The organism is Xanthobacter lutulentifluminis, assembly GCF_043194675.2.
Taxonomy (GTDB): domain Bacteria; phylum Pseudomonadota; class Alphaproteobacteria; order Rhizobiales; family Xanthobacteraceae; genus Xanthobacter.
Genome location: NZ_CM195525.1, coordinates 456014 through 511749, shown reverse-complemented (window position 1 = coordinate 511749; position 55736 = coordinate 456014). Strand labels below are relative to the sequence as shown.

Sequence of the window (55736 nt, the reverse complement as noted above, 5' to 3'; positions counted from 1 at the left end):
GCAGGCGCATGTCGGCGGTCACCGTGCGCTCTGCCATGCGCTGGGCCTCGGTGACATCCATGGCGATGCCGATGAGGTGGGGGCCGTCCTCGCCCGCCTGCTGCACCACTTCGGCGCGCATCCGCAGCCACACGAAGTCGCCCTTGGCGGTGCGCATGCGGAACACCCGGTCCACCGAGGCGCCGGGCCGCTCCGCCAGCTCCTGGGCCAGCTCGTAGAGGTCGCCGTCGTCGGGATGCACCAGCTTGGCGATCTCGCCGAACGAGATCAGCTCGTCCTTCCGCTCCAGTCCGAGGATCTCGAACATGGTGTCGGACCAGTACATGCGCCCGCGCGCCATGTCCCAGTCCCACATGCCGCAGCGGCCGCGGTTCAGCGCGGTGTCGATGCGCCGGCGCACGGTGTCGTAGATGGCGTCCGCCTCGCGCGCCCGGCTCGCCTGCCAGTGAAAGGAGAAGCCGAGGATCAGGAGCACCATGCCGGTGGTGGCGAACAGCGTGACGGTGAGGGTGGTCGAATCCGACCAGGTGGCCAGCGCCCGGTCCATGGGCTGGATCAGCACGATCTGGCCGAGCGGGGCAGAGAGGTTGCGCACGGTGGCGAGTGCCGTGCCGGTGCCGAACGGCACCTCCAGCACGCCGGCGCGCTCGGCGAAGATCACCAGCGGCTGCGCGGGGTCGATCAGGTCGGAAAGGGTGGCGGGGGTCTCGCCGCGCGGCGCGGAGGCGATGATATGGCCCTGCGCGTCCGTCACATAGACGCGGCGGCCGCCCTCGGTGGCGCGGGGCGGCAGGCTCTCTTCCAGCGCAGCGGGCACGCGGGCCAGCGCATTGCCGGCGCGCAGGGTCAGTCCCTCGGCGGTGGCGAGGGCGAGCAGGGAGAGATCGTCCTTGGCGTTATTGACCTCGGCGACGCGGTGGGAGTGCACCTGCACCACCGCGCCCACCCCGATCACCACCAGGAAGGTGACGATCAGCGCGGGGACGATCCGGCGCAGGACCGGCTCTGCATCGAGCAGTCGCTGGTAGGCAGGGCGCGCGATCGACCGTGCCAGACCTCGAATGGCTTGGTCGCGCGCGCCGACGCTCGCAGCGTTGGCGCGTGCCATCGCCGGTCTCCTCCGGGTATCCGGGAGCCTCGAGCGGCCTACTGCTCTTGAGCCCCCACGTCCTCGATCTGGAGGGACGTGCCGCATCTCTCCGAATCGAGACCATTGGAATCGAATCGGCCCCCTGTTGTCTAGAGTCGAGCTGAGTCAAGCGCCGAAAAAATGCGACTTTCGCGCGCTTTTCAGCCTGCTTGAAAGCGTGGCCGTCGCTGGATTTGCGCGAGTGATGCACAGCGACGCTCCGTCGCCGTGGACGGGCGGCGCGCGGGGTGGTCTGTTCCCGCTCTCACGCGGGAGGACGGGACATGACCGACATCTGGTTCAAGGCTGGCGAGGCGACGGTTCTGGCGGCTGATGGACAGGCCACCGATGCCATGCCGGAAGTGCTGATCGGCTCGGTGCGCGGCCCGGTGGGGCAGGCGTTCGCCTCGATGATGGGGCAGGTGCAGGGGCACACCCGCATGTTCGTGGTGCGGGATCTCAACCAGATGGTGCGCCCCGTCACCATGATGACCACCAAGGCCACCATCCACACCGCCGAATATGTGGAGCTGCTGGGCGGCGTGGTGCAGGCGGCCATGGGCGACGCGATCGTGGATTGCGTCAGCGAGGGCATCCTGCCCAAGGACGAGGTGGACGAGCTCGCCATGATCATCATGGTCTGGCTCGACCCGCGCTGCGCCGAGGACCCCAACCTCGACAAGGCGGACCTCTACCGCACCAACTACGAGGCGACCAAGCTCGCCATCTCCCGCGCCATGACGGGCGAGCCGGGCATCGACACCCTCATCGCCAACCGCAGGACGGTGAAGCACTACGCGCTCGACGGCGTGATCGATTATTGAGGGCGGTGCCGCGGGTCCGGTCGCGCCGACGTTAGTGGAGGCGGTGCGGCCGGTGGGCTAGGGTCGGCCGCCGGCCTGAGCTTCGCCCTGCGGAGTCATCCGCCGGCGCGTACCGGTCGTAACAGGGTGCATGTATGTCGCCGAGCCACCCCGCCTTGCCGAACCGGTCGAGACGCCGAGCCTGCCGCCACGCGGACGGGTGCGTCGCGGGCTTGCGGTCATGAGCGCGGGGGCCTCAGGGAGCGCCGGCGCATCGACCGAGACCGGCGCGGAGATGAGCGCGCTCATCGTCGCCATCGCCGAGCGGGCGGACCGGGATGCGTTCGCCCGCCTGTTCCGCCATTTCGCGCCGCGGGTGAAGGCTTTCCTGGTGCGCGGCGGCCTCTCGCCCAACGCCGCCGAGGAGCTGGCGCAGGAGACGCTGCTCACGGTGTGGCGCAAGGCGACCTATTTCGACCCCACCCGCGCCGCCGCGTCCACCTGGATCTTCACCATCGCCCGCAACCTCTCCATCGACCTGAAGCGCCGCGAGCGTTATGTTGATACCTCCAGATCGGCAACGATGGAGGAGGAGGCGGACGAGACGTCCGGCGAGACCGTCCTGATGACGGCGGAGCGCGAGGCGCGCGTGCGCGCGGCGCTGTCGAAGCTGTCGGAGGAGCAGGCCGCCATCGTCCGGCTGTCGTTCTTCCAGGACAAGCCCCACTCCCAGATCGCCCAGGAGCTGGGCATTCCGCTGGGCACGGCCAAGTCCCGCGTGCGGCTGGCGCTGAGCCGCCTGCGCAGCCTTCTGGAAGACCTGAAATGAGCGTGGCATCCCACCCCGGCGACGAGACGCTGCTGCGCTACGCGGCCGGCACTCTGCCGGCCGGCCCGCGGCTCGTGGTGGACGTGCACCTGGAAGGCTGTCCCGCCTGCCGCGCCATGGTGCGCGCGTTCGAGGCGGTCGGCGGCCGGCTGCTGGAGGAGATGGCGCCGGCCCCGCTGGCGGATAGGGCGCTCGAGCGCGCGTTGTCCGCCGTTTCCGGGGCGCCGGCACCGGCGCGACCGTCCATGGGCGTGAGCCCGAGCCGCCTGCCGGCCGGGCTGGTGCTGCCGCCCGGCGTCGCCCTGCCGCGTCCCCTCGCGGCGCGGCGCATCGGCGCTCTGGTGCCGGTGGCACCGGGCGTCCGGGTCGGCCGCGTGCACGTGCCGGAAGACCCGGACGCAAACGTGCTGCTGCTGCGCATCGGCGCCGGCCGGGCCATTCCGCGCCACACCCACGTTGGGATGGAGTTCACGCAGGTGATCTGCGGCGCCTTCGGCGACCCCCTCGGCCATTACGGCCCGGGCGATCTCGTGGAGGCGGGCGACGACGTGGACCATTCGCCCGAGGTGGATGCGGACGCCGAATGCGTCTGTGTCGCCGCGTTCGAGGGGCGGGTGCGCTTCCACGGCCTGCTCGGGCTGGTGATGCGGCCGTTCATCTGATGGAGCGTGTCCGCCCGGCCGCAAGTCGGCGATCCCGCCTGGCTTCGTGACCGGGGGGCCCCGCGCGCGGCTTCAGAAGCTGTTGCGGGGCACGCCCTTCTTCACCAGCGCGAGGGCGCGCGACAGGTCGTCCGCCAGCGAGGCCTTCTGCTCCGGCCCGAGGAAGCGGCCCACCGGCACGGTGCGACGGCCGCTGACCAGCGCCACGTCCTGGGTGCCGTGGTCCTCGTCGTCCTCGCGCCACAGGCGGGTCCAGAACGGGTTGAGGCGGGTGACGGTGATGCGCCCGCGCGGCGGCTCGCGCCGCACCTCCACCAGGCTGGGCGTGACGCGGATGTGCTCGCGCGCCCGCGCGGAGCGGAAGTTGGCGCGGAAGGCGATGTAGATCAGCAGCACGTCGAGCCCGAAGAAGCCGAAGATCGGCCACGCCCCCATGGCGAGGAAGGCGAGACCGCAGACGAGGCTGATGCCGCCGATGCCCAGCATCACCGCCAGAAATCCGCGCGGCGTCAGCGAGCGGTGCGGCGCGAGCGTCACCGCATAGACGACGGGTTCGTCGTCGGGGTCCGGCTCCGCGCGGGGCGCGGTATCGGGGTCGCTGGCGTGGGGCATCGGCAATCAGTATACGGGAAAAATGCCGCGCAAGATGCCCCCGTCCCAGCCGCCCGAAGCGCCCCGCCCCTCCGGACCCGGCACCGGAAGGTCGCGCGCCGGAAAGAGCGTGGAGGCCGAAGGCCCCAAGACCGCATCCGCCACGCGCAATGCCGACGTTCTCGCCACCGGGACGCCGCCGCAGAAGGCCGCCGCGGAAGGCCGCCGGTCTCCGACCGCCGCGCCGGGTGGGGCTGCGCCCGGCAACCGCGCGTCTCGCAAGGAACCGTCTCCAAAGGGAGCCGTGGCCCACGGGAGCAACCGCGCCGGAGCGCCGGGCGACGGCGGCTCCGGATCGGGTGCCATCGCCACGGGGCAGGGCGGCCGGGGCGCGCCGGGTGAGGGGCCGTCCGCCCGCACGGGGGGGCGCCGGCAGGGGAGTGGCACTCCCGGCGCGGCCGCCGCCGTTCCTGCCGCGGCAATCGCCTCCGACCCCCCTGCGGCCAAGCGAGGGCGTTCCGCACGCGCCGCAAAGTCCGCCGCCCCGCCGTCCGCCAAGGCCCGCCGCCCCGCCGCGCCGGCTGCGGACCGCAGCGCGAAGCCCGCGCGACCGTCAGCACCGAGCGCCCCGAAGCGCGGCCGGGGCCCGACGGCGGTCGCCGAGCCGGTCCGGCGCAACAAGGCCGTGGCCAATGCCGCCGCAGCCGCGCAGGGGCGAACCCTCGTCCAATGGAGCGCGGAGGAGATTGACGAGGCCTTCACCCGCTTCGCCGCGCAGGATCCCGAGCCGCGCGGCGAGCTCGACCATACGGACGCCTTCACGCTGCTGGTGGCGGTGGTGCTCTCGGCGCAGGCCACCGATGCCGGGGTGAACAAGGCGACGCGCGGCCTGTTCGCCGCCGCCCCGACCCCCGCCACCATGGTGGCGCTGGGCGAGGAAGGGGTGGCGGAGCATATCCGCACCCTCGGGCTCTTCCGCACCAAGGCGAAGAATGTGGTGGAGCTTTCCCGCCTGCTGCTGGAGCGTCATGCCGGCGTGGTGCCGCAGGACCGCGAGGCGCTGGAGGCGCTGCCGGGGGTGGGGCGCAAGACCGCCAACGTGGTGCTGAACATCGCCTTCGGCGCGCCCACCATCGCCGTGGATACCCACCTGTTCCGGGTGGCGAACCGCACCGGCCTCGCCCCCAGCGCGACGCCGCTGGCGGTGGAGCTGGGGCTGGAGGCGCGCATCCCCGACCGCTTCAAGCTGCACGCCCACCACTGGCTGATCCTGCACGGGCGCTACATCTGCAAGGCGCCGAAGCCGGTGTGCGGCCGCTGCATCATCGCCGACCTGTGCCGCTGGCCGGACAAGCAGTTCTGAGCGGATTGGCTCGAGCCACCGCGACGCGCGGCAGCGTCCCCAGGCACGCCCCGCCGCGAGGCGCGGCGGGTGTCCTCAGCGCACCTCTTCGAGAAACGCGCGCACCTCGGCCGGGTTCACGTCCTTGGCCACGAACGCCTCGCCGATGCCGCGCACCAGGATGAAGGTGAGCGCGCCGCGGCTCACCTTCTTGTCCTGGGCGATCAGATCCATCAGCCCGTCAGTGTCGGGCAGGAGGCCGGGCACGTCGGCGATGCGGGTGGGCAGGCCGGTGGCCTCCAGATGGCGGATCACCCGCGTCACGTCCTGCCCCGGGCACAGGCCGAGGCGGGCGGAGAAGGCGAAGGCCAGCGCCATGCCGATGGCGACGCCCTCGCCGTGCAGCAGCCGGTCGGAATAGCCGGCGCCGGCCTCCAGCGCATGGCCGAAGGTGTGGCCGAGATTGAGCAGGGCGCGGTCGCCGGTCTCCTTCTCGTCGCGGGCGACGATGGCGGCCTTGGCGCGGCAGCTGGCGGCCACCGCGGCGATGCGCTCCGGCCCGCCCTCGATCACGCCGCGCCAGTCGCGCTCCAGCGTCTCGAACATGGGCTTGTCGCCGAGGAGGCCGTATTTCACCACCTCGGCATAGCCGGCGCGCACCTCGCGCGCGGGCAGGGTGTCGAGCGCGGCGGTGTCGGCCAGCACCAGCACCGGCTGGTGGAAGGCGCCGACGAGGTTCTTGCCCTGCGGCGAGTTGATGCCGGTCTTGCCGCCGACGGAGGAATCCACCTGCGACAGCAGGGTGGTGGGCGCCTGCACCACGTCCACGCCCCGCCGCAGCACGGCGGCCGAGAAGCCGGCGAGGTCGCCGACCACGCCGCCGCCCAGCGCCAGCACCAGGTCGCGCCGCTCCACGCGGGCGGCGATGAGGCCTTCCACCACCTGCTCGAGGCCGGCCCAGCCCTTGGTCTTCTCGCCCGGCGGCACCACCACGGCGGTGTGCTCGATGCCGGCGGCGGAGAGCGATTCCTGCACCGTGCGCAGGTGGCGCGCGGCCACGTTCTCGTCGGTGACGATGGCCACCCGCGCGCCCTTGCGCAGCGCGGCGATGTGGTGGCCCGCCTCGGCCAGCAGGCCGGGCCCGATGTGGATGTCGTAGGGCCGGCCGGCCACGTCCACATGCACCATGGTGCGCGCGCCGGCGGGGCTGGTCTCGGCGACGGCGGTGGCGGGCATGGCGGGCGTTCCTTCGGACGTGCGGATCAGGTGGCGGTGGACGGCGCCGATCACCTCCTCGACGACGAGCTCGTGCACAACGTCGCGGGAATCGACGGTGACGTCGGCGAGGGCATAGGTGTCGCCGCGCTGGGCGAGCAGGGCGGCGAGCTTCTGCGCCGGGTCGCCCTGCGCCAGCAGCGGCCGGTCGGTGCGCTTCCTCACCCGGCGCAGAAGGGTGTTGAGGTCGGCCCGAAGCCAGACGGAGACGCCGCTCTGCGCCACCGCGGCGCGGGTGTCGGCATTCATGAAGGCGCCGCCCCCGGTGGCCAGCACGCACGGGCCGGACTGGAGCAGGCGCACCATGACGCGCTTCTCGCCCTCGCGGAACTCGGCCTCGCCGCGCTGGGCGAAGATCTCGGGAATGGGCATGCCGGCGGCGCGCTCGATCTCCTCGTCGGCATCGACAAAGGCGAGGCCCAGGCGCTTCGCCAGCCGCCGGCCCACGGAGGACTTGCCCGCCCCGGGCATGCCCACCAGCACGATGGAGCGCCGCCCCAGGCCGCGGATCAGCTCGGCCGGCACCGCCCAGGCGGGCGCGCCCGACGCGGCCGCGTCTGCGGCCTCGGTCTCGCCACGGGACTGGGGAAACTTCTGCGTCTGCACCCGCGCATCCTTGTTCAGGCCGTCTCCCGGCCGTCGGGCGCGCTCGACACGGGGCGTCTCCCCGGGGCACGGTTCGGGCGCGGGTCGGGCGATCCGGACGTTTGCGGCTCTAGCATCCGCGAGCCGAGCCGGCAATGCGGTTGAACAAGACGACGGACCGTGGCACCTCTCCGGCGATAGGGGCCGGCGGAGCGATTCGCGGCCCGCACGAGGAGGCGAGGGTGCCGACACTCTTCCGCTTGCTGGCGGTGCTGGTCGTGCTGGGCGGCCTTGGCTATGCCGCGCTCTGGGCGCTCGCCAACAAGGTGGAGCCGCAGGAGCGCGAGATCGTCTTCTCCGTGGCCCCCGAGAAGATCGGGAAATGAGCGCCCAAGGCCCGCTCGCGCTGTTCCTGGACATGCAGGCGGTGGAGCGTGGCGCGGGCAAGAACACCCTCGACGCCTATCGTCGCGATCTGGAAGACCTTTCCGCCTTCCTCTCGCCGCGCCCGCTGGCGCAGGTGGATACCGCCGCCCTGCGCGCCTATCTGGCCGATCTTTCCGATCGCGGCTTCAAGGCGACGACGGTGGCGCGGCGGCTCTCGGCCCTGCGCCAGTTCTACCGCTTCCTCTATGCGGAGGGGCACCGTGGGGATGATCCCGCCGCAGTGCTGGAGGGCCCGAAGCGCGGCCGCCCTCTGCCCAAGGTGCTCTCCGTGGACGAGGTGACGCGCCTCATCGAGACCGCTCACCGCCTCGCCGCGGATATCGCGCCGCCGCCGGAGGGCGCCGCCGCGGCCGAGATGAAGGCTGCCCGGGCCGAGCGCCTGCGCCGGCTGCGCCTCGCCGCAATGGTGGAGCTGCTCTATGCGAGCGGCCTGCGTGCCTCCGAGCTGGTGGCGTTGCCGGCGGCCGCCGCGCGGGCGCGCACCGATGCCATCATGGTCACCGGCAAGGGCCGCAAGGAGCGCCTCGTGCCGTTGCCGCCCCCCGCCCGCGCCGCCATGGCCGCCTATCTGGAGGCGCGCCGCGCCGCCGGGCACGAGGCCTCGCGCTGGCTGTTCCCGGCCGGCTCGGAGAGCGGGCATGTGACGCGCCAGCAGGCGGCGCGCGACCTCAAGGAGCTCGCCGAGGCGGCAGGCCTCGACCCGGCGCGCCTGTCGCCCCATGTGCTGCGCCACGCCTTCGCCAGCCACCTGCTGGCCCACGGCGCCGATTTGCGCGTGGTGCAGACGCTGCTCGGCCATGCCGACGTCTCCACCACGCAGATCTACACCCACGTGCTGGACGAGCGCCTGAAGGGCATGGTCCGCGACCTGCACCCCCTCGGCGACGGGTGAGGCGAAGGGGCGGGGCGGCGGGCGTTCGGCCGGCGATCTGGAGCCGGAAGACGTCGCCCTGATGCACCAGGCGCTCGTTGAACCAAGCTGAATGGGCGCCTGAAGGCCGCGAGGCGCGCCTGCGCTCTCGCGGCTGGGGCCGGTCCGGGCCGGGGCCCGGCGAAACCCGGCCGCGCCGTCCCGCGCATGGACGCCGGCAACGGACGGGGCGCACCGGCAGGGCGCCTGGTGCTGCGTCCTGCGCTGTCCCGGCGGGGAGAGCTGCTCCGGCGTGCGGCGGGAGCCCGCGGAAGGGCGTCGCCTCATCCGCTGCCATCGGCGCGCGGGCGGTCTTGCCTCGCGCGCGCTCCCAGAGGCCCGCCGCTTCGGCGCAAGCTGCGCGCCGTCCCGCCCTCAGAAGCGGGTCACCACCTCGGCGAGGACGGGGCGGGGACGGTCCTCCAGCTTCTGCGCGGCGGTGCCGATATAGATGAAGCCGACCAGCTGCTCGGTGGGGGACAGGCCCAGCGCGGCCCGCGCGGCCTCGTCATAGGTGGGCCATTCGGTGACCCAGGTGGCGCCATAGCCGAGCGCGGCAGCGGCCAGCAGCATGTTCTGGCAGCAGGCGGCGGCCGAGAGCAGCTGCTCATATTCGGAGATCTTCACGTGCGGCGCGGCGCGGGAGACCACAGCCACCACCACCGGCGCGCGCAGCAGGCGGTTCTGCTCCTCGGCGAGGCGCTTCTCCGGCGTGGCGGGATCGGCGGCGGCCAGCACTGCGGCGAGCGCGGCGCCGGCGCGGGCGCGGCCCTCGCCCTCGAACACGATGAAGCGCCACGGGGCGAGCTTGCCGTGGTCCGGCACCCGCGCGGCGATGGTGAGGATGGTGTCCAGCTCGCCGGCGGAGGGGCCGGGCGCGCCGAGATCAAGGATGCGGGACGAACGGCGGGTGGCGAGCAATTCGAGGGCGTCGGGCATGGCAAAGGGCTCTGGGATCGGAAATCGGGGCGGGCGAAAGCGCCGGCGCGGCCGGCCGGCGGACGGCGCAGGTTAAAGCCCAGTGACGGTGGTTTGAACAGGGTGGCGCGGGCGTTGCGACGCTGCCGCTGCGTCGCCGACTTGAATCCGCCCGGAATTTATGCACCTCAAGACAGATGATCCGTTTCACTCGCGCTCAGGACCCGCACGCCGGCCGGTGCTCCGCCCCGGAGGGCGCGTTCCGGCGCGTCGACGCCGGCGTGCTGGCCCGTCGTCTGGCCGCGCTGGGGCTCGCGCTCATGGCCTGCGCGCTGCTCGCAGTCGCGCCCGCGGGGCCTGCCGCCGCCCAGACCATGCAGTTCCTCGGCCCACCCTCCGCGCCGACGCCACCGGCGGGGCCGTTCGCCACGCCGCCGGCCCAGGGACGGCCGGCGTTCGCGCCGCCCGGGGCAGGGCAGGGGCCGGGGCCGTCCGGCTCCAGCCGCGAGCCGCATGCCGTGCTGCCCCCCGCCCCCGCGGGCAAGGCCGCGCTCGGCGTCTATGCGCGGTTCGGCGCCGACGGCGGGGCCATCCCCCGCGGCGTCGTCTGGCGGGTGTTCGCGGACCAGCCCGAATCCACCGGCGCCTTCGCCCTGGTAGCCGAAAGCTCTGACGCGACGCCGGTGTTCTTCCTCAATCCGGGCGGCTACATCGTCCATGTGGCCTACGGCTTCGCCACCTCCGCGCAACGCGTGCAGATGGGGCCGGTCTCGCGGCGCCAGGCGTTCGACCTGCCGGCGGGCGCGCTGCGCCTCAATGCCGACGTGGACGACAAGCCCATCCCGGCCCAGAAGCTCACCTTCGACATCTTCGAGGGCTCGTTCCTCCAGGGCCGCACCTCCAGCCAGCCCTATTATCGCGGTGCCTCTGCGGGCGAGGTGATCCTGCTGCCCGAGGGCACCTACCACGTGGTCTCCACCTACGGCGACGCCAATGCCGTGGTGCGGGCCGACGTGGCGGTGGCGCCCGGCAAGCTGACCGACGCAACCGTTCACCACCGCGCCGCGCAGATCACCCTGAAGCTGGTGAAGGTGGCGCATGGCGAGGCGCAGGCCGACACCCAGTGGACGGTGATCACCCCCGGCGGCGACACCATCAAGGAATCCATCGGCGCATTCCCCACCTTCGTGCTCTCGGAGGGCGACTACACCGCCATCGCGCGCAAGGACGGCAAGAATTTCAGCCGCGACATCAAGGTCGAGGCGGGCAAGAACCAGGAGGTGGAGGTGCTGGCGAAATAGCCGGCGCCCCGCCGTATCAGGAAGGGACCACCATGCCTCAGCCAGCACGCCTGCGCCTTGCCGGGACGGTCCTCGCCCTCGCCGTGTCCGTCGCCGCGGGCCCGGCCCTGTCGGCACCGGCGGATGCCGCGGCCGGGCGGGCGCTGGCGGAGCGGTGGTGCGCCGCCTGCCACGTGGTGGCGCCGGGCCAGCCGGGGGCGGTGAGCGATGCGCCCACCTTCGCCGCCATCGCCGCGCGCGACGGGGACGTGTCCGGTGCGTGGCTCTCGTTCCGCCTCCTGAAGCCGCATCCGCAGATGCCGCAGGTGACGCTCTCCCGCGAAGAGGCGGCCGACCTCGCCGCATATTTCGCGTCGCTGAAGCGCTGATCCCCCGCCGAAGCTGATCCAAGCCTGAAACGACGACGGGCGGGAAGCGCGTGCCTCCCGCCCGTCTCGATTCGTGCCGTTCAAGGGCCGCGTCAGGCCGCCTTTGCGGCCGCCGCCAGCGCCTTGCGCTTCAGGTCCGGCGGCACGGCCTCGTCGGTGAGCGCCGCGACCACCTCGTCGAGGGCGCCGGAGGACTGGGCGTTGGAGCCGAGACGGCGGATGGAGAGGGTGCGCTCGGCCGCCTCCTTCTTGCCCGCCACCAGCAGCACCGGCACCTTGGCCAGCGAGTGCTCGCGCACCTTCAGGTTGATCTTCTCGTTGCGCAGGTCGAGCTCGGCCCTGAGGCCGGCAGCCTTCAGCTGCGCCACCACCTCTTCGGCGTAGTCATCCGCATCCGATGTGATGGTGGCGACCACCACCTGGGTCGGCGCGAGCCACAGCGGGAAGTGGCCGGCGAAATGCTCGATGAGGATGCCGGTGAAGCGCTCCATGGAGCCGCAGATGGCGCGGTGGATCATCACCGGCGTCTTCTTCTGCCCGTCCGCATCCACGTAGAAGGCGCCGAACCTCTCCGGCAGGTTGAAGTCCACCTGCGTGGTGCCGCACTGCCATTCGCGGCCGATGGCATCCTTCAGCGTGTACTCGAACTTGGGGCCGTAGAAGGCGCCCTCGCCGGGCAGGATGCCGGTCTTGATCTTGCCGCCCGAAGCATCCTCGATCTGCTTCAGCACGCGGGTCATCACCTCCTCGGCGTGATCCCACACGGCATCCGAGCCGACGCGCTTCTCCGGCCGGGTGGAGAGCTTCACCACGATCTCCTCGAACCCGAAGTCGGCATAGGTGGAGAGGATGAGGTCGTTGATCTTCAGGCATTCCGCCGCCATCTGCTCCTCGGTGCAGAAGATGTGGGCGTCGTCCTGGGTGAAGCCGCGCACGCGCATCAGCCCGTGCAGCGCGCCGGAGGGCTCATAGCGATGCACCGCGCCGAACTCGGCGAGGCGCAGCGGCAGGTCGCGATAGCTCTTCAGCCCGTGCTTGAAGATCTGCACATGGCCGGGGCAGTTCATGGGCTTCAGCGCGAAGATGCGCTCGTCCTTGGTCTCGTCGCCGGCGGACTGGACCTTGAACATGTTCTCCTTGTACCAGCCCCAGTGGCCCGAGGTCTCCCACAGGGAATGGTCCAGCACCTGCGGGGCGTTGACCTCCTGGTAGTCGGCCTTCAGGCGGCGGCGCATGTAGGCGACCAATTCCTGGAACAGGGTCCAGCCCTTGGGGTGCCAGAACACCGTGCCGGGGCCTTCCTCCTGGAAGTGGAACAGGTCCATCTCGCGGCCGAGGCGGCGATGGTCGCGCTTCTCGGCCTCCTCGAGGCGATGGATGTAGGCGGCGAGCTCCTTCTCGTCCTGCCAGGCGGTGCCGTAGATGCGGGTCAGCATGGGATTGTTCGAATCACCGCGCCAGTAGGCGCCCGCCACCTTCATCAGCTTGAAGGCGTTGCCGATCTTGCCGGTGGAGGGCATGTGCGGGCCGCGGCAGAGGTCGAACCACTCGCCCTGCTTGTAGATCTTCACGTCCTGGTCGGCGGGGATCGCGTCCACCAGCTCGACCTTGTAGTTCTCGCCCTTCTCGGCGAACACGCGCTTGGCCTCGTCGCGGGTCCACACTTCCCTGGTGAAGGGGCGGTCGCGGGCGATGATCTCGCGCATCTTCGCCTCGATGACCGGCAGGTCCTCGGAGGTGAAAGGCGCGTTGCGGGCGAAGTCGTAATAAAAGCCGTTCTCGATCACCGGGCCGATGGTGACCTGGGTGCCGGGCCACAATTCCTGCACCGCTTCCGCCATCACATGCGAGCAGTCGTGGCGGATCAGCTCCAGCGCGCGCGGGTCGTCGCGGGTGACGATCTCGATCTTCGCGTCGCGGCTGATGGGCTGGGACAGGTCGGCCAGCTCCCCGTCCAGGGTGACGGCGACGGCCTTCTTGGCGAGGGACTTGGAGATGGCGGCGGCGATGTCCGCGCCGGACGTCCCCTCGGCATAGTCGCGCTTGGCGCCATCGGGGAAGGTCAGGGAAATCATCGGGTCGGCTCCTTTGCGCCCACTCCTGCGCACCACGCAGGTAGGCATCTTCAACGTTTGCGCGGCCCTTTTAGGCGGGCCGGGCGCGCGCATCAAGAATGGCCGGGACGCGGGGCGAAATCGCGACAACCCGGTGCAAGCGCGGCGGCAGAGCGCAAAAAGATACCGTTCGGAAACACTCCATGGGGAAAATGCGGGCTCCTGCGGGCCGCGGCCCCCTTTCCCTCGCGCGCGGCCTCGGCTAATCGGGTAAGCGGGGTCGTGAGAGTTCGCCATGCCGGCGTCTTCACCCGTGGACCGTCGTGTGACGGTCCGGGTGGGCAGGGCGGATCACGCGGGGAGGGGACCCGGCCAAGTCAGCGCGGTCGCGCGCGACGGGCCGGTTCGCGTGTTCACCGTGTCCGGCGGGTGTCCGTCCGGATTCGTAAGGATGAGGCCGGCATGATGCCTGAGACGTTCAAGACCTTGACCTTCGCCGCCCTGCTCCAGGTGGGCCTGTTCGCTTTCGCCGCGGGCGCCCATGCCCAGGTCGGCCCGCGTGGCGCGCCCGGCGCGGTGATGGACATCGACGACCAGCCCGGTCTCGAGGCGCCCGCCGACGACGTGGCGCAGATGGACCCGGCCTTCCGCCGCCAGCCGGTGTATTTCCGCACCACCGAGAAGCCCGGCACCATCGTCATCCACACCAACGAGCGCTTCCTGTACCTGGTGCAGCCAGACAACCGCGCCATCCGCTACGGCATCGGCGTGGGTCGCGACGGCTTCCAGTGGTCGGGCCTGAAGAGCATCGAGCGCAAGGCCGAGTGGCCCGACTGGACCCCGCCGCCCGAGATGATCCAGCGCCAGCCCTACCTGCCGCGCTTCATGGCCGGCGGCCCCGGCAATCCCATGGGCGCCCGCGCGCTCTACATCAGCGGCACCGTCTACCGCATCCACGGCACCAACCAGCCGCAGACCATCGGCTATGCCGTGTCCTCGGGCTGCTTCCGCCTGGTGAACAGCGACATCATCGACCTGTACGGCCGCGTGCCCGTGGGCACCAAGGTGGTCGTGCGCCAGCAGGCCGCCCTCTGAGGGCGGTCCTTTCACCTGACAATCCTCACTGGGGGCATTCATGAAGACGATCCTGGCCATCGTGGCCGGCGCCACCCTTGCGCTCGCCGCCACCGCGGCTTCGGCGCAGACCCTCAAGAGCGTGAAGGACCGCGGTGAGCTGGTCTGCGGCGTCTCCAAGGGCCTGCCGGGCTTTTCGGCTCCCGACGCCGCGGGCAAGTGGTCCGGCTTCGACGTGGATGTCTGCAAGGCGCTGGCCGCGGCCATCTTCAACGATGCCAACAAGGTGAAGTACGTGCCGCTGTCCGCGGACGAGCGCTTCCCGGCCCTGAAGGACGGCAAGATCGACGTGCTCTCGCGCAACTCCACCTGGACGCTGGAGCGCGAGGCCAAGCTCGGCTTGCTGTTCGCCGCCATCAGCTATTATGACGGCCAGGGCTTCCTGGTGCGCGACGCCCGCAAGGTGACCTCCGCGCTGGAGCTGAACAAGTCCAAGGTCTGCGTTCAGGCCGGCACCACCGCCGAGGACAACACCAAGGACTTCTTCGCCGCCAACGGAATGGAGCTGGAGCTGGTCACCCTGCCCACCTCCAACGACCTCGTGAAGGCCTACGAGGACGGCAAGTGCGACACGCTCACCACCGACGTGTCGCAGCTCTACGCCCTGCGCCTCACCATGGCCAAGCCGGGCGACCACATCGTGCTGCCGGACGTGATCTCCAAGGAGCCGCTCGGCCCGGTGGTGCGTCAGGGCGACGACCAGTGGTTCAACCTCGTGAAGTGGACCATCTTCGCCATGATCAACGCCGAGGAGCTCGGCGTGGCCACCACCACCGTCGACCAGGCGCTGGCCTCCAAGAAGCCGGAAGTCCGCCGCCTCGTCGGCAATGACGGCAGCTTCGGCGAGGAGCTGGGCGTGACCAACGATTTCGCCGTGCGCATCGTCAAGGCGGTGGGCAATTACGGCGAGAGCTTCGAGCGCAACGTGGGCGCCGCCTCCAAGCTGGGCATCCCGCGCGGCATCAACCAGCTGTGGAGCATGGGCGGCATCCTGTACGCCCCCCCGGTGCGCTGAGGCGCCACTGCCATCCGTGGCCTCCGGGCCACGCATCGAGGAAGCCGGCCCCGGGGGGCCGGCTTTTTCGTGCTCGCGACCATGTGACGGGTCATCTGCCGCAGCGGCATCGATCTTCGGCTACCTCTCGCCTAAGCTCCGCCCGCTGTTGGGCAGCCCCGCTCTGGGGCAGCAAGGAGACGGGCATGTCCGATGTGTCGCGGCGAACCTTCCTGGCCGGCTCTGCCGGCGTGACGGCGGCCACCCTAGGCGGTGCCACGCTCGCCGGTCCGGCCCTGGCACAGGCACCGGCGCAGACCTCCCCGGCACCCGCGGCATCCCCCGCCATCAGCCAGACGCCCAGCGCGCACCGCTACAAGGTGGGCGATGTGGTGGTGACCGCCGTGTCGGACGGCATGCGCACCATCCCGCTCGCGGACACCTTCGTGCGCAACCAGCCGAAGGAAGCCGTGAATGCCGCGCTCAAGGCGGCGTTCCTGCCCGAGAACGAGGTGCCCATCTCCTTCACCGTGCTGCTGCTGGAAATCGGCGGCAAGCGGGTGCTGGTGGATACCGGCAACGGCGGCAACCCGGGCCCGGTCGGGCTGGTGCGGGGCACGCTCGGCGCCATCGGGGTCGATCCGGCCAGCGTGGACCAGATCGTCATCTCCCATTTCCATTCCGACCACATCAACGGCCTGATCACGCCGGACGGGGCGCTCGCCTATCCCAATGCGCAGGTGTTCGTGCCCGAGCGGGAGTGGGCCTTCTGGATGGACGACGGCCAGATGAGCCGCGCGCCGGACGCTTTGAAGGGCGGCTTCCAGAACGTGCGGCGCGTGTTCAAGCCGCTGGAGGGCAAGGTGGAGCACTACGCCTGGGACAAGGAGGTGGCGCCCGGCCTGAAGGCGGTAGGCACGCCCGGCCACACGCCGGGGCACACCTCGTTCGCGCTCGAATCAGGCCAGGACAGCCTGTTCATCCAGTCCGACCTGTCGAACCTGCCGGCGCTGTTCATCCGCCATCCCAACTGGCATGCGCAGTACGACATGGACCCCGTGGCGGCCGAGCAGGTGCGGCGCCAGACCTACGCGCGCCTCGCCGCCGACCGCACCTTGGTGGCAGGCTACCACATCCCGTTCCCCGGCGCGGTCTACCTGGAGAAGGACGGCGACGGCTTCCGCGCCGTCCCCACCTACTGGCGGCCGGTGCTGTAGCCGGCGCGCCGGCCCCAGCCCTCGCGGTCCCAATCCTCGCCGCCCAGTCCTCCTCGCGGCCCGGTCCTCGCGGCCGGGTCCTCGCGGCTCAGTCTTGGCGGCTCAGTCCTGGCGCGGCGCCACCTCGGCGGCGATCCAGGACAGGAAGGCCGGCAGGCCGTCCTCCACCTTCAGCACCAGCGCCGCCGGCAGGTCGTGGGGGTGGGTGGCGCCCAGCGCCTCCAGCACGGCGTCGGTCCGGCCGATGGTGGTCTTCAGCAGCATCACCACCTCGTCGGCCCGCTCCGTCCGGCCCTCCCAGCGGTAGATGGAAACCATGCCGGGCAGGATGTTGGCGCAGGCGACGAGCCCGGCCTCCACCAGGCTGGTGGCGGCGTCGCTGGCCGCGTCGAGGGAGGGGAAGGTGGTGTAGATGAGGCGGGCATCCATGGTGCTCTCCTTCCGGCAGGCGTGGCTCGGCCTGCTCCTGTCATAGGCCACGGCGGCGGCGCGGCGAAGCCCCGTGCGGGGCGCGGCGCGCGCGTTGCCTCGACAGATGCGGGCGCGGGGGCTAGACCCATGTCGCATTCCCCGCATCTCCGCCCGCGGATGCCCCGAGACTGCTGCCCGAGACCGCTACCCATGAGCGAACCTGCCCGTCGCTTTGAGAAGATCGCCTTCGTCGGTGCCCAGACGCCGGAGGCCGAGGCCGCGCGCATGCGGCTGGAGGCGCATTACGGCGCTGTCCACGAGGACGACGCGGACGTCATCGTCGCCCTCGGCGGCGACGGGCTGATGCTGCAGACCCTGCACCGCTTCCGCGACCGCGGCGTGCCCATCTACGGCATGCACCGCGGCACGGTGGGTTTCCTCATGAACACCTTCCGGGAGGACAACCTGCCGGCGCGCCTTGCCGCCGCCCAGCAGGTGACGATCCATCCGCTGCTGATGGAGGCCGTGGACGCCAACGGCGTGCGCCACCGCGCCCCGGCCATCAACGAGGTGTCGCTGCTGCGCCAGACCTACCAGGCGGCGAAGCTGCGCATCTCCATCGACGGGAAGGTGCGGCTCGAGGAGCTCATCTGCGACGGCGCGATCATCGCGACGCCGGCCGGCTCCACCGCCTACAACCTCTCCGCCCACGGGCCGATCCTGCCGCTGGGCACGGCGCTGCTGGCGCTCACCCCCATCTCGCCGTTCCGTCCCCGTCGCTGGCGCGGCGCTCTGGTGCCGGACAAGGCGCGCATCGACATCGCCGTGCTGGAGGCGGACAAGCGCCCGGTGAGCGCGGCGGCGGACCATTTCGAGGTGCGCGACATCATCGCCGTGTCGGCGCGGCTCGATGCCACGTCCTCCATCGACATGCTGTTCGATCCCGACCACGGGCTGGAGGAGCGTATCCTGCGCGAGCAGTTCGTGTATTAGAGCACGCGCCGGTCGGCCAGCGCCGCAAGCTGATCGGATAACGCGTTCCCTATCCATAAATGAGAGGGCGATTTCCGCCGCAACGAAAGGGCTTTCCGGCTTCCGGCTCCATGGTCTTCTCCTCGGTCACCTTCCTCTTCTATTTCCTGCCGGCCTTCCTGCTGTGCTATTTCGCGACGCCGGGCGTGCGCGCGAAGAACATGGTGCTGCTGGCGTTCTCGCTGGTGTTCTACGCCTGGGGCGGGCTGGCGAATATTGCCGTGCTCGCGGTCTCCATCGTCGCGAACTACGTCTTCGCGCTGGCCATCGACGGGCGCAGCCCGCGCTGGCGGCTCAGGGTGCTGGGGCTGGCGGTGGCGGCCAACCTCGCCGGGCTGATCGCCTTCAAATATGCCGGCTTCCTGGCCGAGAACCTGAACGTGCTCCTCGCCCCCGCCGGCCTCGCCCTGCCGGTGGTGCATCCGGCGCTGCCGCTCGGCATCTCCTTCTTCACCTTCCACGCCATCTCCTACCTGGTGGACGTGTATCGCCGGAAGGCGTCGGCCAACGGCCGGTTCGAGGAGATCGCGGTCTACATCACCATGTTCCCGCAGCTGGTGGCGGGCCCCATCGTCCGCTACTCCACCATCGCCCGGCGCATCCGCGAGCGGCGCACCACGCTCGGGCGGGTGTCGGCGGGCCTGCGCATCTTCATCATCGGCCTGTCGTGGAAGGTGCTGATCGCCGACGAGGTGGCCCCGGTGGTGGCGGCCGCGTTCGACAACATCCACCAGCCCAACCTCGCCGAGGCGTGGATCGGCGTCACCGCCTACGCGCTGCAGATCTATTTCGACTTCGGCGGCTATTCCAACATGGCCATCGGCCTTGCCATCGCCATGGGGCTGAAGTTCCCGCGCAACTTCAACCTGCCCTATGGCGCCATCTCCATCACCGACTTCTGGCGCCGCTGGCACATGAGCCTGTCGAGCTGGTTCAGGGACTACGTCTACATCCCCCTCGGCGGCAACCGGAACGGCCACCTGCACACCGCCGTGAACCTGTGGAGCGTGTTCCTGCTGTGCGGCCTGTGGCATGGGGCCAGCTGGACCTTCGTCATCTGGGGCGCGCACCACGGCACCTTCCTGGTGCTGGAGCGCACCCGCTTCGGCGCGCTCCTGAAGGCGGCGCCGCGCGTCGTCACCCACGCCTATGTGCTCGCGGTGGCGCTCACCGGCTGGGTGTGGTTCCGCGCCAACAGCCTGGAGGGCGCGCTGGAGTTCTTCCAGGGCCTCGCGGGGCTGAACGGGGTCGGCTATCTGGCGGCGCAGGTGGAAGTCAGCCTCAAGCCGGCCACCATCGCCGTGATGATCCTGGCGTGGCCTCTCGCCATGTTCGGCCTGCCCCGGCCGGGCGCGCGCAGCCTCGCGCCGAAGCTGCGCATGGCGCTCTACGGCACGGCGGACACGCTGGTGGTGTGGGCGCTGTTCGCGCTGTGCGTCCTGTCGGTGGGAGCGGCGACCTATTCGCCCTTCCTGTATTTCCGGTTCTGAGGAGGTCGGGCCGTGCCGCTTCTCATGTCCTTCCGCCGCTGGTGGGCCGCCGTGCTGGTGGCCATCCTGCTGCTCCCCGCCCTCGGCCATTTCCTGCCCGATGTGCCGGCCCCCATGCGCAAGGTGCTCGAGCCCGAGGCGCGCTGGTGGGAGGACGCGGCGCGCCGGCTCGATCCCTACATCAACAACGCCTTCGGCTTCCGCGGCGCGGTGCTGGCGGCGCACCGCTCCTATGTGCGCTTCATCGGCGACACCCAGAGCCAGCTCGCCATCAAGGGCGAGAACGGCTCCCTGTTCCTGAATGACGAGAACGCGCTGGAGCAGTCCATCGGCCAGCTGGTGCGGCCGGAGGCGGTGGAGGGCTCGCTCGCCTTCGCGCGGCGCATGGATGCCTACATGAAGGCTCATGGCGGGCGCTTCGTCATGCTCATCCCGCCCAACGGGGCGACCACCAATGCCGAGTACCTGCCGGCCTATGCCCGGCGGCTGCGCAAGTCGCCCACCGAATACGACCTCCTCGCCCAGCGCATGAAGGCGGAGGGCCTCACCTTGGTGGACATGCGCCCCATCCTCGCCGAGGCGAAGAAGACCGGGCCGGTGCACTGGCGCTACGACACCCACTGGAACCAGCGCGGCGCGCTTTTGGGCTTCAACGCCGCCATGGCCGCCGCCGGCCGCCCGGATCTGGAGGTGAGCCCTGAGGACGCCTATGGCCCGCCCCAGCCGCGCCGCTTCGGCGACCTTCTGCGGGTGGCCGGCGCCCCGGTGCCCGACCCGCCGGACGTGGAATTCCCGCCCAAGGCGCCCATGGCCAAGCCCGTGGACCCGAAGCTGGTGGAGGGCATCATGAAGCCGGTGCCCGCCAACGAGCCGTTCGTGCCCTATGTGATCGACACCGGCCATGCCGGGCCGCGCATCATGGTCATCGGCGACAGCTTCAGCCAGGGGCCGTGGCAGGGCCTCGGCACCTATCGCGCCTCGGCCTACGCCTGGATGCACCACCGCTATTGCCGCTTCGACATGGGCGCGGTGGAGCGCTTCAAGCCGGACATCCTCATCTACGCGCCCACCGAGCGCGCGGTGCCCTGCCGGGGCGAGCCCACCGACTGGCCGACCGGCGGCTGAGGCGCCGGCCTCCCGCGCGGGGGAGGGGCTGCATCAGTCCGGGAAGGGCTCCACATGGGTCTCGCCGGTGCGGCCGTAATAGACGGCGCGGCGGCCGAGGAAGGACACCATGTAGCCGGCGCAGCCCGCCGCCGTGACCTTCCCGCAGAAGCCGCGATAGGTGTAGCCGGGCGCCAGCCGCTGGGCTTCGCCGATGGCCTCCTGGATGGCGCCGGCCTCGAAGGTCGCGGCAACGGGCGCGGCGTGCGCGGGCATGGGCAGCTCCGCGCTGTCGCCATCCGGGCGGTAGTAGGTGGCGGCGGCGCGGCGGAAATCCACCGCATAGCTCTCGAACCCGCCCGCCATCAGCGCGGCGACGATCTCGGGAAAGGTCATGGTGCCGGTCTCTGCCGCATCGAGGCAGGTGCGGGCGAGGGCGATGCTGCGGTCGTCCATGGGGGGCTCCTTGGTGGGGCGGGTCGGCCGAGGCCGATGGGTGGGTCGATCCGTTGCTCGCGGTTCAGTCGAGCGGCGGCGCGCTCATGCGGCCGCGTTCGGCGAGCTGTCGCAGGAGGCGCTCCAGCTCGGCGCGCTCCGCAGGGGCGAGCACGCCGAAGAAGGCGGCGTCATTGGCATCCGCCAGGGCGGCGAGCTCGGGAACCAGCCGCGCCCCCTCCGCCGTGAGGGTGAGGGTGTGGGCGCGCCGGTCCTCGACGCTGGCGGTGCGCGTGGCGAGGCCCTTCGCCTCCAGCCGGTCGGCGAGCTTGCTGATGGCGCCCCGAGTCATGCCCATCTCGGTCGCGAGGTGGCTCGGCGACAGGGGCGCGCGGCCGTAGAGGGCGCGCAGCATCACCCATTCCGCCACGGTGATGCCCCGATCCGCCACCCGCGCGGCGAAGGCGTGGGAGACATGGTTGGAAACCACCCGCAGCCAGTAGCCCAGATGGTCGGTGAGGTGGGAAACGGCCGGATTGGCCGAGGTCTCGCAAGCCCTGTCCCGCAGCGTGTCACCGGTCATGGCGCCTCCTGATTGCCTAGGAAACTACATCAGAAAGTTTCCTAGTCAATCAGTTTTCCGGGACGCGCCAGTCAGTCGATGACCGCATGGGCGCGTCATCCGGAACCCGGCGCGCGCCCGTGTGGAGGGAGGGTCAGGCGGCCGGCGTCCGCGCCTTCATGTCCATGCCGCCGCCGGGCGGGCGCTCGCGCTCGATCAGGCGGTCGACCGGGGCGTAGTCCAGATAGCCGCAGCGCGCGAGCGCCTTGACGGCGGCGATGTCCACCCGCCCGTCGATGATGGCGGCATCGTCGATATGCACGCCCACCACCTCGCCGATCACCATGTGGGCGTTGGTCTGGGTCCCGTCCTTCGCGCGGGGGCGGAAGGTCTCCACATAGACGCACTCCAGCGCGCAGGGCGAGGCGGCCACCCGCGGCGGCTTCACCAGCGTCGAGGACGCGCGGGCAAGGCCGGCCACGTCGAACTCGCTCACATCGCGCGGGGCCGGGGTGGAGGTGAGGTTCACCGCGTCGATCAGGTCGAGGGTGACGAGGTTGCACACGAACTCGCCGGTGGCGGCGATGTTGGCGAGGCTGTCCTTGGCGCCCAGCGAGCAGAACATCACCAGCGGCGGCACCTCGCAGATCAGGTTGAAGAAGGAATAGGGGGCGAGGTTGGCCACGCCATCCGGAGTGAGGGAGGATATCCAGCCGATGGGGCGGGGCGCCACGATGGCCTTGAGCGGGGAGTGGGGCAGGCCGTGGTTGCGCTTGGCAGGCTCGTAGAACATCGCAATGCTTTCGCGGGACAGGGACGAGGCCGCAAACATAGAAGCTTGCGCGCAGGCCGGGCAGGGCCTCCCGCGCATGCCTCGCGCACCTGTGTGCGGTGCGGCGGGCCGCCTCAGCCCAGCGCCACCAGCGCGGAGCGGATGTCGTCGAGCGACCGCTCGGCCGCTTCCATGCCGGCGGCGATGGCCTCCCGCGCGCGCTGGAACTCGAACAGGCCGATCCTGCCGAGCTTCGGCGAGAGCATCACGTCCGGCGGGTCGCCGGCGAGGCGCGAGCGGGCGATGCGGTCCTGGGTGATGTTGAAGGCGTCGATCATCACCGTGGAGAGGCCGCGCGGCCCGTCCGCGGCATGGCCGGTGAAGAACTGCCGGCGCAGCCGCTCGGGGCTGAGCATGGCGGCGATGCCTTCCTTCTTCTCGGTCAGCGCCGCCTCGGCCACCCGCTCCACCACGCCGCCATGGTCCTGGATGACGGTCCCCCGGCCGAACACGTCGGCATTGAGATTGACCGCGATGACGAGCCGCGCGCCCATGGCCCGGGCGGCGGAAACCGGGACCGGGTTCACCAGCGCCCCGTCCATCAGCCAGCGCCCGCCCACCTTCACAGGCGTGAAGATGCCGGGCAGGGCATAGGAGGCGCGGATCGCCTCGACGAAATCGCCCCGCGTCAGCCAGATCTCATGGCCGGTGCCGAGCTCGGTGGCGATGGCGGCATAGACCACCGGCAGGTCCTCGATGGAGAGGTCCCCCACCTCCCGCCGCATCAGCTCCACCAGCCGGCGGCCGCCGATGAGGCCTGCGCCGCCGAGGGCAAAGTCCAGCAATCCCAGAACGTTGCGCTTGGTGAGGCCGAGCGCCCAGTCCTCCAGCTCGTCGAGCTTTCCGGCCGCCCAGATGCCGCCCACCACCGCGCCGATGGACGTGCCCGCCACCACCTGCGGCTGGATGCCGGCCTGCCGCAGCACCTTCAGCACGCCGATATGGGCAAAGCCGCGCGCCGCGCCGCCGCCGAGCGCGATACCGATGGAGGGCTTGCCCTCGCCGCCATTGCGCTGCGCCGGATGGGAAGGGGCGCCGAGATCGGGAGGCGCTGGCTCGCCGCCGGCAGACAGCCGCGCGGCCGGCGCGGCAGTCGATGCGGCGGATGCGGGGGCAGAGCCGGAAGCCGGGCCGGATCGCCAGTGGAGGGACTGGAACATCAACACCTCCTTGCGCGCCGCGCGTGGCGGCGCCTGACCTGCCAATGCCCCCCAAGCCGTGCCGGTTCCGGCACAGCTCAACTTTAGTGGGTTCCTGTTAAGGCCTGGTGTCGGAAGCGTGGTCGGGCTGCGGTCATCACCGGCCGATTCAGTGGCCGTGACCGTCCTTGCCGTAGACGGCCGCGGGGTCGAAGCGCGGCGCGTCGCCGGTGAAGCCGAGCCGGGTGTCGCCAGAGGGCGCCGCGCCGAGCGGCACGGTGCGGTAGAAGCAGGAGCGCCGGCCGGTGTGGCAGGCGGCGCCGGTGCCGCCCATCTCGACGCGGATGACGACCGCGTCCTGGTCGCAGTCGATGCGCATCTCCACCACCTTCTGGGTGTGGCCGGAGCTCTCGCCCTTCTTCCAGAGCTTGCCGCGCGAGCGGCTGAAATAGTGCGCCTCGCCGGTCTCCATGGTGAGGGCGAGGGCCTGCGCGTTCATGTGGGCGAGCATCAGTACCTCGCCGGTGCGCGCATCCACCGCCACGCAGGTGATCAGGCCGTTCGCGTCGAAGCGGGGCGAGAGGATGGTGTCCTCCTCCAGCGCGGGGCCCTTGCCGGGCGCGGGGAAGGCGAAAGTGTCGGCGCTCATGTGGATGCTCGCACGGATGAAGGCGCTCCCGCGCCGCGGAAGCGCCCTTGCCGGCGTCCCGCGGTCAGCCCTTGGAGCGGACCAGGGTGATGAAGCGCACCTGCTCGGCCGGGTCGTCCCGGAACACGCCGGTGAACTGGGTGGTGAGGGTGGATACGCCGGCCTTGGCGATGCCCCGCATGGACATGCACATGTGCTCGGCCTCGAGCATCACCGCCACGCCGCGGGGGTTGAGCCCGCCGTCGAGGGCGTTGACGATCTGCGAGGTCAGGTGCTCCTGGGTCTGCAGGCGGCGGGAGAAGATCTCCACCACCCGCGCGATCTTGGACAGCCCCACCACCCGCTCCACCGGGAAGTACGCAATGTGCGCCTTGCCCACGAACGGCACCATGTGGTGCTCGCAATGGGAGTGGAAGGGGATGTCCCGCAGCAGCACGAAATCGTCGAAGGTGCCGATCTCGCCGAAGGTGCGGTCGAGCAGCTCGTCCGCGTCCTCGCCATAGCCGGAGAACAGCTCCTCATAGGCCTTCACCACCCGCTTGGGGGTGTCGATGAGGCCCTCGCGCGCCGGGTTCTCGCCGATATAGGCGAGCAGGGTGCGCACCGCCGCCTCGGCCTCCTCGCGGGAGGGACGGGGGGTGCCGTCGGGCAGGGTGGGGGAAGGGGCGGCCTCGGCCTGCGGGGCCGGTGCGTCCGCCTTCGACTTGGCGCGACCTCCCGCCTTGCGGCGGCGTTCGCGCTCCTCGTTCTCGGCCTGCGCCTTGAACAACTTCACTACCGCGTCCATGACCAACTCCGTCCGACCCGCCCCATGCGCGACCGTTCCGTCGCGAGGCGGGAGTGTCACCGGTCGTCGGCTGCGCATGCGCGGTGTCGCTCAAACCGCGCCCCGCCGGCCCTGCCCGGCGGCGGCTTTGCCGTCCGTTCCCCGTCTGCGGCCCGACCATTCGAGCCGAAGCGTAATCATGGGGCCGCAGGGCCGGTTCTGCAAGGGATGGTGCGCCGCAGGGGTGGTCCGGCCCGGACGCCGGGGCGACGGCCAGCGGTGCTGGAGAACCGTGCCGGACGTCAGCGCGACCCGGACGGGTCTTCCGCCTGCGGTGCGGGTGGCGTGCGCCAGACACCGTAGCGCCACGGACGGTACCAGCGCGCATCGGCCGGCAGGCAGCGCGGCACCGGATCATAACCATGGCCGCCCCAGGGGTTGCACCGGCAGATGCGCGCCGTCGCCATCACCGATCCTGCGAGCGCGCCGTGGCGCATCACCGCCTCCTCGGCATATTCCGAGCAGGTGGGCAGATAGCGGCACTGGCGGCCCATGAAGGCCGAAAGCGAATAGCGATAGACGAGGATGAGCCCGCGCACGGCGAGCCGCGGCGCCCGGCGCAGCAGCGCGAAAGGCCCGCTGCCGCCGGACGCGTCCGGCTGCTCGTTCCGCATCCTGTCGCTGCCCTGTCGCGTCATCCGTCCTCGCGTCCTCGCCTCAATGCTGCCATTCTGGGCGCGGCTCATGGAGCCATCCCAATCCTGATTCAGGCCGGGCCGAGCTGGTCCCGGCGGCCGGCGTGGCTCCGCCCTGCGGAGGTGCCCTTGTGACTGCCGATGCCGTTCCATCCGCGTCCCCGGCCGATCTCGCCCTCGTGGTGCGGGCGCTGGCCTTCGCCACCCTGCGCCACACCGACCAGCGACGAAAGGGGCGGCGCGCGCAGCCCTATGTCAACCACCTGGCCGAGGTGGCGCTGCTGGTGAGCGAAGCGACCGGCGGCCGCGACGCGCCTCTGGTGGCCGCCGCCCTGCTCCACGACGTGGTGGAGGACCAGGACGTGACGCCGGCCGAGATCGAGACCACGTTCGGTCCCGACGTGATGCGCCTCGTGATGGAGGTGACCGACGACAAGGGCCTCGATGCCGCCGAGCGCAAGCGCCTCCAGGTGGCCCACGCGCCGCACATGTCGGCGCGGGGCAAGCTGCTGAAGCTCGCCGACAAGACCGCCAACCTGCGCTCGCTGGCCGAGGATCCGCCGCAGGACTGGGGCGCCGCCCGGGCGCGGGCCTATGTGGAATGGTCCCGCGCGGTGGTGGCTGGCCTGCGCGGGGCCTCGCCGGCGCTGGAAGCCGCGTTCGACGCGGCGGCCGAGGAGGCCATCTCGGCCATCGACACCCGCGCCGCCGAGGCGGCCGGCTGAGCCATCAGCCCGCGGCCGCCGCATCCTCTGCCCGGCGGGCCGCCTCGATCTGGCCGATGGCATCCACCACCGCATCGAAGGTGAGCATGGTGGAGGCGTGGCGGGCCTTGTAGTCGCGCACCGGCTCCAGCACCTTCAGCTCGTCCCACCGGCCCTCGGGCGGCGGGCCGTCCTCCCTCAGCATGCGCCACATGGCCTCGCGCACGGCACGCAGCTCGTCCGTCCGGGCGCCGATCACGTGGCGCGCCATCAGGGAGGAGGAGGCCTGACCGAGGGCGCAGGCGCGCACCTCATGGGCGAAATCCACCACCGTGTCGCCGTCGAGCACCAGATCCACCGTCACGGTGGAGCCGCACAGGCGCGAATGCGCGCGCGCGCTGGCCTGCGGCGCCGGAAGCCGCCCAAGCCGCGGGATCTCGGCGGCGAGGGCAAGGATGCGGGCATTGTAGACGTCGTTGATCATCGAACGCTTCCACCGCTCCGGTGAAGGCGGGCCGGGGGCGGTACTTGAGGTCACTGCAAGGCGCGATCGTCCCCGCGCCGGCTTCAGACCATATATAGCGCTGCGCCGGATCGGCGGAAGGCCGGGTCCGGCGCCGATCCCGAAACGACCGCAGCCGCCGGCGATGCGGCGGCCGGGAAGGGCGCCGCCGCTCCGGAAAGCCCGCGCAACGTATGGCGGGCCGGCGCAACAAAAACCGGGCGCGTCAATTCCGGCGGACGGGCGTCGGGAGCGGGGTCTGCCCGGCGCCGGGCGAGGCCGCTGCCGGTGTGGCCCCGGCGGGGGCTTGCGGGCGCGCCTGGGCGGCCGGCTGGGCACCGGTGGCCGCGCTCGCGTCCGTCACCTTCAGCTCCGCCTCGCGGAAGAGGCGTTCCAGCCCGGCGAGCCGTTCCGCCGCACGGGGCGACAGGGTCACCGGCCGCTCGCTTTCCGACAGGCCGGGCACGTTCACCATGGGCGGCGGCTCCTCGATCTTCGGGATCGGGGTGGTGACGCCGGGAATCGGCTTGATCTCGATGCCCTGATGGGCATAGGCCATCACCTTCTGCCAGGTCATGGCCGGCAGGGAGCCGCCGGTCATCTTGTTCATCATGGCGTAGTCGTCGTTGCCGAACCACACGCCGCAGACATAATTGCCGGTGAAGCCCATGAACCAGGCATCGCGGTAAGAGTTCGTGGTGCCGGTCTTGCCCGCCACCTTGGAGTTCACCAGCCGCGCGCGCCGCCCGGTGCCATTCTCCACCACGTTGTTCAGCATGTCGTTGATGTCGTAGAGCGCCTGCTGCGGGATGATCTGAACGGGCTTGGGCGCATCCCGGTCGAACCGCCACACCACGTCGCCGTTGCCGACGCGCATCTCCACCACGGCGTGGGGATAGACGCTCTTGCCGCCGTTGGCGAACACCGAATAGGCGGTGGTCGCGTCGAACAGGGTCACCTCGGCGGCGCCCAGCGGCAGCGGCGCGGAGATGGGCAGCGGCGTGCGGATGCCCATCTGGTGGGCGAGGTCCACGATCTTCTTGCGGCCGAAACGCTCGGCGAGGCGCACCGCCACCGTGTTCAGCGAGTGCTGCAGCGCCGTCTTGAGCGTGATGGAGCCCATGTAGGAGCGGCCATAGTTCTGCGGGCACCAGTTGCCGAGGCAGATGGGCGCATCCTGCACGATGGTGGACGGCCTGAAGCCGTTCATGAGCGCCACCGTGTAGACGTAGGGCTTGAAGGAGGAGCCGGGCTGGCGCAGGGCGTCGGTGGCACGGTTGAACTGGCTGTCGCCATAGTCGCGCCCGCCCACCATGGCGCGCAGGGTGCCGTTGGGCTCCATCACCACGATGCCGCCCTGCTTCACCTTGTAGTCACGGCCGAATTCCGCCAGCGAGGATTCCAGCGCCGCGTCCGCCACCTTCTGGATGTTGGGGTCGAGACCCGTGCGCACGATGAAGTTGCGCTCCACCACCGAGGGCGGGAACTGGTCCACCAGCTTCTTCACCTCGCCGAAGGCATAGTCGAGGTAATAGTCCGGCACCTCGTCGTCGCGGCGATCCACCGGGGTGGCCGGGTTGCGGCGGGCGCCGAACACCTGGCCCTCGGTCATGAAGCCGGCATCCACCAGATTGTCGAGCACGGTGGAGGCGCGGGCGCGGGCCGCCGGCAGGTTGATGTGCGGCGCATATTTGGAGGGCGCCTTGAACAGGCCGGCGAGCATGGCCGCCTCGGCGAGGTTCACCTCCTTCACCGACTTGCCGAAATAATAGCGCGCCGCCGCGTCAACGCCGTAGGCGCCGCCGCCGAGATAGGCGCGGTCGAGGTAGAGTTTCAGGATCTGGCTCTTGGTGAGCCGCGCCTCCAGCCAGATGGCGAGGAAGGCTTCCTTGATCTTGCGCTCGATGGTGCGCTCGTTGGACAGGAACAGGTTCTTGGCCAGCTGCTGGGAGAGCGAGGAGCCGCCCTGCCGCACGCCGCCGGCCCGCGCGTTGGTGAGCACCGCGCGGAAGGTGCCGGAGACGTCGATGCCCCAGTGCTCGTAGAACCGGCGGTCCTCGGTGGCGAGGGTGGCCTTGATGAGCTGGTCCGGGATGTCCTCCAGCGGCACCGTGTCGTTCTGTCGCACGCCGCGCTCGCCGACGGTGTTGCCATAGCGGTCGAGGAAGGTGACGGCGAGCTCCGTGCGCTTCAGCCAGTCGTCGGAGGTCTCGCGGAAGGCGGGCATCGCCAGCGCCAGCATGACCACCGCGCCGGCGACGCCGAGGGTGAAGCCCTCGGACGCCACGCCCACGGCGAAGCGCGGGACGCCTGACAGGTTGAACCGCTCGGTGAAGGCGGCATAGGCGGAGAACGCCCGCCGGGTCCGCGCGCCCAGGCTGAACAGCCCGCTGTCCAGAAGCGCGTCGAAGTCGAGCATCAGCCCGCGCAGGCGCGAGAAGAAGGAGGGGCGCTTTGGCTCGGTCACGTGCGGGCTCGGCTTCGAATCGGAAGGGGGCAACGTCCGGCGGCTCCCCGACGCCGGTTCCATCACTCGTCCCTATATAGCGCGGCGCCGGGGCGAGCGCGAGCCGGTGCGGGTCAGCGGCCGGGAATGGACAGGATGCCGTCCGGGCTCAGCCGGTCGATGATGCCCGGCAGATGCTCGGCGAGGAGGCCCGGCAGCAGGTCCGGCGAGAGACCGAGCGCGCCGGCCACCTGCGCGAGCTGGTCGGAGCCGAGCGCCGCCGTGATCTGCTCGGCGGAGACCGCAGCGTTCGGACCGGTTCCGATCCAGCTCGCCACCTGGTCGGCGAGCCCCGATTCCCGGAGCTGGGCGAGCACGCCGTCGATGCTGCCGAACGGCGTCTTGGCGAGCGCTTGGTCGAGCATCCCGGGCACGGCCTGCGCCATGGGGCTGTTGAGCAGCGTGCCGAGCAGCGCGCCGGCGTTGCCGCCATTGAGCTGGCCCAGCATGTTGTTGAGAAATCCGCCCATCATCTGGTCGAACAGGCCCATGGCCGAAGCTCCGTCAAGATCGTGCGGGGCGCGGCCCCGGTCCGGTTCGGTTGCAGTGCAAGATGCGTTGCGTCAGGTCATGGTGTACGCGATCGCAGGATCGTAGTCGATTGCGCTTGGGGGCGGGCGTCGGGTCGGCGTGCGACGCCCGCCTTGCAGCACCTGCCCCTGCGGCCCCGCGCCGCTGGGACCGCGTGTGACCTAGGCACGCGCAGTTTCACCCGCTAACGGCTCTGAGGTGATGATCCCACTGCCCTTGTTCGCAGCCTTCGCGCTCATGACCGCCCTCGCGGCGCTCGCCGTGCTGTGGCCGCTGTCGCGCGTCCGCACCGTCCGCGCCGCGCGCGAGGCGGACCTCGCCGTCTATCGCGACCAGCTGGCCGAGATCGCGCGCGACGCCAAGTCCGGCCGTCTTCCCGCCGCCGAGGCGGAGGCCGCCCGGGTGGAGGTGGCGCGCCGCATGCTCGCCGCCGATGCCGCCCGCGAGCCGGGCGACGCGCAGGACACCGGCCTCGCCACCCGCCGCCGGCGCATCGCCGCCGTGGTGGCGCTGCTGCTGGTGCCGGCCTTCGCGCTCGGCCTCTATGTCGATCTCGGCTCGCCGCGCCTGCCCGGCGCCCCGCTCGCCGACCGGCTCAGCGCGCCGCCGGACCGCGGCGACGTGGCGATTCTGGTCCGCCGCGTGGAGGAGCATCTCGCGCGCAATCCCAACGACGGGCAGGGCTACGAGATTCTTGCCCCGGTCTATCTCAGGCTCGGCCGTCCCGATGACGCGGCGCGCGCCTATGCCGAGGCGATCCGCACCCTCGGCCCTTCGCCCGAGCGCCATTCCGCGCGCGGCGAGGCGCTGGTGGTGGCTGCCGACGGTCTGGTGACGGCCGATGCGGCGCGCGCTTTCGCCGCCGCGCTTGCGCTCGATCCCCAGGAGCCGCGCGCCGCCTATTTCCTCGGCCTCGCCGCCGAGCAGGACGGGCGGGCGGCGGATGCGGCGCGGATCTGGGCGGATCTGCTGGCCCATGCGCCCGCAACCGCGCCCTACCGGCCGATGGTGGCCGCCGCGCTTGCGCGGGTGGGCGGCGCGCAGGTTCCGGCCGCGCCTACCGCCTCCGCGCCTGCCGCTCCCGGCCCCGGCGCGGCCGATGTGGCGGCTGCTGCCCAGATGTCGGCGCAGGACCGCGACAGCATGGTGCGCGGCATGGTCTCCCGGCTCGCCGCCCGGCTGGAGAGCGAGCCCAACGACATCGACGGCTGGGTGCGCCTCGTGCGCGCCTACGGCGTGCTGGGCGAGAAGGACAAGGCAGCCGAGGCGCTGAAGAGCGCCCGCGCCGCCTTCAGGGACAATGCGGAGGCCCTCGGCCGGCTCGATGCCGCCGAGAAGGAGCTCGCGGGAGGCAAGGGATGACGCGCAAAGGCCGGCGGCTGGTTCTCATCGGTTCGGGTCTCGCCGTGCTCGCGCTCGCCGCGGGCCTCATCCTGTCCGCCCTCACCGACACCATCGTGTTCTTCCGCACCCCCACCGAGGTGGCGCAGCAGCAGGTGCAGCCGGGCGCGCGCCTGCGCCTCGGCGGGCTGGTGGAGACGGGCAGCGTCGCCAAGACCGGAACCCTCACCACCTTCTCGGTCACCGATGGCAATGCCACGGTGAAGGTCGCCTATTCCGGCATCCTGCCGGACCTGTTCCGCGAGGGGCAGGGCGTGGTGGCCGAGGGCGCGCTCCAGCCGGACGGCACGTTCAAGGCCGACAGCGTGCTCGCCAAGCACGACGAGAAATACATGCCGCGCGAGGTGGCCGACGCGCTCAAGCAGCAGGGCCACTGGAAGGACGGGGCGCCCGCGCCCGGCGCCGCCAGCCCCGCCCAGCGCCAGCCGGGGAGCTGACATATGATCGCAGAGCTCGGCCAATACGCCCTCGCGCTCGCCTTCGCCCTGTCGCTGGCGCAGGTGATCCTGCCGTCCTGGGGCGCGCGGCGCGGCGATGCGGTGCTCATGGGCACCGCCGGTCCCATCGCGCTCGCCCTGTTCGGCTTCGTCGCCTTCGCCTTCGCCGCGCTGGTGCAGCTCTATGTGACGTCCGACTTCACCGTCATCAACGTGGTGGAGAACTCCCACTCGCAGATGCCGCTGATCTACAAGGTGACCTCCACGTGGGGGAACCACGAGGGCTCCATGCTGCTGTGGGTCTTCGTGCTGGCCTTCTTCGGCGCGCTTGTGGTGATGTTCGGCGGCAATCTGCCGGATCGGCTGAAGGCGCTGGTGCTGGCGGTGCAGGGCGCGGTGGGCGCGGCCTTCCTCTCCTTCATCCTCTTCACCTCCAACCCGTTCCTGCGGCAGGTGTCGCCGCCGGCAGAGGGGCGCGACCTCAACCCGATCCTCCAGGACCCCGGCCTCGCCATCCATCCGCCGCTCCTCTACCTCGGCTATGTGGGGCTCTCCATCTCCTTCTCCTTCGCCATCGCCGCGCTGATCGAGGGCCGCATCGACGCCGCCTGGGCGCGGTGGGTGCGGCCGTGGACGCTGGCGGCGTGGGTGTTCCTGACCCTCGGCATCGCCATGGGCTCCTACTGGGCCTATTACGAGCTCGGCTGGGGCGGCTGGTGGTTCTGGGACCCGGTGGAGAACGCCTCGCTGATGCCGTGGCTCGCCGCCACCGCGCTCCTGCACTCCGCCGTGGTGATGGAGAAGCGCGACGCGCTGAAGGTGTGGACCATCCTCCTCGCCATCCTCGCCTTCTCGCTCTCGCTGGTGGGCACCTTCCTGGTGCGCTCGGGCGTCCTCACCTCGGTCCACGCCTTCGCCACCGATCCGGCGCGCGGCGTGTTCATCCTCGCCATCCTCACCTTCTTCATCGCCGGCGGGCTCACCCTGTTCGCCCTGCGCGCCTCGGAGCTGCGGCAGGGCGGGCTGTTCGCCCCGATCTCGCGCGAGGGCGCGCTGGTCTTCAACAACCTGTTCCTCACCGCCGCCACCGCCGCCGTGCTGGTGGGCACGCTCTACCCGCTGGCGCTGGAGGCGCTGACGGGGGCGAAGATCACGGTGGGGCCGCCCTATTTCAACCTGGCCTTCGGCGGGTTGATGCTGCCGCTGGTGTTCGCCATGCCGTTCGGCCCGCTGCTGGCTTGGAAGCGCGGCGACCTCCTCGGCGTCGCCCAGCGCCTGATGCTGGCGGCCGGGCTTGCCGTGGTGGCGGCCGTCGTCACCTCAGCCGCCAGCACGGGCGGGCCGGTGCTGGCGCCGCTCGGGGTGGGGCTCGCCGTGTTCATCATGCTCGGCGCTCTGACCGACATCGTCGAGCGGGCCGGCCTCGGCCGGGTGAGCGGGCGGGTCGCGCTGGCCCGCCTCGCCGGCGTGCCGCGCTCCGCCTGGGGCACCGCCATCGCCCATTTCGGCGTGGGCGTGTGCCTGCTTGGCATCGTCAGCGAGAGCGCGTGGAGCCTGGAGAAGATCGCCTCCGTGCGGGTGGGCGAGACGGTGGCCATCGGCACCCGCACCCTGACGCTGGAGCGCATGGAGAACCGTACCGGGCCCAATTTCCGCGCGCGCACGGCGGTGTTCTCCATCCGCGACGACGGCGTGGCGGACGGCACCATCGAGGCTTCGCGCCGCCTGTTCTCCGCGCGGCAGATGGCGACCACCGAGGCCGGCATCCGCACCTTCGGCCTCAGCCAGCTTTATGTGAGCATGGGCGAGGAGAGCCCGGACGGGCATATTTCCATGCGCGCCACCTACAAGCCGTTCGTGACGCTGATCTGGCTCGGTGCGGTGGTGATGGCGCTGGGCGGCTGCCTGTCGCTGGCCGACCGGCGCCTCAGGGTCGGCGCGCCCCGCCCGGCGTCGAAACGGCCGCGGCGGGCTGTGGCTCCGGCGGAGTGAGGGGCGTGCACATGCGTTTTCTTCGCTGGATCTCGCCGGCTCTCTCGGTCCTCATCCTCGCGGCGACGCTCGTTGTCCCCGCCCGTGCCGTCCAGCCCGACGAGGTGCTCGGCGATCCCGTGCTGGAGAGCCGTGCCCGCGCCATCTCGGCCGAGCTGCGCTGCATGGTCTGCCAGAACCAGTCCATCGACGATTCGGATGCGCCCCTCGCCAAGGACCTGCGCGTCATCGTGCGGGAGCGGCTCAAGGCTGGCGACAGCGATGCGCAGGTGATGGATTTCATGGTGGCGCGCTACGGCGAGTTCGTGCTGCTGCGGCCCCGCTTCTCCTGGCGCAACGCGCTTTTGTGGGCTGCCCCGGTGCTGGTGCTGGCCCTGGGCGCGCTGGCGGCGGTGGCCGGGCTGCGCCGCCGCCGCGCCGCCGCGCCCGCGCGCCTCTCGCCGGAGGAAGAGGCCCGGCTGAAGCGGCTGATGGCCGAGACGGACAGCGCCTCCGGCGGCCCCGGCGCCTCCTGACGCGGTAATGTCCTGCGTGGCGAGCGGACCAAGGTGCCGGCAACCGCTGCTGCGTTTCGGCCCACAATAGCCGGCGCCAGCGGGGGCGGTCGGTAGGCCCTGCGCTCGCCTCGGGACCCGCGCAAAACCTTGCCAGGACAAGTTCTGCGGCGAGGGACGCGCGGCCCCGTCCGCCCGCCGGACCCCGCCCGGCGCTGGCCTTGCCGCCGCCCCGATGTCTCTCACGCGGGCGTGAGCGACATTACGGAAGCTTAATCCGCCCGCCAGACTGCCGTAACGGTCGGCCCCTTAGCTTGCGTCTCGAACCTGCCCAACCGGCAGACAACCAGAGAGACGCGAACTCACATGACCCGCTCCGACAACACCCCTTCCGTGACGAAGCGCCATCGCCGGGCCCTGCTCGCGGGCGTGGTCGGTCTGGCGCTCGCCGGCGTCGTGGCCGGCCAGTTCGTGCCGCCCGGCAACACCGCGGCGCAGGCCCAGATCACCACCAACCAGCCCGCCGGCACCTTCTCCTTCGCCGACATCGTCGAGAAGGTGACCCCTGCCGTGGTTTCGGTGAAGGTGAAGAAGGATGTCGGCGACCGGCAGATGGCCATGGGCGGCGACCTCGGCGGCAACGTGCCGCCCCAGATCGAGCAGTTCCTGAAGCGCTTCGGCTTCGGCGAGGGCCAGGGCCCGATGGGCCCCGGCGGCCCCGGCATGGGTCCGCGCGGCAACGGCCCCAAGGGTGAGCGCCCCGTGGTGGGCCAGGGCTCCGGCTTCATCATCTCCGCCGACGGCTATGTGGTCACCAACAACCACGTGGTGGACGGCGCCGATGAGGTGGACGTGACCACCACCGACGGCAAGGAGTACGTGGCCAAGGTGATCGGCACCGATCCGCGCACCGACGTCGCCCTGCTGAAGATCGAGAACGCCAACAACCTGCCGTGGGTGAAGCTCGCCGACGGCGCCCCGCGCGTCGGTGACTGGGTGATCGCGGTCGGCAATCCGTTCGGCCTCGGCGGCACCGTGACCGCCGGCATCGTCTCGGCCCGCGGCCGCGACATCGGCTCGGGCCCGTATGACGACTTCATCCAGATCGACGCCCCCATCAACCGGGGCAACTCCGGCGGCCCGACCTTCTCGCTCAACGGCGAGGTGATCGGCATGAACACCGCCATCGTCTCGCCCTCCGGCGGCAACGTGGGCATCGCCTTCGCCATCCCGTCCGAGACCGTGAAGACGGTGGTGAACCAGCTGCGCGAGAGCGGCTCGGTGGCCCGCGGCTACATCGGCGTGCAGATCCAGCCGGTGACCGAGGAGCTCGCCTCCGGTCTCGGCATCAAGGACGCCGAGGGCGCCCTCGTGGCCCAGGTCCAGCCCAACACGCCCGGCGCAAAGGCCGGCCTGAAGGCGGGCGACGTGATCGTGAAGCTCAACGACGAGGCCATCAAGGACGCCCGCGACCTCACCCGCAAGGTGGGCATGATGAAGCCCGGCGCCGAGGTGAAGCTGCAGCTGATCCGCGACACCAAGCCCATGACCCTGGCGCTGACCCTCGACAAGCTCCCCAACGAGCAGGTCGCCTCCCGCGCCACGCCCCAGGGCGAGGATGACAGCGCCGGCGCCAAGGACCTGCCGCGCCTCGGCCTCCAGCTCGCCCCGGCCAAGGGCGTGCAGGGTGCCGGCTCCGAGGGTGTCGTCGTCACCGGCGTCGAGCCCAACGGCCCGGCCGCCCAGCGCGGCTTCAAGACCGGTGACGTGATCCTGAAGGTCGGCGACAAGGTGGTCGCCACCCCGAAGGACGTGCGCGACGGCCTCGCCGCCGCCAAGGCCGAGAACCGCAAGGCGGTGCTGATCCAGGTGAAGAGCGGGGAGGGCGTGCGCTTCGTCGCCATCACCCTCGACACCAAGGCCAAGGGCTGACCACGGATCAAGGGCTGACCACGGTCCAAGGCTGACCACGGTCCAAAAGCCGGCCCCGCCTCCCGAACCTTCTGGCGGCCCCCCTTGCGGGCGGGCCGCCAGCCTCCGGACCGAGGCGACCATCCCATCGCCCCCCTGATGCCGCTTCGGCTCCGACGGCGCGGGAAGCTCCAGAGGGCTTCCCGCGCCTCTTTTTTCGCCGTCCGCCGGAGGAGATCCGCGCCGGCGCGTGGACCCAATCCCAAGGTGAGCTAGAGTGATGACAGCGAATCTCGATCCGGGTCCCCTCTCCGCCATGCGCCTCCTCCTCGTCGAGGACGACCGCGACGCCGCCGAATATCTGCGCAAGGCCTTCCGCGAGGCCGGCCACGTCGTCGACCATGCCGCCGACGGCGAGGAGGGGCTCACCCTCGCGCTGGACGGCAAGTACGACGTGATGGTGGTCGACCGCATGCTCCCCGCCCGGGATGGCCTTTCGCTCGTGGCCGAGCTGCGCGGACGCGGGCAGACGACGCCGGTGCTCATCCTGTCCGCCCTCGGGCAGGTGGACGACCGGGTGCAGGGCCTCAGGGCCGGCGGCGACGATTACCTGCCCAAGCCCTATGCCTTCACCGAGCTGCTCGCGCGGGTCGAGGCATTGTCGCGCCGCGGGGTGGGGCAGGGGGCCGAGACCACCGTCTACAAGGTGGCGGACCTGGAGCTCGACCGCCTCGCCCACCGCGTCACCCGATCGGGCAAGGAGATCGCGCTCCAGCCGCGCGAGTTCCGCCTTCTGGAATACCTCATGCGCTACGCCGGACAGGTGGTGACCCGCACCATGCTGCTGGAGAACGTGTGGGACTACCATTTCGACCCGCAGACCAACGTCATCGATGTCCACGTCTCGCGCCTGCGGTCCAAGATCGACAAGGGCTTCGAGGTGCCGCTGATCCACACCGTGCGGGGCGCCGGCTACATGGTCCGCGCGGGGGCGGCGTGAGCGCACGGGCGACCGCGCCGTCCGCACGCGGGGAGGGGGGACGATGAAGGCCGGCGTCTCCAGCTTCACCCGGCTCGTGCGCACCACCGCCTTCAAGCTGCTCGCCGCCTACCTGCTGGTGTTCGCCGTGTTCGCGGTGTCGGTCATCGTCTACACCGCCTGGCACACGCGCGAGCTGATCCAGGGCCAGGTGGCTGACGACCTCAACCGCGAGGTGGTCTTCCTGTCCGAGCAGTACCAGATCGGCGGCATCCAGCGGCTCGTCTACGTCATCGACCGGCGCACGCGGCGGCCGGGCTCGTCCATCTACATGCTCACCAATTTCCAGGGCGAGGTGCTGGCGACCAACGTCTCCGACCTGCCCATCGGCCTGCTCGACAGGCCGGGAACGCGCTTCACCACCTACAACCGGCCGGACGATGCGGGGCTGCGCAGCCACGTGGCGTTCGTGCAGGCCATGATCCTGCCCGGCGGCTACCGCCTGCTGGTGGGCCGCGACATCGAGGAGCGCGACACCCTGCGCGATCTGGTGGCGCGGCCCGCGCAATGGGCGGTGGTGCTCATCGTGGTGCTGGGCGTCGCCGGCGGCATCTTCGTGACGCGGCGGGTGCTCAAGCGCATCGATTCCATGACCGCGACCGCCGAGACCATCATGGCCGGCGACTTCTCCGGCCGGCTCGCTGTGGCGGGCACCGGGGACGAGTTCGACCGCCTCGCCCATTCGCTGAACGTGATGCTGGACCGCATCGAGGGCCTCATGCAGGGCCTGAAGGAGGTCTCGGACAACATCGCGCACGATCTCAAGACCCCGCTGACGCGCCTGCGCAACCGCGCCGAGGAGGCGCTGCGCACCGCTCGCTCGGAGGAGGACTGGCGCGCTGCCATGGAGACCACCATCGAGGAGAGCGACGGGCTGATCCGCACCTTCGACGCGCTCCTGATGATCGCCCGCGCCGAGGCCGGGCAATCCCGCGCCACCATGAGCGACCTCGACCTCGCCGAGATCGCCGAGAATGTCGGCGAGCTGTACGAGCCGCTGGCCGACGAGCAGGGGCTCGATCTCCTGGTTTCGGTGGAGCCGGCGACCATCCACGGCGTCAAGGAATTGCTGGCGCAGGCGCTCGCCAACCTCATCGACAATGCCATCAAGTATGGCCGGCCCGCCGACGGCAGCCGCGGCCGCATCACCGTCTCGCTCGTTCGCCGCGATGGCGAGGCGGTGCTGAGCGTGGCCGATACCGGCCCGGGCATTCCCGCGGAGGACCGCGAGCGGGTGGTTGAGCGCTTCGTGCGGCTGGAGGTGAGCCGCACGCGGCCGGGCTCCGGGCTCGGCCTGTCGCTGGTGAGCGCGGTCGCGCGCCTGCATGGCGGCAGCCTCTCCTTCGGCGACAACGGCCCGGGGCTGGTGGTGCGCCTCAGTTTGCCGGCGAAATAATGCCGGCTCGCGCGTCATTCCCGAGCATGTGCCGTTAACCTGTGCCGTTGCCGGGCAAATTTGCTGTTAACCATGCCTCTCCGACAGCTCCGGCTGCGCATCAAATGAGCAAGGGGGCTTGCGCCGCGCAGAGCGCTGGTGCCTTTAGGTGAAATCATGCGCGGGCCCCTCGAACCGGATTCGGCCGACCGGCCACCTCTTGCCCTGCAGATGCGGGAAGCTCCCGTCCTCGCGGATCGCGAGACGGCAAAGATTAAGCTTTCCCACGCCATCGAAGCGCTCGCCCCCGCCGACAGGGTGGCGCTCGAGGGGCTGCTGGAGCGCGCGCCCGATGCGCGGGATGTCTGCCTCGCCATGGCCGAGGCTTCGCCCTTCCTCACCGAGGTGGTGCGCGCCGAGCCGGCGCGCCTCCTGCGCGTGCTCTCGCGCGATCCCGCGGTCCATCTCTCCGGCCTTGTCGCCACCTGTGCCGAGACCCTGCGCGAGGGGACCGAGGCGGAGGTGATGCGCGCGCTGCGGCGCATGCGCAGCGAGGCGGCGCTGATGATCGCGCTTGCCGACATGGGCGGCGCCTTCGGCCTGGTGGAGGTCACGGCCGCGCTGACCGAGGTGGCGGACGCAGCTCTGCAGGTCGCGCTCGGCTTCCTCTTGGGCGAGGCGGCGCGCACCGGCCGCCTGCTCCCGCCCGATCCCGAGGACCCGGCGGCGGGCTGCGGCCTGGCCGTGATCGCCATGGGCAAGCACGGCGCGCGGGAGCTGAACTATTCCAGCGATATCGACCTCGTCGTGGTCTACGACCGCGACCGGGCGCCCCTCTCCGACAAGGTCTCGCCCTCGCCTTTCTTCGTGAAGGTCATGCAGGGCCTCGTGCGGATGCTGCAGGAGCGCACCGCCGATGGCTACGTGCTGCGGGTGGATCTGCGGCTGCGGCCCGATCCGGGCTCGACGCAGGTGGCCCTCTCCACCACCTCCGCGCTGGACTATTACGAGCGCGAGGGCGCCACCTGGGAGCGCGCGGCCTATATCAAGGCGCGTCCGGTGGCGGGCGACCTGGAGGTGGGCCAGCGCTTCCTCGCCGAGCTCTCGCCCTTCGTGTGGCGCCGGGTGCTGGACTTCCAGGCCATCGCCGATGTCCATGCCATGAAGCGCGAGATCCACGCCTTCCGCGGGCACGACGTGGTGGCGGTGGAGGGCCACAACGTGAAGCTCGGGCGCGGCGGCATCCGCGAGGTCGAATTCTTCGTCCAGACCCAGCAGCTCATTGCCGGCGGGCGCGATCCGCTGCTGCGCAACTCGCGCACGCTGGAGGCCCTCGACGCCCTCACTGCCCGCCGCTGGATCGAGCCGCGGGTGCGCGACGAACTGGCGGAGGCCTATCTGTTCCTGCGCCGGGTCGAGCACCGCATCCAGATGGTGGCGGATGCCCAGACCCATTCCCTCCCCGAGAGCCGCGCGGCCATGGAGGGCTTCGCCCGCTTCATGGGCTACGCCGACCGCGACGCCTTCGCCGCGGCGCTGGTGACACGGCTGCAGACGGTGCAGGGCCATTACGCCAACCTGTTCGAGGATGCGCCGCCGCCGGCCGTGCTCGACGCCGATCTGCTGTTCCCGCCCGACAGCCATGACCGCGCCACGCTGGCGGCGCTGGCGCGCCTCGGCTTTCGCGATCCCGGGGCGGCGAGCGCCATCGTGCGGGGTTGGCTTGCGGGCGTGCCGCGGGCGCTGAAGTCCGAACCGGCGCGGGCCCATCTCGCCCGCATCGTCCCGCTGATGCTCGAGGCGCTCTCGCGCGGCGGCGATCCGGATGGCGCGCTGATCGCCGCCGATCGCTTCCTTACCGAATTGTCTGGCCCGCACCTCCTCACCGCGCTGGACCGGCATCCGGATCTCGTGCGGCTGCTCGCCACCATCCTCACCGCCGCCCCGCGCCTGAGCGAGACGCTGGCGCGCCGGCCCTCGCTGACCGACGCGCTGCTGGACCCCGCCTTCTTCGACGTGCTGCCGGACGAGGCGAGCCTTGCCGCCCATCTCGACGCCCTGCTCGATTCCGCCGACACGGAGGAGGAGCAGTTCGACCGCGCCCGCCGCTTCCGGCAGGAACAGCACGTGCTCATCGGCGTGCGTATCGCTTCCGGCACGCTGCCCGCTGCACGGGCCGGCGAGGCCTATGCGACCCTCGCCGAGGTCATCATCCGCGCCCTGCACCGGCGGGTGCGCGCGCGGTTCGAAGAGGCGCACGGCACGATTGCCGGGGCCGAGACGGCGGTGATCGCCATGGGCAAGCTGGGCGGGCGCGAGATGACCGCCGGCTCTGACCTCGACCTGATCGTCCTCTACGATTTCGACGCCGACGCCGATCCCACATCGAACGGCGCGCGGCCGCTCACCGGCGCGCAGTATTTCGCCCGCTTCACCCAGCGCCTCATTACCGCGCTCACCTCGCTCACCAACGCCGGCAAGCTCTACGACGTCGACCTGCGCCTGCGCCCATCCGGCCGCTCGGGACCGCTGGCGACGCGGCTCGGCTCGTTCGCCGCCTATCAGCGCGAGGAGGCGTGGACCTGGGAGCACATGGCGCTCACCCGCGCCCGCATCATCGCCGCCGCGCCCGCCTTCGCGGACCGGGTGGGGGAGGTGGTGTGCGCCGTCATGGCCCAGCCTCGCGATGCCCGCCGCCTCGCCGGCGACATCCTGGACATGCGCCAGGCCATCGCCGCGGAGAAGGGCGAGGACGACAAGTGGAACCTGAAGCACGCGGCGGGCGGGCAGGTGGACGTGGAGTTCCTCGCCCAGTACCTCGTGCTCGCCCACGCCCACGCCCATCCGCAGATCGTGGACACCGCCACCGCGCGGGTGCTCTCCATCGCCGAGGAACTGGGATTGCTGGGCAAGGAGGACGCCCACGTCCTCACCCGCGCCTGCCGGCTCTACCAGAACCTCACGCAGGTGCTGCGCCTCGCCGTGGATGCCCATGTGGTGCCGGCGGACGCCAGCCCGGCGCTGCGTGCGCTGCTGGCCCGCGCCGGCGAGATGCCGGATTTCGCGATCCTGGACGCTGACCTCACGGACACGCAGGGGAAGGTTCGCGCCATCTTCGAGCGCATTCTGGGGACCGCGGCGGGGTAGGCTCGCAAGGCCAGCGCCTGCCGCAAAGATCCGAGCGGCGGCGCGCCACCATCAGAGCGACACGTATCCGAGCGACACGGGCCTCGCGGGCAGGCGGCAGACCGCCGCTGTTCTCGCCCGGCGTCGGGCGCAACCTGGGCCCGGCCGTTGCCCGGCAGGCTTCGCCACGATCCCCTCCGCCGGGTCCTCACACAGCGTCGAGCAGGATGCCGACGCCGGGCGGGGCGCCCGGCGTGGTGGGGTGCATTGACCGCGCGCCCGGCCCGGCGTGCGGACCTTCAGCCCAGCGAGCGGGTGGCGATGTCGGCCACGTCGGCGGAGAGGCCGGGGGTCTCGGCCACCCGCCGCAGCGCGCGCTCGGCGTTGGCGCGGCGCACCGGCTCCAGCTGGCGGAAGGTCTTGAACGAGGCGAGGAGGCGCGCGGCCACCTGCGGGTTCTTGCCATCCAGCGTCAGCACCACATCGGCCACGAAATCGTGGCCAGCGCCGTCCGCCCGGTTGAACTGGGTGGGGTTGCCGGCGGCGAACGCGCCGATGAGCGCGCGCACCCGGTTGGGGTTCGCCAGCGAGAAGGCGGGATGCAGCATCAGCTGCTTCACCCGGTCGAGGGTGCCGGCGGAGGCGATCTGCGCCTGCAGCATGAACCACTTGTCGATCACCAGCGCGTCCGCCTCGAAGCGGCGGTAGAAGGCGTCGAGCGCGGCCTCGCGCTCCGGCACGTCATGCTGGGCGAGCACGGCGAGGGCGGCGAAGCGGTCGGTCATGTTGTCCGCCGCCTCGAACTGGGCGAGGGCACGGGCGATGCCCTCCCTGCCGCCGGCGACCGCGAGATAATCAAGGCTCAGGTTGCGCAGAGCCCGCCGGCCAGCGGAGGCGGCATCCGGCGAGAAGGCCGCGGTGGCGGCATGGGCGGCATGGAGGTGGGCGAAGTCGCCCGCCAGCGCCGTGCCGAGGGTGACGCGCAGCACCTTGCGGGCGGCGAACACCGCGTCGGGATCCACGTCGCTTCCGAGCTCGCGCGCCACCTCGCCCTCGCCGGGCAGGGCCAGCGCCTGCGCCTGGAAGGCGGGATCGAGCGCGGGGTCCGCCACCACCGCCTGCGCCGCCGCCACCAGCGCATCGGCCGGCGGCACGGCGCCGGAGCGCGCCCCCGCCTTCAGCAGCTCCAGCGCGATGCGCTGCAGCGCGTCGAAGCGGTTGAAGGGGTCCGCGTCATGGGCGGCGAGGAACACGCGGTCCGCCTCGGTGAGGTCGCTCACGAGATTGACCGGCGCGGAGAAGCCGCGGTTCAGCGACGGCACGGGGCGGGCGTCGAGGCCGGAGAAGACGAACGTCTGCTCGGGCTGCGTCACCTCCACCACGCCATGCTCCACCGCCGCATTGCCCAGAATGAGCGGCCGGTCGCGCCCGTCCGGCCCCACGAGGCCGAGCGCCAGCGGGATCTGCATGGGCTTCTTCTGGGGCTGGCCCGGAGTGGGCGGCACCGACTGCTTCACGTCCAGCCGGTAGGTGCCGGCCTCGGCATCATAGGCGCCGCTCACGGTGAGGAGCGGCGTGCCCGACTGGGCGTACCACAAGGCGAACTGGGAAAGGTCGCGCCCGGTGGCGTCGGCGAAGGCGGCGAGGAAGTCCTCGATGGTGGCCGCCTCGCCGTCGTGCTGGGCGAAGTAGAGATCCATGCCCTTGCGAAAGCCGTCCTCGCCGAGGAGGGTCTTGAGCATGCGCACCACCTCGGCGCCCTTCTCATAGACGGTCGCGGTGTAGAAGTTGTTGATCTCGCGATAGGTTTCCGGCCGCACGGGATGGGCGAGAGGGCCTGCATCCTCGGTGAACTGGGCCGCCTTGAGCATGCGCACGTCGGCGATGCGCTTCACCGGGCGCGAGCGTTGGTCGGAGGAAAACTCCTGGTCGCGGAAGACGGTGAGCCCTTCCTTCAGGCACAGCTGGAACCAGTCGCGGCAGGTGATGCGGTTGCCGGTCCAGTTGTGGAAGTATTCGTGGGCGATCACGCCCTCGATGCCGGAGTAATCCGCATCGGTCGCAGTCTCGGGCGTTGCCAGAACGTACTTGTCGTTGAAGACGTTGAGGCCCTTGTTCTCCATCGCGCCCATGTTGAAGTCGGACACGGCGACGATGTTGAACACGTCGAGGTCATACTCGCGTCCGAACACCTCCTCGTCCCAGCGCATGGAGCGCTTCAGCGCGTCCATGGCATAGCCGGCGCGGCCTTCCTTGCCGTGCTCGACGAAGATGCCGAGCTCCACCGTGCGTCCGGAGGCGGTGACGAAGCTGTCGCCGATCCGCGCCAGCTGCCCGCCCACCAGCGCGAACAGGTAGGAGGGCTTGGGCCACGGGTCGTGCCAGACGGCGAAATGGCGCGAGGCGCCGCGCACGTCGCCGCTCTCCACCAGATTGCCGTTGCCGAGCAGGACCGGCGCCTCCTCCTTCTCCGCCTCGATGCGGGTGGTGAAGACGGACAGCACGTCCGGCCGGTCGGGATAATAGGTGATGCGGCGGAAGCCCTGCGGCTCGCACTGGGTGCAGTAATTGCCCGAGGTGCGGTAGAGGCCCATCAGCTGCGTGTTGGCGGTGGGGTCCACCAGCGTCTCGATGTCCAGCACGAAGGCGTCGGCCGGCGGATGGGAGAGGGTGAGCCGGTCGGGCGTCGCCTCGAAACTGGAACCTGCCAGCGGCTTGCCGTCGATGGCGAGGCGCACCAGCGTCAGCCCGTCGCCGTCGAGCACCACCGGCGCGCCGGCCGCGCCATCCGGATTGCGGCGCAGCGCGAGGCGGGCGGTGACGCGGGTCTGGGAGGGATGCAGCGCGAAATCGAGGTCCACCGTATCCACCAGCCAGTCCGGCGGGCGGTAGTCGGAGAGGCGAACGGGCTGCGGCTCGGCATCACGCATGACAGGACTCCCGGCGCGCCGCGACGGCGCGATCATTCGGGCGGGAAGAGTAAAGCGCACCGGCGGGGGAGGGAAGGCGGCTGGCGCGCCGGCTGGCCCGCGCCGGTCGCACGCCTTCCGAAACGGCATCGAAAAGTCGTTTCTGCCAAAAAATGCACACGTACCGGTAGCGCGCGGCCGGGGTGCCCCAAGGCCGTACCTCAACCCGACACGGCTGCGTGAGGACCCCTTTTCACCGGGGCGGGGGCCTCCCAGCTAGGCCCCTCAGGCGGCGTGTCCGCGTCGCCTGAACATGGAGGTGAAGATGGGCCACCATACAACTGGAGCCATTGTTCTCGCCGCCACCCTGCTCGCGGCCTCGGTCGCCTTCGCAGCCGATGAGCCCTCGCGCAGGGATGCGGATGCGGAAGCCGAGGCCGGGATGTCCGCGACATATTATTATACCCAGCAGAGACTGGGCTATGTCGCGACGCCCGACCGTACCCACCCCGCCTTCGAGCGGTTGAGGGAGTACCCGGTCGAGCCCGTCCGCCGGGAGGACCCGGACCGGATGTTCCTGGAGCAGGGAGACCGCGGGCTCGGCAACGACTGAGCCGATGACGGCGCTGCCGGCCCCGCCGGCGGTGCAAGCGGACGCCCGCCTCGGGGTGCGGGCGTCGGTGAGTCAGCCGAGCCGGGCCTGGAGCGCCTCGAACAGCGGATTATCCGCCGCGAACACGTATTCGATGGCGCCGACCGTGACCATGTTGGCGCCCTCCGCCCGCAGGAAGATGGAGAGGGCGTGCAGGGTGTCCGGCGGGCAGTGCAGCGTCAGCATGCCCGAGGAGGTCGGGCCGCCGAACGGCGCGACGCACCGATAGGCCTCAACCGCCCGCCCCACCAGCGCGGCATCGCAGGCGGCGAAGCGGCAGCGCACCTCGCGCATCGTGCGGGCGCGCTTCTCCGCGCCCAGCCGGTCGAACATGTCGCGGGCGGCGGACAGCGCCCCGGCGCTCCAGTCGGCGGTGAGCGAGGCGACGAGATTGGCCTCGGACTTCAGCATCACCCCGTCGTCCACCACCTTCAGCGCATTGGCCGCGAGGGTGGCCCCGGTGGTGGTGATGTCCACGATCAGCTCGGCCGTGCCGGCGGCCGGCGTGCCCTCGGTGGCGCCGGCGCTCTCGACGATGCGGTAGTCGACGATGCCGTGGCGGGCGAAGAAGCCGCGGGTGAGGTTCACATATTTGGTGGCGACGCGGATGCGGCGGCCCGTGCGGCCATGGAAATGGCTCGCCACGTCGTCGAGATCGTCCATGGTCCGCACGTCGATCCACGCCTGCGGCACCGCCACCACCACGTTGGCATGGCCGAAGCCGAGCTTCTCCAGCAGCGCGACGCGGCTGTCGGCGTCGAGGATGTTCTCGCGCACCAGGTCCTCGCCGGTGACGCCGATATGGGCGGCGCCTGCGGCGAGGGCGGCGGCGATCTCGGAGGCGGAGAGATAGGCCACCTCCACATTCTCCACCCCGCCCAGCGCGCCGCGATAGTCGCGGGCGCCGCGGGCCTGCGTCAGCGGCATGCCGGCGCGGGAGAAGAAGGCGTTGACGTTTTCCTGCAGCCGCCCCTTGGACGGCACGGCGAGGATGAGCGGGCTGGTCATCGGGCGGCCTTTCTGCCGGCGGCCAGCGCGGCGAGGCGCTCGACCCAGACGGCGAGGCCGACGCCGGGCACACAGGTCTCGGCGCCGAGGCGCGAGAGCAGCTTGTCGTAGCGCCCGCCGGCAACCAGCGGGCCGTCGCCGGGCGCATCGCGGTCGTGCAGCTCGAACACCATGCCGCTGTAATAGTCGAGCGGGCGGCCGAAGGAGGTGGAGAAGCGCACGTCGGCGAGGTTCACCGCATAGGCAGTGAAGAAGCCGGTGCGGCGGTCGAACAGGTCGAGCGCGGCGCCAAGGTCGATGCCGGCCTCGGCCGCGAGCGCGCGCATGCGGGCGGAGGCCTCGTCGGGCGCGCCGGAAATGGCGAGGTAGCGGGACAGGATCTCCCCGGTCTCGCCGGAGAGGCCGGCCCCGGCCTCCAGCGAGGACTGCTCCAGGAACCGCTCGGCGATCTCCGAGACGGTGCGCCCGCCCACGGTGGAGATGCCGGCGATGGAGAGAAGATCGGTGATGAGGGCCCGCGCGGCCGCAGGGTCCGCTCCGGCCAGCGCGGCGAGCACGCCCGCGTGGAGGGCGGCCCCGTCGCCCTGGCGGGTCTCGATCAGCGGCGCGCCGGTGGCGAGCCGGCCCTGGCCGAAGTCCTTCAGCAGGCGTCGGCGCAGCGCCGGCGCGAGCGGCAGCGCCTCCAGCAGCGCCGCGAACAGGCCCACGTCGCCGAGCCGGATCTCCGGCTGGCTCACGCCATAGAGGGCGCAGGCGGTGAGGCCGAGGGAGAGGATCTCCGCATCCGCCGCCTCGATGTCGGTGCGGCCGAAGGATTCCACGCCCGCCTGCCGGAACTCGCCCGAGCCTTCGCCGCGGAACCGGAACACCGGCCCGAGGTAGCTCACGCGCGCCGGGAGGGGCGCCTTGCCGGCGATGACCGCGCGCGCCACCGGAATGGTCAGGTCGGGCCTGAGGCACAGCTCCCGGCCTTCCTCGTCCACCGTGAGGAACATGCGGCGGCGGATGGATTCGCCCGACAGGTCGAGGAACACGTCCGCCGGCTGGAGGATGGGCGGATCGAGGCGCGAGAAGCCGGCGGTCTCGAAGCAGGCGAGCAGCGCCTCTTCAAGTCCGGTGGTGTCGCGAGGCTCTGGGGGCGCGGACGCCGCGGGGAACATGGGATGCAAGGTTTCCGTGAAGTCTGGCGGGCTTCTAGCAAAGCCCGGGCGCCGGGGCCACCCCGCCGGGCACGGTGGCGGCCCTGGGGCAGCCGCATACCGCAGCGGTCCGACGGGTGGCGCGCGATCCTGTCCCGTTGCCTCGGCCTTCACCGTGAACCAGTCTGTTCCCGCGGCCCGGGCCGTCGTGGGCGGACGGCGGGCAGGGGCGGGGCACGATGGAGAGTTCCGGCGACGACCAGCGCAGGGACAATGCGCACACCGGGCCGGCGCAGGCGATCGACCCGGTCTTCCGCAACGGCTCGGTCACCGCCATCGGGGTGGTGGTCGGCTTCTCCCTCGCGTTCCTCGCCAACTGGGCGCTCTCGCCGGGCCGCTGGCACGGGCCGGCGGTGGTGGCCTTCGTGCTGCTGGGTCTCGGCATCGGCTTCCAGATCCGGGCGCTCGCCGGGATGCTGGAGCTTGGCTCGCTGGAACAGCTCCGCTACGAGCGGCTGGTGCGGTCGTTCGTGCGGGGCATCTACCTCACCGCCGCCGGCGTGCTGCTGGCGCTGCTCGCCGACGTCACCGGCCTTGCCGCCTTTTGGCCCAGCTGACGGCGCCGGTTTCGGCCGGGCGGCGCCCTCGTCTATGGTGGGGCCACGGAATCAGGGAGACAGCCATGGCAGGCGCGACGGAAGGCAAGGGCGGCAAGGCAGGCCCGGCGTCGGGTGTCGAGGCGCTCACCTTCGAGGCGGCCCTCGCCGAGTTGGAGGCCATCGTCGCGAGTCTCGAGAAGGGCAACGTGCCGCTGGAGGAATCCATCGCCATCTACGAGCGCGGCGAGGCGCTGAAGAAGCGCTGCGAGGCCCTGCTGCGCGCCGCCGAGGCCCGGGTGGACACCATCACCCGCGACGCCGAGGGCCAGCCCGTGGGCACGCGCCCGCTCGATCCCGAGGGCTGACAGCCGCGCCCGAGGGGACGGGTCTGCCCGAGGGCTCAGGCTCCCGGCGCGAGGGATGCGATTCCGGAACGTTCGGACATCCCCCTGCCGGGCCGCTGCTCCGCGCCGATCCAGCGCGGTTCGCAGCGTCCCGTTGCGGGACGGGCGCGGCCATTCTTGGCACGGCGCGTGAACAGAGCCTGTCCGAATCGCTTTGCCACCGGTCCCGTTTCGGGACGCTCCCGCATGTCGCGGCACGGGCGGGGAACGCACCATGTCCGAATCACGTCCCGCCGCCGTCCCGGTTCGGGACAGGCCGTGCGGGGGCGGGGGCAGCACGGGAACGCAGCGTGTCCGAATCGCTCGTGGGGTGACTGTCCCGGTTCGGGACAGCCTTGCCCGGCTGCGGCACGGGCCGGGAACGCAGCGCGAGCGAATCGCTTCCCGCCCATGGTCCCGTTTCAGCACAGGTGCCGACCCAAGCGGCACGGCGCGTGAACGCAACCGGTCCGAATCGCTGACGCCGCCGCCGTCCCATGACGGGGCACCGGCTCCCGTTGCCGGGACGGGCCGGGAACAGGGCGTGCGCGAATCGGCGACCTCGCTTCGGGCGCGGTTCGTTCCGGATGTCAGTAGATGCCGGGGATGATGCGCTTGGTGCGCTTCTCGTAGGCGACGTATTCCGCGCCGAACGCCTCGCGCATCATCTGCTCCTCCCGCCCGACGCGGAAGAAGAACAGGATGCCGAAGCCCACCAGCCCCGCCGGCCCGGCGATGAGATTGGGCAGCAGCAGCGCCTGCGCCACCGCCCACAGGAAGAAGGCCGAGTACATGGGATGGCGCACCCGCTCGTACACGCCCGAGGTGATGAGCTTGTGGCTGTCCTTGATCTCCAGCGTCACCGACCAGTAGCGCCCGAGCTGGCGGTGGGTGCGCCAGAACAGCCAGAGCGCGGCGGCAAAGGCGACGACGCCTGCCGCCACCTGCGCCACCGAGGTGGGATAGGCGGCAAACCGCGGGAAGGAGGTGGCGGCATAGATGGCCGGCACCACCCCGAGGCCGAGGGTCGAGATGGAAAGCAGCGTCATCTCGCGCACCGTGCGATGGCGGGCATCCGCCACCTTCTGGCGCTTCGCCTTGCGCTCGAACGGGATGCGCATGACGTACCAGGAGACGACGCCGAGCGCCCAGGCGATCTTGGCGAAGGTGACGAGGGTCATTGCGGTCTCGCGTTCTCTTCAAGGGGCAGGATGCGCCCGTCCGCGTCGGTGACGAGGGGGCGCAGGGTTCCGTCGGGGTCGAGATAGGCCCGAAGGCCGTTGCTGTGGGCGGCGGTCACGTCGAACGCGAGCGGGCCGCAGATATGAGCGTAGAAATCGTGCCGCGCGCGCACCTCGTTGGCGAGGAAGCACTGGCAGTGCAGGCGCATCACGTCGAAATAAAAGCGCCGGTAGGCCGCCGGGGTGAGCATCTCGCGGATCTCGACGTGCCGCAGCAGCGGCCGCTTCGCGAAATCGCCCGCCGGAAGGAGCGGCTCCGCGAAGGTCGCCGGCGCGAGCGTCACCGGATTGACCTTGTAGAAGGAGACGATGTCGTCGCGGGACTGGATCTCCATCCAGCCGATGCGCGCCTCGTCGGCCACCCGTTCCGCCGCCGCCCGCAGGCGCGTCCCGGCGGGGTGGAGCGCGAACTTGGCGGTGGTGCTGCCCAGCGTGAGGATGCGCACCCGCGTCCGCGTGCCGAAGGCGGGGTCGGCATCGAGCGCCGCCGCTACCGCGCTCACCGCGTGCATGGCGCCGAGGCTGTGACCGGCGACGATGATCTCGTCGATGCCCTCCGCCGGTGCCGCGGCTTCCACCGCGCGCAGGCGCTCGGCAAAGGCGGCGATGCGCGCGTCCACCTCGGGATGCCGGCCACAGGCGAAATCCACCGAGAATTCCGCAAGATCCAGCGACTGGCGCAGGCGGAAGCGCCGCCCGGGCCAGCGCAGCAGCAGCGCGCCGGCGCCGAGCGCCACGAGGATGCCCGCGCCGGCCGCGAGCCATGGCCCCGCGAGCGGCGCCAATGCGCGTCCGGCCGCAAACCCCAGCGCCGCCGCCACCACCCAGAAGGTGAGGAGCAGCGCGTAGGTGAACAGGAAGAACAGGCCGTAGCGCCGGCTGGTGCGGAAGTAGGCGGCGATGGTGCCGCTCGTCATCATGTCGGCAAGGGCGCGGACCGAGCCGGCCATGTGCGAGCGCACGGGGCGGGCCATGTCAGCGCGGGCGATATCGTCCCAGGCCAGAAGCTCGAAGGTGGGCGCGGTCTCCCAATCCGGCCCCTGCGCCCGCGCGCGCCAGAGGGCGCCGGTGGGCGTGGGCACGGGCGCGGCGTCAAGGCACGCGGTGCGCGCGCCCCAGACCGTGCCGAACCGCGCCAGCTCACGGCGGAAGATGCGGTCGTGCCCCTCCGCCGACATGGCGTCATAGCCCGCGACGAAGAAGACGTGCCGCCGGCGCACGCGCAGGTCCCGTTCCGCCACGGCGGTCAGGCCCTCGGGGCGGGGCGGGCGGCCCGGCGTGCGGACGATGTCATGCTCCACGTCGCTCATGGTGTCGGTCAGGGCGCCGGCGGACCCCGCAGCGCCGGGCTGATCTAGCGAAGATGGCCGCCGCTGGCTAGCGATGGTATCGAGGTGGCGGATGCTTGGCCGCCTTGTCATCCCGCCCGCGGGAGCGCAGGAAGAAGGCGCGCCGCCGGGCCCGTCCGGCTCCGTCCATGAGGTCGCCGTGTCCGTGTCCCTGCCGCCCGCTCCTGCCGTCACCGTGGTGTTCGTGACGTACAACAGCGGGGCGGTGATCGCCCGCGCGGTGGAAAGCGTGCCGGCGGACTGTGCGGTGGTGATCGTGGACAACGCCAGCCCCGAAGGCACGCCCTGGCGGGAGGGGCTGGCCCGGCCCGCGGACTTCGTCGCCCTGCCGGCCAACGCCGGCTTCGGCACAGCCTGCAACGCGGGCGCCCGGCGCGCGACCACGCCCTATGTGCTGTTCCTGAATCCCGACGCCGTGCTGGCGCCCGATGCGGTGGCGCGTTTGCTGGCGGCCGCCAGCGCCTATGGTGATCCCGCCATCCTCATGCCGGCCATCGTCGGCGAGAACGGCCGGCTGATGCGCAAGGAGGGCTCCATCCTCGAGAAGGTCCAGCGTGGCCAGAGGCTTCAGCCGGAGGAGATCGCCGGGGACTTCTGCACCCGCTTCGTCCACGGCGCCGCCTTCATGATGGCGCGGGAGGCCTTCCTCGCTCTCGGCGGGTTCGACGAGGCCATCTTCCTCTACCACGAGGACGACGACCTCTCCCTGCGCGCCATGGCCCGGCACATTCCGATCGTGGTGGTGACGCAGGCGCGGGTCACCCATGCGGGCGGGCGGTCGAGCGCGCCGTCGTTCCGCCACACCTTCCGTATCAACCGGGCGAAGATGCATTCCGAGCTGTACGTGCTCGCCAAATACGGCCGCTCCCGCCCGCGCGCAGCGCGGCTGGCGTGGCTCGGCGCCGGGTGCCTGCTGGCGGCCTGCTGCCTCGATGCCCACCGTCTCGCCATCCGCGCGGGAAAGATCGCGGGCGTCATCGACGGTGTGCGCCGGAACCCCTCCTCGTCCGTATAGGAAAGGCGTAGTGGTTCCGGCCTTGTACGTTGCATGCCAGAGTGGGCCTGTGTAAGGCTCGTTTTTCCCGGTTCGTTCCGGTCGGAGTGGTCCGTGACCGTGCTGAAGACCCCGTTGCTCGATACCATCAAGGATGCCGCCGACGTGCGGCGCCTGCCCCAGGACAAGCTGGCCCAGCTCGCCGCCGAGCTGCGGGCCGAGACCATCGACGCCGTCTCCGTGACGGGCGGGCATCTGGGCGCGGGCCTCGGCGTGGTCGAGCTGACGGTAGCTTTGCACCACGTATTCAACACCCCCCACGACCGTCTCATCTGGGACGTCGGCCACCAGTGCTACCCCCACAAGATCCTCACCGGGCGGCGTGAGCGCATCCGGACGCTCCGCACCGGCGGCGGGCTCTCGGGCTTCACCAACCGGGCGGAGAGCGAATACGACCCGTTCGGCGCGGGCCATTCCTCGACCTCCATCTCGGCCGGTCTCGGCATGGCGGTGGCGCGCGACCTTGGCGGCGTCGAGCGCAACGTGGTGGCGGTCATCGGCGATGGCGCCATGTCGGCGGGCATGGCCTACGAGGCCATGAACAATGCCGGCGCCATGGACTCGCGCCTGATCGTCATCCTCAACGACAACGACATGTCCATCGCCCCGCCCACGGGCGCCATGTCGGCCTATCTGGCGCGGCTCATCTCCGGCCAGACCTATCGCTCCCTGCGCGAGATCGGCAAGCAGATCGCCGGCCACCTGCCCAAGTTCGTGGAGCGCGGGGCCGCACGGGCGGAGGAGTTCGCCCGCGGCTTCTGGACCGGCGGCACCCTGTTCGAGGAGCTGGGCTTCTATTACGTGGGGCCCATCGACGGGCACAATCTCGACCACCTCCTGCCCGTGCTGAAGAACGTGCGGGACGCCAAGACCGGGCCGGTCCTGGTCCATGTGGTGACCCAGAAGGGCAAGGGCTACGCCCCCGCCGAGGCCAGCGCCGACAAGTATCACGGCGTCGTCAAGTTCGACGTGGTGACGGGCGCGCAGGTGAAGGCCAAGTCCAACGCCCCGGCCTATACCCGCGTGTTCGCCGAGAGCCTGATCTCCGAGGCGCGGCGCGATCCGAAGATCGTCGCCATCACCGCCGCCATGCCGTCCGGCACCGGGCTCGACCTGTTCGGCCAGGTGCATCCCGAACGCACCTTCGACGTGGGCATCGCCGAGCAGCATGCGGTGACGTTCGCCGCCGGCCTCGCCACGGAAGGCTTCAAGCCGTTCTGCGCGCTCTATTCCACCTTCCTTCAACGGGCCTACGACCAGGTGATCCACGACGTGGCCCTGCAGGGCCTGCCGGTGCGCTTCATCATCGACCGCGCCGGCCTCGTGGGCGCCGACGGGGCGACCCATGCGGGCGCCTACGACCTCGCCTATCTCGGCTGCCTGCCCGGCTTCGTGCTGATGTCGCCGGCCGACGAGGCGGAGCTGACGCACATGATGGCCACCATGGTCGCCTATGACGACGGCCCGTCCGCCGTGCGCTTCCCGCGCGGTGAGGGCGTGGGCGTCGAGCGGCCCGAGCGTGGAGAGGTGCTGCCCATCGGCAAGGGCCGCATCGTGCGCGGCACGGGTGAGGGCGACATCGCCATCGTCTCCCTCGGCACCCGCCTCGCCGCGGCCCTCGACGCCGCCGAGCGGCTGGAGGCGGCGGGCTTCGCCGTCACCGTCGCCGACGCGCGCTTCGCCAAGCCGCTCGACCGTGAGCTGATGCTGCGCCTCGCCGCCGGCCATGGCGCGCTGGTCACGGTGGAGGAGGGCTCGGTGGGCGGCTTCGGCAGCCACGTGCTCCAGCTGCTCACCGACGAGGGCGCCCTCGACCGGGGCACGCTCAAGGCGCGCGCCATGGTCCTGCCGGACATCTACATCGACCACGACACCCAGGCGCGCCAGCTGGCGCAGGCGGGCCTCGACGCCAATGCGATCGTGGCGAAGGTGGAGGGCCTCATCGGCACGGCCAAGGCCGGGCGGAGCCTGCCCAAGGCAGGCTGACCGGGGGCCGACCCGCCGCGTCGCATGCGCAATGGCCGCTCGCGCTGATGTCGTCGCGCGAGAGCGGCTGTCGTCGCGCGAGAGCGCCCCAGCCTGTGGCGTGGCTCGCCCGTGTGACGGCTGCCGGCCCGCGGCGGCTCCTCGCGAAAACCCCTCAACGCGACAGGATGAAGCTGGCGATGGCCGAGACAGCCGCCGCGTCGTTGCCGGCGAAGGCGTGGGCGGCGAACGGGCCGCACGGATTGCCCTGCCCCGGCCCGGAGCGGATCCACGCCACCTGCACCTTGCCGGCCCAGGCCTGGAACGGGGCGACGCCGGACGCCGGCGTGGAGGGGCAGGCATCTTCCGGATTGTGCACCACCAGCGTGGGCGGCAGGGCCGCAGGCGTGCCGGCCGCTCCCTGCACGGATCGGGGCGCCGGGCCGGGCATGAGCGGGCCGGAGACGAGCACCAGCCCGTCGGCGCGCGCGGCCCCGCCAGCGGCTTCAAGGGTGCCGCGGCTCATGCCCACCACGACCACGGGCCGCGCCGCGCGCGCCACGGCCGAGGCAACGTCGCTCTCCGCGATGATGGTGGTGATGCCCCGCTGCTCCAGCGCCGGGCGGTTGCGGATGAGGAAATCCGATGACACCGCTCCGCCCGCGCCCGGCACGAGGATGGCGGTCGCCCGCTTCTGCGCCTGCGCCGCACCGGGCAGCGCGCTGAGGGCGACGACCGTGATCGCCGCCAGCAGGCGCATGCGGCCGCGCGGCTGCGTCCGGCGCCACGCGAAGAGGGATGGCATTTGAATCTAATCCCGTTCGCAGAAAGATGACGTGACGCTACGCCATGTGCCCTGGCCCGACCAGAGGCGCTTGCGTCGTGCCGGCACGCATCCCCTCAACCGGCGCCGCGATGCGCCGCGGCATGGGCACCCGGGGTGCGGCAAGGCTCCTCCTTCAGTCCCACCAGAAATACCACCGGCGCGCGGTGCGCAGCCGGGCGATGTAGTCGCTGATCTGCTCGAAATAGACTTCGTTGCCGGCGATGTAATGTTCCTTCGCAAGGCGCGTCGCGTCCTCGAAGGGGGCCGGTGGTCGGTCGACCACAAATTCCAGTGTGTCGAAGGTGACGACGGCGAGTTCCGCGCCGTAGAGCAGCTTCCAGCGGCGCGCAAAGGCTGCCAGTGAGGCCGTGTCCGGGCAATTGTTCCAACCGCCGAGTCCGAGAAGCAAAGGAACACGCCAGCTGTCGGCCGTGGGCAGGCGGGTGATCGCGACCTGAGGATAGGGGGCATTGAGATAAAACGAGTTGATGTCGTTGAACTGCTGCATTTTTGGATCGGGCTCCGGCGCATCAGGCTGTAATTCTTGAACATCGCTAAAGAATTCGCGATTGAAGCGGTATGCCCCGCCCCGATTATAATCTTCCGCCTCTGCCGGCGCGGCAGCGACCTGATCAGGTGAGGCTTCCCTGATATTGTAGGGACCTGTTTTATTATCGGTGGCCCAGTCCTCAAAAAGGAGCTTGCGCACGTAAGTGTCCACGATCGTCTCGGGAGATGGGATGTCCTCTTCCGCAATGTCCGGCAGATCCTCGGGAATTTCGCGGTCTGTGGCGTGATCACGATCGGCCAGAAGCCCTCGCGGGCGCCGATGGCCGCCTCCTCGAACCAGGCCGCCGTCGCCTCGGTGCCGGACACGAGCCGCAGCGGATAGGGCCATTCTGCGATGAGGCGCTGCCAG

General features: G+C 71.1%; 51 protein-coding genes (1 of these 51 cut by a window edge). 28 read left to right on the top strand and 23 right to left on the bottom strand.

Features of this window, described 5'->3' with window-relative positions; translation table 11 throughout:
* Positions 1-1108, bottom strand: partial view of a sensor histidine kinase gene (locus tag V5F49_RS02295; protein ID WP_394114790.1) — the 5' end (the start) only. 1205 nt of this gene lie to the left of the window's left edge; 1108 of the gene's 2313 nt are visible here — the first part of the coding sequence; the start codon lies at positions 1106-1108; the stop codon falls past the left edge of the window.
* 305 nt (positions 1109-1413) lie between these two features.
* Here V5F49_RS02295 and fae point away from each other — a divergent pair, with 305 nt between their 5' ends.
* The 3 genes from fae to V5F49_RS02280 all read left to right on the top strand — a co-directional run bounded on the left by fae (position 1414) and on the right by V5F49_RS02280 (position 3423).
* On the top strand, positions 1414-1953 hold the full coding sequence (gene fae, locus V5F49_RS02290; protein ID WP_394114791.1) for a formaldehyde-activating enzyme: 540 nt from the start codon (positions 1414-1416) through the stop codon (positions 1951-1953).
* A gap of 274 nt (positions 1954-2227) precedes the next feature.
* Positions 2228-2761, top strand: coding sequence for a sigma-70 family RNA polymerase sigma factor (locus V5F49_RS02285; protein ID WP_509210734.1), 534 nt, complete (start codon positions 2228-2230; stop codon positions 2759-2761).
* Complete coding sequence (locus V5F49_RS02280) at positions 2758-3423, top strand: ChrR family anti-sigma-E factor (RefSeq protein ID WP_394114793.1); 666 nt, start codon at positions 2758-2760, stop codon at positions 3421-3423. The genes V5F49_RS02285 and V5F49_RS02280 overlap by 4 nt, the downstream gene beginning before the upstream one ends.
* A gap of 72 nt (positions 3424-3495) precedes the next feature.
* On the opposite strand, the gene V5F49_RS02275 is transcribed toward V5F49_RS02280, so the two are convergent.
* The gene (locus V5F49_RS02275) at positions 3496-4035 is read right to left on the bottom strand and encodes a DUF2244 domain-containing protein (protein WP_394114794.1); all 540 of its coding nucleotides are present in this window, start codon (positions 4033-4035) and stop codon (positions 3496-3498) included.
* 664 nt (positions 4036-4699) lie between these two features.
* On the opposite strand from V5F49_RS02275, the gene nth reads away from it, so the two are divergent.
* The gene (gene nth / locus V5F49_RS02270; protein ID WP_394114795.1) at positions 4700-5377 is read left to right on the top strand and encodes an endonuclease III; all 678 of its coding nucleotides are present in this window, start codon (positions 4700-4702) and stop codon (positions 5375-5377) included.
* Between the two features lie 75 nt (positions 5378-5452).
* Here nth and aroB read toward each other — a convergent pair whose 3' ends face one another.
* Positions 5453-7237, bottom strand: a complete 1785-nt coding sequence (gene aroB / locus V5F49_RS02265; RefSeq protein ID WP_394114796.1) for a 3-dehydroquinate synthase — start codon at positions 7235-7237, stop codon at positions 5453-5455.
* Between the two features lie 221 nt (positions 7238-7458).
* On the opposite strand from aroB, the gene V5F49_RS02260 reads away from it, so the two are divergent.
* A complete protein-coding gene (locus V5F49_RS02260) occupies positions 7459-7602 on the top strand; it encodes a hypothetical protein (protein WP_394114797.1) in 144 nt (47 codons plus the stop codon).
* A complete protein-coding gene (locus tag V5F49_RS02255) occupies positions 7599-8555 on the top strand; it encodes a tyrosine recombinase (RefSeq protein ID WP_394114798.1) in 957 nt (318 codons plus the stop codon). The genes V5F49_RS02260 and V5F49_RS02255 overlap by 4 nt, the downstream gene beginning before the upstream one ends.
* 393 nt (positions 8556-8948) lie before the next feature.
* Here the strand turns inward: V5F49_RS02255 and V5F49_RS02250 are convergent, their stop codons facing one another.
* Positions 8949-9512 (bottom strand): nitroreductase family protein, encoded by a 564-nt coding sequence (locus tag V5F49_RS02250; RefSeq protein WP_394114799.1) that lies wholly within the window; start codon positions 9510-9512, stop codon positions 8949-8951.
* A gap of 176 nt (positions 9513-9688) precedes the next feature.
* Here V5F49_RS02250 and V5F49_RS02245 point away from each other — a divergent pair, with 176 nt between their 5' ends.
* Both V5F49_RS02245 and V5F49_RS02240 read left to right on the top strand, forming a co-directional pair.
* Positions 9689-10792: an RgsD C-terminal domain-containing protein gene (locus tag V5F49_RS02245; protein ID WP_394114800.1), complete on the top strand. Its 1104-nt coding sequence runs from the start codon at positions 9689-9691 to the stop codon at positions 10790-10792.
* A gap of 32 nt (positions 10793-10824) precedes the next feature.
* Positions 10825-11160, top strand: coding sequence for a c-type cytochrome (locus V5F49_RS02240; RefSeq protein ID WP_394114801.1), 336 nt, complete (start codon positions 10825-10827; stop codon positions 11158-11160).
* Positions 11161-11252: 92 nt separating this feature from the next.
* Here V5F49_RS02240 and thrS read toward each other — a convergent pair whose 3' ends face one another.
* Positions 11253-13235, bottom strand: coding sequence for a threonine--tRNA ligase (gene thrS / locus V5F49_RS02235; protein WP_394114802.1), 1983 nt, complete (start codon positions 13233-13235; stop codon positions 11253-11255).
* Positions 13236-13679: 444 nt separating this feature from the next.
* On the opposite strand from thrS, the gene V5F49_RS02230 reads away from it, so the two are divergent.
* The 3 genes from V5F49_RS02230 (at position 13680) to V5F49_RS02220 (ending at position 16559) form a co-directional block, all read left to right on the top strand.
* Positions 13680-14309, top strand: a complete 630-nt coding sequence (locus V5F49_RS02230; RefSeq protein WP_394114902.1) for a L,D-transpeptidase — start codon at positions 13680-13682, stop codon at positions 14307-14309.
* Between the two features lie 40 nt (positions 14310-14349).
* Positions 14350-15363, top strand: a complete 1014-nt coding sequence (locus V5F49_RS02225; protein ID WP_394114803.1) for an amino acid ABC transporter substrate-binding protein — start codon at positions 14350-14352, stop codon at positions 15361-15363.
* Positions 15364-15548: 185 nt separating this feature from the next.
* Entirely contained in the window at positions 15549-16559 is a 1011-nt protein-coding gene (locus V5F49_RS02220) for an MBL fold metallo-hydrolase (protein ID WP_394114804.1), read from the top strand.
* A gap of 102 nt (positions 16560-16661) precedes the next feature.
* Here V5F49_RS02220 and cutA read toward each other — a convergent pair whose 3' ends face one another.
* Positions 16662-16988 carry a divalent-cation tolerance protein CutA gene (gene cutA, locus V5F49_RS02215; RefSeq protein ID WP_394114805.1) on the bottom strand — a complete coding sequence of 109 codons (327 nt, stop codon included), beginning with the start codon at positions 16986-16988 and terminating at the stop codon, positions 16662-16664.
* A 192-nt stretch (positions 16989-17180) separates the two neighbouring features.
* Here cutA and V5F49_RS02210 point away from each other — a divergent pair, with 192 nt between their 5' ends.
* The 3 genes from V5F49_RS02210 (at position 17181) to V5F49_RS02200 (ending at position 20617) form a co-directional block, all read left to right on the top strand.
* On the top strand, positions 17181-17963 hold the full coding sequence (locus V5F49_RS02210; protein ID WP_394114806.1) for an NAD kinase: 783 nt from the start codon (positions 17181-17183) through the stop codon (positions 17961-17963).
* A 110-nt stretch (positions 17964-18073) separates the two neighbouring features.
* Entirely contained in the window at positions 18074-19492 is a 1419-nt protein-coding gene (locus V5F49_RS02205) for an MBOAT family O-acyltransferase (protein ID WP_394114807.1), read from the top strand.
* Between the two features lie 12 nt (positions 19493-19504).
* Positions 19505-20617, top strand: a complete 1113-nt coding sequence (locus V5F49_RS02200) for an alginate O-acetyltransferase AlgX-related protein (RefSeq protein ID WP_394114808.1) — start codon at positions 19505-19507, stop codon at positions 20615-20617.
* A 33-nt stretch (positions 20618-20650) separates the two neighbouring features.
* Here the strand turns inward: V5F49_RS02200 and V5F49_RS02195 are convergent, their stop codons facing one another.
* The 7 genes from V5F49_RS02195 to yidD all read right to left on the bottom strand — a co-directional run bounded on the left by V5F49_RS02195 (position 20651) and on the right by yidD (position 25653).
* On the bottom strand, positions 20651-21052 hold the full coding sequence (locus V5F49_RS02195; RefSeq protein ID WP_394114809.1) for a DUF1398 domain-containing protein: 402 nt from the start codon (positions 21050-21052) through the stop codon (positions 20651-20653).
* Between the two features lie 64 nt (positions 21053-21116).
* Positions 21117-21614, bottom strand: coding sequence for a MarR family winged helix-turn-helix transcriptional regulator (locus V5F49_RS02190; protein ID WP_394114810.1), 498 nt, complete (start codon positions 21612-21614; stop codon positions 21117-21119).
* Positions 21615-21747: 133 nt separating this feature from the next.
* Complete coding sequence (locus tag V5F49_RS02185) at positions 21748-22386, bottom strand: flavin reductase family protein (protein ID WP_394114811.1); 639 nt, start codon at positions 22384-22386, stop codon at positions 21748-21750.
* Positions 22387-22499: 113 nt separating this feature from the next.
* Complete coding sequence (locus tag V5F49_RS02180; RefSeq protein WP_394114812.1) at positions 22500-23585, bottom strand: patatin-like phospholipase family protein; 1086 nt, start codon at positions 23583-23585, stop codon at positions 22500-22502.
* A gap of 148 nt (positions 23586-23733) precedes the next feature.
* Positions 23734-24213 (bottom strand): phosphoribosyl-AMP cyclohydrolase, encoded by a 480-nt coding sequence (hisI, locus tag V5F49_RS02175; protein WP_394114813.1) that lies wholly within the window; start codon positions 24211-24213, stop codon positions 23734-23736.
* Positions 24214-24277: 64 nt separating this feature from the next.
* Positions 24278-25000 carry a GTP cyclohydrolase I FolE gene (gene folE, locus V5F49_RS02170; protein ID WP_394114814.1) on the bottom strand — a complete coding sequence of 241 codons (723 nt, stop codon included), beginning with the start codon at positions 24998-25000 and terminating at the stop codon, positions 24278-24280.
* A 281-nt stretch (positions 25001-25281) separates the two neighbouring features.
* A complete protein-coding gene (gene yidD, locus V5F49_RS02165) occupies positions 25282-25653 on the bottom strand; it encodes a membrane protein insertion efficiency factor YidD (protein WP_394114815.1) in 372 nt (123 codons plus the stop codon).
* Positions 25654-25805: 152 nt separating this feature from the next.
* Between yidD and V5F49_RS02160 the strand changes: the two genes are divergently transcribed.
* Positions 25806-26399, top strand: a complete 594-nt coding sequence (locus tag V5F49_RS02160) for an HD domain-containing protein (RefSeq protein ID WP_394114816.1) — start codon at positions 25806-25808, stop codon at positions 26397-26399.
* 4 nt (positions 26400-26403) lie between these two features.
* On the opposite strand, the gene V5F49_RS02155 is transcribed toward V5F49_RS02160, so the two are convergent.
* The 3 genes from V5F49_RS02155 to V5F49_RS02145 form a co-directional block, all read right to left on the bottom strand.
* On the bottom strand, positions 26404-26862 hold the full coding sequence (locus V5F49_RS02155) for an iron-sulfur cluster assembly scaffold protein (protein WP_394114817.1): 459 nt from the start codon (positions 26860-26862) through the stop codon (positions 26404-26406).
* Between the two features lie 244 nt (positions 26863-27106).
* Entirely contained in the window at positions 27107-29299 is a 2193-nt protein-coding gene (locus V5F49_RS02150) for a transglycosylase domain-containing protein (RefSeq protein ID WP_394114903.1), read from the bottom strand.
* Between the two features lie 161 nt (positions 29300-29460).
* Positions 29461-29877, bottom strand: coding sequence for a YidB family protein (locus V5F49_RS02145; protein WP_394114818.1), 417 nt, complete (start codon positions 29875-29877; stop codon positions 29461-29463).
* A gap of 250 nt (positions 29878-30127) precedes the next feature.
* Here V5F49_RS02145 and ccmI point away from each other — a divergent pair, with 250 nt between their 5' ends.
* From ccmI to V5F49_RS02105, 8 genes are all read left to right on the top strand, one after another.
* Positions 30128-31279 (top strand): c-type cytochrome biogenesis protein CcmI, encoded by a 1152-nt coding sequence (gene ccmI, locus V5F49_RS02140; RefSeq protein WP_394114904.1) that lies wholly within the window; start codon positions 30128-30130, stop codon positions 31277-31279.
* Complete coding sequence (gene ccmE / locus V5F49_RS02135; protein ID WP_394114819.1) at positions 31276-31755, top strand: cytochrome c maturation protein CcmE; 480 nt, start codon at positions 31276-31278, stop codon at positions 31753-31755. Before ccmI ends, ccmE begins: the two co-directional genes overlap by 4 nt.
* Positions 31756-31758: 3 nt before the next feature.
* The gene (locus tag V5F49_RS02130) at positions 31759-33747 is read left to right on the top strand and encodes a heme lyase CcmF/NrfE family subunit (protein ID WP_394114820.1); all 1989 of its coding nucleotides are present in this window, start codon (positions 31759-31761) and stop codon (positions 33745-33747) included.
* 11 nt (positions 33748-33758) lie between these two features.
* Positions 33759-34262 carry a cytochrome c-type biogenesis protein gene (locus tag V5F49_RS02125; RefSeq protein ID WP_394114821.1) on the top strand — a complete coding sequence of 168 codons (504 nt, stop codon included), beginning with the start codon at positions 33759-33761 and terminating at the stop codon, positions 34260-34262.
* Between the two features lie 345 nt (positions 34263-34607).
* On the top strand, positions 34608-36173 hold the full coding sequence (locus tag V5F49_RS02120; protein WP_394114822.1) for a Do family serine endopeptidase: 1566 nt from the start codon (positions 34608-34610) through the stop codon (positions 36171-36173).
* A gap of 259 nt (positions 36174-36432) precedes the next feature.
* The gene (locus V5F49_RS02115; protein ID WP_394114905.1) at positions 36433-37152 is read left to right on the top strand and encodes a response regulator transcription factor; all 720 of its coding nucleotides are present in this window, start codon (positions 36433-36435) and stop codon (positions 37150-37152) included.
* A gap of 43 nt (positions 37153-37195) precedes the next feature.
* The gene (locus V5F49_RS02110) at positions 37196-38587 is read left to right on the top strand and encodes an ATP-binding protein (RefSeq protein WP_394114823.1); all 1392 of its coding nucleotides are present in this window, start codon (positions 37196-37198) and stop codon (positions 38585-38587) included.
* A gap of 156 nt (positions 38588-38743) precedes the next feature.
* Positions 38744-41713 carry a bifunctional [glutamine synthetase] adenylyltransferase/[glutamine synthetase]-adenylyl-L-tyrosine phosphorylase gene (locus V5F49_RS02105; protein WP_394114824.1) on the top strand — a complete coding sequence of 990 codons (2970 nt, stop codon included), beginning with the start codon at positions 38744-38746 and terminating at the stop codon, positions 41711-41713.
* Positions 41714-41991: 278 nt separating this feature from the next.
* Here V5F49_RS02105 and pepN read toward each other — a convergent pair whose 3' ends face one another.
* Entirely contained in the window at positions 41992-44622 is a 2631-nt protein-coding gene (gene pepN, locus V5F49_RS02100; RefSeq protein WP_394114825.1) for an aminopeptidase N, read from the bottom strand.
* Between the two features lie 304 nt (positions 44623-44926).
* Between pepN and V5F49_RS02095 the strand changes: the two genes are divergently transcribed.
* The gene (locus V5F49_RS02095; protein ID WP_394114826.1) at positions 44927-45214 is read left to right on the top strand and encodes a hypothetical protein; all 288 of its coding nucleotides are present in this window, start codon (positions 44927-44929) and stop codon (positions 45212-45214) included.
* A gap of 72 nt (positions 45215-45286) precedes the next feature.
* Here the strand turns inward: V5F49_RS02095 and hisG are convergent, their stop codons facing one another.
* Positions 45287-46261 carry an ATP phosphoribosyltransferase gene (gene hisG / locus V5F49_RS02090; protein WP_394114827.1) on the bottom strand — a complete coding sequence of 325 codons (975 nt, stop codon included), beginning with the start codon at positions 46259-46261 and terminating at the stop codon, positions 45287-45289.
* Positions 46258-47421 (bottom strand): ATP phosphoribosyltransferase regulatory subunit, encoded by a 1164-nt coding sequence (locus tag V5F49_RS02085; RefSeq protein ID WP_394114828.1) that lies wholly within the window; start codon positions 47419-47421, stop codon positions 46258-46260. The genes hisG and V5F49_RS02085 overlap by 4 nt, the downstream gene beginning before the upstream one ends.
* A gap of 218 nt (positions 47422-47639) precedes the next feature.
* Between V5F49_RS02085 and V5F49_RS02080 the strand changes: the two genes are divergently transcribed.
* Entirely contained in the window at positions 47640-48017 is a 378-nt protein-coding gene (locus tag V5F49_RS02080) for a hypothetical protein (protein ID WP_394114829.1), read from the top strand.
* Positions 48018-48082: 65 nt separating this feature from the next.
* The gene (locus tag V5F49_RS02075) at positions 48083-48364 is read left to right on the top strand and encodes an exodeoxyribonuclease VII small subunit (RefSeq protein ID WP_394114830.1); all 282 of its coding nucleotides are present in this window, start codon (positions 48083-48085) and stop codon (positions 48362-48364) included.
* Positions 48365-48972: 608 nt separating this feature from the next.
* Here V5F49_RS02075 and V5F49_RS02070 read toward each other — a convergent pair.
* Both V5F49_RS02070 and V5F49_RS02065 read right to left on the bottom strand, forming a co-directional pair.
* The gene (locus tag V5F49_RS02070) at positions 48973-49563 is read right to left on the bottom strand and encodes a protein-S-isoprenylcysteine O-methyltransferase (protein ID WP_394114831.1); all 591 of its coding nucleotides are present in this window, start codon (positions 49561-49563) and stop codon (positions 48973-48975) included.
* A complete protein-coding gene (locus V5F49_RS02065; protein ID WP_394114832.1) occupies positions 49560-50933 on the bottom strand; it encodes a hypothetical protein in 1374 nt (457 codons plus the stop codon). The genes V5F49_RS02070 and V5F49_RS02065 overlap by 4 nt, the downstream gene beginning before the upstream one ends.
* Positions 50934-51111: 178 nt before the next feature.
* Here V5F49_RS02065 and V5F49_RS02060 point away from each other — a divergent pair, with 178 nt between their 5' ends.
* Together V5F49_RS02060 and dxs are read left to right on the top strand one after the other, a co-directional pair.
* A complete protein-coding gene (locus V5F49_RS02060; protein WP_394114833.1) occupies positions 51112-51987 on the top strand; it encodes a glycosyltransferase family 2 protein in 876 nt (291 codons plus the stop codon).
* A gap of 93 nt (positions 51988-52080) precedes the next feature.
* Complete coding sequence (gene dxs, locus V5F49_RS02055) at positions 52081-54012, top strand: 1-deoxy-D-xylulose-5-phosphate synthase (RefSeq protein ID WP_394114834.1); 1932 nt, start codon at positions 52081-52083, stop codon at positions 54010-54012.
* Positions 54013-54166: 154 nt separating this feature from the next.
* On the opposite strand, the gene V5F49_RS02050 is transcribed toward dxs, so the two are convergent.
* Entirely contained in the window at positions 54167-54796 is a 630-nt protein-coding gene (locus V5F49_RS02050; RefSeq protein ID WP_394114835.1) for an alpha/beta hydrolase, read from the bottom strand.
* A gap of 154 nt (positions 54797-54950) precedes the next feature.
* A complete protein-coding gene (locus V5F49_RS02045; protein WP_394114836.1) occupies positions 54951-55538 on the bottom strand; it encodes a DUF4253 domain-containing protein in 588 nt (195 codons plus the stop codon).
* Positions 55539-55736: the final 198 nt, after the last annotated feature.

Bases quoted from the DNA above. Each gene is read 5' to 3' on its own strand.
- fae (WP_394114791.1), top strand. From the start codon at position 1,414: ATGACCGACATCTGGTTCAAGGCTGGCGAGGCGACGGTTCTGGCGGCT.
- V5F49_RS02285 (WP_509210734.1), top strand. From the start codon at position 2,228: ATGAGCGCGCTCATCGTCGCCATCGCCGAGCGGGCGGACCGGGATGCG.
- V5F49_RS02280 (WP_394114793.1), top strand. From the start codon at position 2,758: ATGAGCGTGGCATCCCACCCCGGCGACGAGACGCTGCTGCGCTACGCG.
- V5F49_RS02275 (WP_394114794.1), bottom strand. From the start codon at position 4,035: ATGCCCCACGCCAGCGACCCCGATACCGCGCCCCGCGCGGAGCCGGAC.
- V5F49_RS02255 (WP_394114798.1), top strand. From the start codon at position 7,599: ATGAGCGCCCAAGGCCCGCTCGCGCTGTTCCTGGACATGCAGGCGGTG.
- V5F49_RS02250 (WP_394114799.1), bottom strand. From the start codon at position 9,512: ATGCCCGACGCCCTCGAATTGCTCGCCACCCGCCGTTCGTCCCGCATC.
- V5F49_RS02245 (WP_394114800.1), top strand. From the start codon at position 9,689: ATGATCCGTTTCACTCGCGCTCAGGACCCGCACGCCGGCCGGTGCTCC.
- V5F49_RS02240 (WP_394114801.1), top strand. From the start codon at position 10,825: ATGCCTCAGCCAGCACGCCTGCGCCTTGCCGGGACGGTCCTCGCCCTC.
- thrS (WP_394114802.1), bottom strand. From the start codon at position 13,235: ATGATTTCCCTGACCTTCCCCGATGGCGCCAAGCGCGACTATGCCGAG.
- V5F49_RS02230 (WP_394114902.1), top strand. From the start codon at position 13,680: ATGCCTGAGACGTTCAAGACCTTGACCTTCGCCGCCCTGCTCCAGGTG.
- V5F49_RS02225 (WP_394114803.1), top strand. From the start codon at position 14,350: ATGAAGACGATCCTGGCCATCGTGGCCGGCGCCACCCTTGCGCTCGCC.
- V5F49_RS02220 (WP_394114804.1), top strand. From the start codon at position 15,549: ATGTCCGATGTGTCGCGGCGAACCTTCCTGGCCGGCTCTGCCGGCGTG.
- cutA (WP_394114805.1), bottom strand. From the start codon at position 16,988: ATGGATGCCCGCCTCATCTACACCACCTTCCCCTCCCTCGACGCGGCC.
- V5F49_RS02210 (WP_394114806.1), top strand. From the start codon at position 17,181: ATGAGCGAACCTGCCCGTCGCTTTGAGAAGATCGCCTTCGTCGGTGCC.
- V5F49_RS02205 (WP_394114807.1), top strand. From the start codon at position 18,074: ATGGTCTTCTCCTCGGTCACCTTCCTCTTCTATTTCCTGCCGGCCTTC.
- V5F49_RS02195 (WP_394114809.1), bottom strand. From the start codon at position 21,052: ATGGACGACCGCAGCATCGCCCTCGCCCGCACCTGCCTCGATGCGGCA.
- V5F49_RS02190 (WP_394114810.1), bottom strand. From the start codon at position 21,614: ATGACCGGTGACACGCTGCGGGACAGGGCTTGCGAGACCTCGGCCAAT.
- V5F49_RS02185 (WP_394114811.1), bottom strand. From the start codon at position 22,386: ATGTTCTACGAGCCTGCCAAGCGCAACCACGGCCTGCCCCACTCCCCG.
- V5F49_RS02180 (WP_394114812.1), bottom strand. From the start codon at position 23,585: ATGTTCCAGTCCCTCCACTGGCGATCCGGCCCGGCTTCCGGCTCTGCC.
- hisI (WP_394114813.1), bottom strand. From the start codon at position 24,213: ATGAGCGCCGACACTTTCGCCTTCCCCGCGCCCGGCAAGGGCCCCGCG.
- folE (WP_394114814.1), bottom strand. From the start codon at position 25,000: ATGGACGCGGTAGTGAAGTTGTTCAAGGCGCAGGCCGAGAACGAGGAG.
- yidD (WP_394114815.1), bottom strand. From the start codon at position 25,653: ATGCGGAACGAGCAGCCGGACGCGTCCGGCGGCAGCGGGCCTTTCGCG.
- V5F49_RS02155 (WP_394114817.1), bottom strand. From the start codon at position 26,862: ATGATCAACGACGTCTACAATGCCCGCATCCTTGCCCTCGCCGCCGAG.
- V5F49_RS02150 (WP_394114903.1), bottom strand. From the start codon at position 29,299: ATGCTCGACTTCGACGCGCTTCTGGACAGCGGGCTGTTCAGCCTGGGC.
- V5F49_RS02145 (WP_394114818.1), bottom strand. From the start codon at position 29,877: ATGGGCCTGTTCGACCAGATGATGGGCGGATTTCTCAACAACATGCTG.
- ccmE (WP_394114819.1), top strand. From the start codon at position 31,276: ATGACGCGCAAAGGCCGGCGGCTGGTTCTCATCGGTTCGGGTCTCGCC.
- V5F49_RS02130 (WP_394114820.1), top strand. From the start codon at position 31,759: ATGATCGCAGAGCTCGGCCAATACGCCCTCGCGCTCGCCTTCGCCCTG.
- V5F49_RS02125 (WP_394114821.1), top strand. From the start codon at position 33,759: ATGCGTTTTCTTCGCTGGATCTCGCCGGCTCTCTCGGTCCTCATCCTC.
- V5F49_RS02120 (WP_394114822.1), top strand. From the start codon at position 34,608: ATGACCCGCTCCGACAACACCCCTTCCGTGACGAAGCGCCATCGCCGG.
- V5F49_RS02115 (WP_394114905.1), top strand. From the start codon at position 36,433: ATGACAGCGAATCTCGATCCGGGTCCCCTCTCCGCCATGCGCCTCCTC.
- V5F49_RS02110 (WP_394114823.1), top strand. From the start codon at position 37,196: ATGAAGGCCGGCGTCTCCAGCTTCACCCGGCTCGTGCGCACCACCGCC.
- V5F49_RS02105 (WP_394114824.1), top strand. From the start codon at position 38,744: ATGCGCGGGCCCCTCGAACCGGATTCGGCCGACCGGCCACCTCTTGCC.
- pepN (WP_394114825.1), bottom strand. From the start codon at position 44,622: ATGCGTGATGCCGAGCCGCAGCCCGTTCGCCTCTCCGACTACCGCCCG.
- V5F49_RS02095 (WP_394114826.1), top strand. From the start codon at position 44,927: ATGGGCCACCATACAACTGGAGCCATTGTTCTCGCCGCCACCCTGCTC.
- hisG (WP_394114827.1), bottom strand. From the start codon at position 46,261: ATGACCAGCCCGCTCATCCTCGCCGTGCCGTCCAAGGGGCGGCTGCAG.
- V5F49_RS02085 (WP_394114828.1), bottom strand. From the start codon at position 47,421: ATGTTCCCCGCGGCGTCCGCGCCCCCAGAGCCTCGCGACACCACCGGA.
- V5F49_RS02080 (WP_394114829.1), top strand. From the start codon at position 47,640: ATGGAGAGTTCCGGCGACGACCAGCGCAGGGACAATGCGCACACCGGG.
- V5F49_RS02075 (WP_394114830.1), top strand. From the start codon at position 48,083: ATGGCAGGCGCGACGGAAGGCAAGGGCGGCAAGGCAGGCCCGGCGTCG.
- V5F49_RS02070 (WP_394114831.1), bottom strand. From the start codon at position 49,563: ATGACCCTCGTCACCTTCGCCAAGATCGCCTGGGCGCTCGGCGTCGTC.
- V5F49_RS02065 (WP_394114832.1), bottom strand. From the start codon at position 50,933: ATGAGCGACGTGGAGCATGACATCGTCCGCACGCCGGGCCGCCCGCCC.
- V5F49_RS02050 (WP_394114835.1), bottom strand. From the start codon at position 54,796: ATGCCATCCCTCTTCGCGTGGCGCCGGACGCAGCCGCGCGGCCGCATG.